This is a genomic window from Streptomyces sp. ASQP_92 (assembly GCF_025399895.1).
Lineage (GTDB): Bacteria > Actinomycetota > Actinomycetes > Streptomycetales > Streptomycetaceae > Streptomyces.
This window is the reverse complement of record NZ_JAODUA010000005.1, coordinates 1-56025: the sequence shown is the minus strand read 5'-3', so window position 1 is coordinate 56025 and position 56025 is coordinate 1. Positions and strand designations below refer to the sequence as shown.

The 56025-nt window shown below is 71.5% G+C and carries 52 protein-coding genes and 4 pseudogenes (1 of these 56 only partly in view); 16 read left to right on the top strand and 40 right to left on the bottom strand.

Features of this window, described 5'->3' with window-relative positions:
* From N4G70_RS14230 to pssA, 6 genes are all read left to right on the top strand, one after another.
* Positions 1-918: the final stretch of a protein meaA gene (locus N4G70_RS14230; RefSeq protein ID WP_261712986.1), read on the top strand. It extends 1110 nt beyond the left edge of the window; the window shows 918 of its 2028 coding nt (coding positions 1111-2028); the start codon falls outside the window, past its left edge; the stop codon is at positions 916-918.
* Entirely contained in the window at positions 915-1889 is a 975-nt protein-coding gene (locus N4G70_RS14225; RefSeq protein WP_261712985.1) for a CoA ester lyase, read from the top strand. Before N4G70_RS14230 ends, N4G70_RS14225 begins: the two co-directional genes overlap by 4 nt.
* Before the next feature lie 5 nt (positions 1890-1894).
* Complete coding sequence (locus N4G70_RS14220) at positions 1895-2431, top strand: MaoC family dehydratase (RefSeq protein WP_261713288.1); 537 nt, start codon at positions 1895-1897, stop codon at positions 2429-2431.
* Between the two features lie 2 nt (positions 2432-2433).
* On the top strand, positions 2434-3639 hold the full coding sequence (locus N4G70_RS14215) for an acyl-CoA dehydrogenase family protein (protein WP_261712984.1): 1206 nt from the start codon (positions 2434-2436) through the stop codon (positions 3637-3639).
* A gap of 173 nt (positions 3640-3812) precedes the next feature.
* Positions 3813-4469, top strand: a complete 657-nt coding sequence (locus N4G70_RS14210) for a phosphatidylserine decarboxylase (RefSeq protein WP_189963308.1) — start codon at positions 3813-3815, stop codon at positions 4467-4469.
* Positions 4456-5310, top strand: coding sequence for a CDP-diacylglycerol--serine O-phosphatidyltransferase (gene pssA, locus N4G70_RS14205; RefSeq protein ID WP_261712983.1), 855 nt, complete (start codon positions 4456-4458; stop codon positions 5308-5310). The genes N4G70_RS14210 and pssA overlap by 14 nt, the downstream gene beginning before the upstream one ends.
* A 639-nt stretch (positions 5311-5949) precedes the next feature.
* Here the strand turns inward: pssA and N4G70_RS14200 are convergent.
* Positions 5950-7470 carry an MFS transporter gene (locus tag N4G70_RS14200; RefSeq protein ID WP_261712982.1) on the bottom strand — a complete coding sequence of 507 codons (1521 nt, stop codon included), beginning with the start codon at positions 7468-7470 and terminating at the stop codon, positions 5950-5952.
* Between the two features lie 358 nt (positions 7471-7828).
* A complete protein-coding gene (locus N4G70_RS14195; protein WP_261712981.1) occupies positions 7829-8983 on the bottom strand; it encodes a glycerate kinase in 1155 nt (384 codons plus the stop codon).
* A gap of 142 nt (positions 8984-9125) precedes the next feature.
* Here N4G70_RS14195 and N4G70_RS14190 point away from each other — a divergent pair.
* From N4G70_RS14190 to N4G70_RS14180, 3 genes and pseudogenes are all read left to right on the top strand, one after another.
* A pseudogene (locus N4G70_RS14190) lies at positions 9126-10864 on the top strand (BCCT family transporter).
* A 60-nt stretch (positions 10865-10924) separates the two neighbouring features.
* On the top strand, positions 10925-11449 hold the full coding sequence (locus tag N4G70_RS14185; RefSeq protein ID WP_261712980.1) for an NUDIX hydrolase: 525 nt from the start codon (positions 10925-10927) through the stop codon (positions 11447-11449).
* A gap of 148 nt (positions 11450-11597) precedes the next feature.
* Positions 11598-12320, top strand: coding sequence for a Sir2 family NAD-dependent protein deacetylase (locus N4G70_RS14180; protein WP_261712979.1), 723 nt, complete (start codon positions 11598-11600; stop codon positions 12318-12320).
* On the opposite strand, the gene N4G70_RS14175 is transcribed toward N4G70_RS14180, so the two are convergent.
* From N4G70_RS14175 to N4G70_RS14160, 4 genes are all read right to left on the bottom strand, one after another.
* Positions 12317-12814, bottom strand: a complete 498-nt coding sequence (locus tag N4G70_RS14175) for a methylated-DNA--[protein]-cysteine S-methyltransferase (RefSeq protein ID WP_261712978.1) — start codon at positions 12812-12814, stop codon at positions 12317-12319. The two genes, N4G70_RS14180 and N4G70_RS14175, sit on opposite strands and share 4 nt — an antisense overlap.
* Before the next feature lie 12 nt (positions 12815-12826).
* Positions 12827-14296: an AlkA N-terminal domain-containing protein gene (locus tag N4G70_RS14170; RefSeq protein ID WP_261713287.1), complete on the bottom strand. Its 1470-nt coding sequence runs from the start codon at positions 14294-14296 to the stop codon at positions 12827-12829.
* Positions 14297-14533: 237 nt separating this feature from the next.
* Positions 14534-15061 (bottom strand): O-acetyl-ADP-ribose deacetylase, encoded by a 528-nt coding sequence (locus N4G70_RS14165; RefSeq protein WP_261712977.1) that lies wholly within the window; start codon positions 15059-15061, stop codon positions 14534-14536.
* Positions 15058-16482 (bottom strand): NAD(P)/FAD-dependent oxidoreductase, encoded by a 1425-nt coding sequence (locus N4G70_RS14160; RefSeq protein ID WP_261712976.1) that lies wholly within the window; start codon positions 16480-16482, stop codon positions 15058-15060. Before N4G70_RS14160 ends, N4G70_RS14165 begins: the two co-directional genes overlap by 4 nt.
* Positions 16483-16599: 117 nt before the next feature.
* Between N4G70_RS14160 and N4G70_RS14155 the strand changes: the two genes are divergently transcribed.
* Positions 16600-17391, top strand: coding sequence for a nucleotidyltransferase family protein (locus N4G70_RS14155; RefSeq protein ID WP_261713286.1), 792 nt, complete (start codon positions 16600-16602; stop codon positions 17389-17391).
* 132 nt (positions 17392-17523) lie between these two features.
* Here N4G70_RS14155 and N4G70_RS14150 read toward each other — a convergent pair whose 3' ends face one another.
* The gene (locus N4G70_RS14150) at positions 17524-18351 is read right to left on the bottom strand and encodes an inositol monophosphatase family protein (protein WP_261712975.1); all 828 of its coding nucleotides are present in this window, start codon (positions 18349-18351) and stop codon (positions 17524-17526) included.
* Positions 18352-18489: 138 nt separating this feature from the next.
* Here N4G70_RS14150 and N4G70_RS14145 point away from each other — a divergent pair, with 138 nt between their 5' ends.
* Positions 18490-19545: a biotin/lipoate A/B protein ligase family protein gene (locus tag N4G70_RS14145; RefSeq protein WP_261712974.1), complete on the top strand. Its 1056-nt coding sequence runs from the start codon at positions 18490-18492 to the stop codon at positions 19543-19545.
* Here N4G70_RS14145 and N4G70_RS14140 read toward each other — a convergent pair.
* From N4G70_RS14140 to N4G70_RS14100, 9 genes are all read right to left on the bottom strand, one after another.
* Positions 19542-21059, bottom strand: coding sequence for an NCS1 family nucleobase:cation symporter-1 (locus tag N4G70_RS14140; protein ID WP_261712973.1), 1518 nt, complete (start codon positions 21057-21059; stop codon positions 19542-19544). The two genes, N4G70_RS14145 and N4G70_RS14140, sit on opposite strands and share 4 nt — an antisense overlap.
* Positions 21060-21131: 72 nt before the next feature.
* Positions 21132-22130: a TIGR03842 family LLM class F420-dependent oxidoreductase gene (locus N4G70_RS14135; RefSeq protein WP_261712972.1), complete on the bottom strand. Its 999-nt coding sequence runs from the start codon at positions 22128-22130 to the stop codon at positions 21132-21134.
* A gap of 12 nt (positions 22131-22142) precedes the next feature.
* Positions 22143-23546, bottom strand: coding sequence for a dihydropyrimidinase (gene hydA / locus N4G70_RS14130; RefSeq protein WP_261712971.1), 1404 nt, complete (start codon positions 23544-23546; stop codon positions 22143-22145).
* Positions 23547-23599: 53 nt separating this feature from the next.
* Complete coding sequence (locus N4G70_RS14125) at positions 23600-24883, bottom strand: aspartate aminotransferase family protein (RefSeq protein ID WP_261712970.1); 1284 nt, start codon at positions 24881-24883, stop codon at positions 23600-23602.
* Positions 24880-25722 (bottom strand): nitrilase-related carbon-nitrogen hydrolase, encoded by an 843-nt coding sequence (locus tag N4G70_RS14120; RefSeq protein ID WP_261712969.1) that lies wholly within the window; start codon positions 25720-25722, stop codon positions 24880-24882. The genes N4G70_RS14125 and N4G70_RS14120 overlap by 4 nt, the downstream gene beginning before the upstream one ends.
* A 173-nt stretch (positions 25723-25895) precedes the next feature.
* A complete protein-coding gene (locus N4G70_RS14115; protein ID WP_261712968.1) occupies positions 25896-26396 on the bottom strand; it encodes an HAD family phosphatase in 501 nt (166 codons plus the stop codon).
* A 71-nt stretch (positions 26397-26467) separates the two neighbouring features.
* A complete protein-coding gene (locus tag N4G70_RS14110) occupies positions 26468-27718 on the bottom strand; it encodes an alginate lyase family protein (RefSeq protein WP_261712967.1) in 1251 nt (416 codons plus the stop codon).
* 85 nt (positions 27719-27803) lie between these two features.
* A complete protein-coding gene (locus N4G70_RS14105) occupies positions 27804-28319 on the bottom strand; it encodes an NUDIX domain-containing protein (protein WP_315904252.1) in 516 nt (171 codons plus the stop codon).
* Positions 28316-28576 (bottom strand): helix-turn-helix domain-containing protein, encoded by a 261-nt coding sequence (locus N4G70_RS14100; RefSeq protein WP_261712966.1) that lies wholly within the window; start codon positions 28574-28576, stop codon positions 28316-28318. Before N4G70_RS14100 ends, N4G70_RS14105 begins: the two co-directional genes overlap by 4 nt.
* A gap of 130 nt (positions 28577-28706) precedes the next feature.
* Between N4G70_RS14100 and map the strand changes: the two genes are divergently transcribed.
* The gene (map, locus tag N4G70_RS14095; protein ID WP_261712965.1) at positions 28707-29474 is read left to right on the top strand and encodes a type I methionyl aminopeptidase; all 768 of its coding nucleotides are present in this window, start codon (positions 28707-28709) and stop codon (positions 29472-29474) included.
* Positions 29475-29502: 28 nt separating this feature from the next.
* On the opposite strand, the gene N4G70_RS14090 is transcribed toward map, so the two are convergent.
* Entirely contained in the window at positions 29503-30207 is a 705-nt protein-coding gene (locus N4G70_RS14090; RefSeq protein WP_261712964.1) for a glycoside hydrolase family 75 protein, read from the bottom strand.
* Between the two features lie 169 nt (positions 30208-30376).
* Complete coding sequence (gene ggt / locus N4G70_RS14085) at positions 30377-32191, bottom strand: gamma-glutamyltransferase (RefSeq protein WP_261712963.1); 1815 nt, start codon at positions 32189-32191, stop codon at positions 30377-30379.
* 102 nt (positions 32192-32293) lie between these two features.
* Between ggt and N4G70_RS14080 the strand changes: the two genes are divergently transcribed.
* Positions 32294-33037, top strand: a complete 744-nt coding sequence (locus N4G70_RS14080) for a hypothetical protein (RefSeq protein ID WP_261712962.1) — start codon at positions 32294-32296, stop codon at positions 33035-33037.
* On the opposite strand, the gene N4G70_RS14075 is transcribed toward N4G70_RS14080, so the two are convergent.
* The 8 genes from N4G70_RS14075 to N4G70_RS14040 form a co-directional block, all read right to left on the bottom strand.
* A complete protein-coding gene (locus N4G70_RS14075; protein ID WP_261712961.1) occupies positions 33034-34266 on the bottom strand; it encodes a cytochrome P450 in 1233 nt (410 codons plus the stop codon). The two genes, N4G70_RS14080 and N4G70_RS14075, sit on opposite strands and share 4 nt — an antisense overlap.
* Positions 34267-34277: 11 nt before the next feature.
* The gene (locus tag N4G70_RS14070; RefSeq protein ID WP_261712960.1) at positions 34278-35051 is read right to left on the bottom strand and encodes an alpha/beta fold hydrolase; all 774 of its coding nucleotides are present in this window, start codon (positions 35049-35051) and stop codon (positions 34278-34280) included.
* Positions 35052-35166: 115 nt separating this feature from the next.
* Positions 35167-35781 carry a hypothetical protein gene (locus N4G70_RS14065; protein ID WP_261712959.1) on the bottom strand — a complete coding sequence of 205 codons (615 nt, stop codon included), beginning with the start codon at positions 35779-35781 and terminating at the stop codon, positions 35167-35169.
* 107 nt (positions 35782-35888) lie between these two features.
* The gene (locus N4G70_RS14060; RefSeq protein ID WP_261712958.1) at positions 35889-36380 is read right to left on the bottom strand and encodes a hypothetical protein; all 492 of its coding nucleotides are present in this window, start codon (positions 36378-36380) and stop codon (positions 35889-35891) included.
* Positions 36377-37861 (bottom strand): sensor histidine kinase, encoded by a 1485-nt coding sequence (locus N4G70_RS14055; RefSeq protein ID WP_261712957.1) that lies wholly within the window; start codon positions 37859-37861, stop codon positions 36377-36379. Before N4G70_RS14055 ends, N4G70_RS14060 begins: the two co-directional genes overlap by 4 nt.
* Entirely contained in the window at positions 37858-38547 is a 690-nt protein-coding gene (locus tag N4G70_RS14050; RefSeq protein WP_261712956.1) for a response regulator transcription factor, read from the bottom strand. Before N4G70_RS14050 ends, N4G70_RS14055 begins: the two co-directional genes overlap by 4 nt.
* 34 nt (positions 38548-38581) lie before the next feature.
* Positions 38582-40177, bottom strand: coding sequence for a murein biosynthesis integral membrane protein MurJ (murJ, locus tag N4G70_RS14045; RefSeq protein ID WP_261713285.1), 1596 nt, complete (start codon positions 40175-40177; stop codon positions 38582-38584).
* Between the two features lie 41 nt (positions 40178-40218).
* Complete coding sequence (locus N4G70_RS14040) at positions 40219-41379, bottom strand: peptidoglycan bridge formation glycyltransferase FemA/FemB family protein (protein ID WP_261712955.1); 1161 nt, start codon at positions 41377-41379, stop codon at positions 40219-40221.
* A 224-nt stretch (positions 41380-41603) separates the two neighbouring features.
* Here N4G70_RS14040 and N4G70_RS14035 point away from each other — a divergent pair, with 224 nt between their 5' ends.
* Both N4G70_RS14035 and N4G70_RS14030 read left to right on the top strand, forming a co-directional pair.
* Entirely contained in the window at positions 41604-42827 is a 1224-nt protein-coding gene (locus N4G70_RS14035) for an Ig-like domain-containing protein (protein ID WP_399035611.1), read from the top strand.
* Positions 42828-42849: 22 nt separating this feature from the next.
* Positions 42850-43065: pseudogene (locus tag N4G70_RS14030) on the top strand (acyl esterase); the annotation flags it as partial.
* A 55-nt stretch (positions 43066-43120) separates the two neighbouring features.
* Here N4G70_RS14030 and N4G70_RS14025 read toward each other — a convergent pair.
* From N4G70_RS14025 to N4G70_RS13965, 14 genes and pseudogenes are all read right to left on the bottom strand, one after another.
* The gene (locus N4G70_RS14025) at positions 43121-44005 is read right to left on the bottom strand and encodes an amino acid ABC transporter permease (protein WP_261712954.1); all 885 of its coding nucleotides are present in this window, start codon (positions 44003-44005) and stop codon (positions 43121-43123) included.
* Positions 44002-44646, bottom strand: coding sequence for an amino acid ABC transporter permease (locus N4G70_RS14020; protein ID WP_261712953.1), 645 nt, complete (start codon positions 44644-44646; stop codon positions 44002-44004). The genes N4G70_RS14025 and N4G70_RS14020 overlap by 4 nt, the downstream gene beginning before the upstream one ends.
* Before the next feature lie 7 nt (positions 44647-44653).
* Positions 44654-45559, bottom strand: a complete 906-nt coding sequence (locus tag N4G70_RS14015; RefSeq protein ID WP_399035381.1) for a glutamate ABC transporter substrate-binding protein — start codon at positions 45557-45559, stop codon at positions 44654-44656.
* A 19-nt stretch (positions 45560-45578) separates the two neighbouring features.
* The gene (locus N4G70_RS14010; RefSeq protein WP_261712952.1) at positions 45579-46322 is read right to left on the bottom strand and encodes an amino acid ABC transporter ATP-binding protein; all 744 of its coding nucleotides are present in this window, start codon (positions 46320-46322) and stop codon (positions 45579-45581) included.
* A gap of 144 nt (positions 46323-46466) precedes the next feature.
* On the bottom strand, positions 46467-46901 hold the full coding sequence (locus N4G70_RS14005; RefSeq protein WP_261712951.1) for a DUF6278 family protein: 435 nt from the start codon (positions 46899-46901) through the stop codon (positions 46467-46469).
* 78 nt (positions 46902-46979) lie between these two features.
* The gene (locus N4G70_RS14000) at positions 46980-47759 is read right to left on the bottom strand and encodes an exodeoxyribonuclease III (RefSeq protein ID WP_261712950.1); all 780 of its coding nucleotides are present in this window, start codon (positions 47757-47759) and stop codon (positions 46980-46982) included.
* Positions 47760-47789: 30 nt separating this feature from the next.
* On the bottom strand, positions 47790-48428 hold the full coding sequence (locus tag N4G70_RS13995) for an MBL fold metallo-hydrolase (protein ID WP_261712949.1): 639 nt from the start codon (positions 48426-48428) through the stop codon (positions 47790-47792).
* Between the two features lie 44 nt (positions 48429-48472).
* Positions 48473-48745: pseudogene (locus N4G70_RS37155) on the bottom strand (carboxymuconolactone decarboxylase family protein); the annotation flags it as partial.
* A 489-nt stretch (positions 48746-49234) separates the two neighbouring features.
* Positions 49235-50161: pseudogene (locus N4G70_RS37150) on the bottom strand (alpha/beta fold hydrolase); the annotation flags it as partial.
* 537 nt (positions 50162-50698) lie between these two features.
* Complete coding sequence (locus tag N4G70_RS13985) at positions 50699-51976, bottom strand: PP2C family protein-serine/threonine phosphatase (protein ID WP_261712947.1); 1278 nt, start codon at positions 51974-51976, stop codon at positions 50699-50701.
* Positions 51973-52869: a SpoIIE family protein phosphatase gene (locus N4G70_RS13980; RefSeq protein WP_261712946.1), complete on the bottom strand. Its 897-nt coding sequence runs from the start codon at positions 52867-52869 to the stop codon at positions 51973-51975. Before N4G70_RS13980 ends, N4G70_RS13985 begins: the two co-directional genes overlap by 4 nt.
* Positions 52870-52979: 110 nt before the next feature.
* Positions 52980-53438 carry an anti-sigma regulatory factor gene (locus tag N4G70_RS13975; protein WP_261712945.1) on the bottom strand — a complete coding sequence of 153 codons (459 nt, stop codon included), beginning with the start codon at positions 53436-53438 and terminating at the stop codon, positions 52980-52982.
* A complete protein-coding gene (locus N4G70_RS13970; RefSeq protein ID WP_261712944.1) occupies positions 53422-53832 on the bottom strand; it encodes an STAS domain-containing protein in 411 nt (136 codons plus the stop codon). Before N4G70_RS13970 ends, N4G70_RS13975 begins: the two co-directional genes overlap by 17 nt.
* Positions 53829-54701: an STAS domain-containing protein gene (locus N4G70_RS13965; protein ID WP_261712943.1), complete on the bottom strand. Its 873-nt coding sequence runs from the start codon at positions 54699-54701 to the stop codon at positions 53829-53831. Before N4G70_RS13965 ends, N4G70_RS13970 begins: the two co-directional genes overlap by 4 nt.
* A gap of 706 nt (positions 54702-55407) precedes the next feature.
* On the opposite strand from N4G70_RS13965, the gene N4G70_RS13960 reads away from it, so the two are divergent.
* Positions 55408-55614, top strand: coding sequence for a hypothetical protein (locus N4G70_RS13960; RefSeq protein ID WP_261712942.1), 207 nt, complete (start codon positions 55408-55410; stop codon positions 55612-55614).
* Positions 55615-56025 lie beyond the last annotated feature (411 nt).

The window sequence follows — 56025 nt, the reverse complement described above, 5'->3', positions numbered from 1 at the left end:
GTCGAGTCGGGCTACCTGAAGTCGCAGCTCGTCTCCTCGCACGCCGAGCGCCGGGCCCGGATCGAGAGCGGCGAGGAGAAGATCGTCGGCGTCAACTGCTACCAGGCGACCGAGCCGAGCCCGCTCACCGCCGATCTGGACGGGGCGATCATGACGGTCGACCCGGCCGTCGAGGCCCGCGTCGTCGCCTCGCTCAAGAACTGGCGTGACACCCGCTACCAGCCGCCGTTCAACCACCCGCGCCCGTGCAAGGCGCTGGAGAAGCTGAAGCAGGCGGCCGAGGGCACCGGCAATCTGATGGAGGCGACCCTGGAGTGTGTGCGCTCCGGGGTGACCACCGGCGAGTGGTCCCAGGCGCTGCGTGAGGTGTTCGGCGAGTTCCGGGCGCCCACGGGTGTCTCCTCCGCGCCGGTGGCGGTCACCGCCGAGGAGGGCACGCCGCTGGCCGTCGTCCGCGAGAAGGTGGCCCGCACGGCCGAGGACCTGGGCTCCGGACGGCTTCGCCTCCTTGTCGGCAAGCCGGGCCTGGACGGCCACTCCAACGGCGCCGAGCAGATCGCGGTGCGCGCGCGGGACGCCGGCTTCGAGGTGGTCTACCAGGGCATCCGGCTCACCCCGGAGCAGATCGTGAGCGCCGCCCTCGCCGAGGACGTGCACTGCGTGGGCCTGTCCATCCTGTCCGGCTCGCACGCCGAACTCGTCCCGGACGTCCTGGTGCGGCTGCGCGAGGCGGGCGCGGCCGACATCCCGGTGATCGCCGGCGGGATCATCCCGCCCGCGGACGCCGCGGAGCTGCGCAAGGCGGGTGTGGCCGCCGTTTTCACCCCTAAGGACTTCGGTATCACGGAGATCATCGGCCGTATCGTCGACGAGATCCGGAAAGCGAACAAGCTCGACCCGTTGGAGGTCCCCGCATGAGCACCCCCGTCAGCCCTGTCAACCGGCTCCGCCCGCGTCGTTCCTGCCTCGCGGTCCCGGGTTCGAACCCCCGCTTCCTGGAGAAGGCCCAGGGCCTGCCGGCCGACCAGGTCTTCCTCGACCTGGAGGACGCCTGCGCCCCGCTGGCCAAGCCCGAGGCCCGGCACACCATCGTCAAGTTCCTCAACGAGGGCGACTGGACGGGCAAGACGCGGGTCGTGCGGGTCAACGACTGGACGACCGAGTGGACCTACCGCGACGTCGTGACCGTGGTCGAGGGTGCGGGCGAGAACCTGGACTGCATCATGCTGCCGAAGGTGCAGAGCGCCGACCAGGTCGTCGCCCTCGACCTGCTGCTCACCCAGATCGAGAAGACGATGGGCTTCGAGGTCGGCAAGATCGGCATCGAGGCGCAGATCGAGAACGCCCGCGGCCTGAACAACGTCAACGCGATCGCGGAGGCCTCGCCCCGCACCGAGACCATCATCTTCGGCCCGGCCGACTTCATGGCGTCCATCAACATGAAGTCCCTGGTCGTGGGCGAGCAGCCGCCCGGGTACGGCGCGGACGCGTACCACTACATCCTGATGAAGATCCTGATGGCGGCGCGCGCCAACGACCTCCAGGCGATCGACGGCCCCTACCTCCAGATCCGCAACGTGGACGGCTACCGCGAGGTGGCCAAGCGGGCCGCGGCGCTGGGCTTCGACGGCAAGTGGGTGCTGCACCCCGGTCAGGTCGAGGCGTCGAACGAGATCTTCTCGCCGTCGCAGGAGGACTTCGACCACGCCGAGCTGATCCTGGACGCGTACGACTACTGCACCTCCGAGGCGGGCGGCAAGAAGGGTTCCGCGATGCTCGGCGACGAGATGATCGACGAGGCGAGCCGCAAGATGGCCCTGGTCATCTCCGGCAAGGGCCGGGCGGCCGGTATGCGGCGCACGTCCAAGTTCGAGATCCCGGAGGCGTGAGGACCATGCAGTTCGGCCGCACCTATGAAGAGTTCGAAGTCGGCGCCGTCTACAAGCACTGGCCCGGAAAGACGGTCACCGAGTACGACGACCACCTCTTCTGTCTGCTCACGATGAACCACCACCCGCTCCACATGGACGTCAACTACGCCGAGAACACGACCGACTTCGGCAAGAACGTCGTCGTGGGCAACTACATCTACTCGCTGCTCCTCGGCATGAGCGTGCCGGACGTGTCCGGCAAGGCGATCGCCAACCTGGAGATCGAGTCGCTGCGGCACGTGGCGCCGACCTTCCACGGCGACACGATCTACGGCGAGACGACGGTCCTCGACAAGACGCCCTCCAAGTCGAAGAACGACCGCGGGATCGTCTACGTCGAGACCAAGGGCTACAAGCAGGACGGCACCCTGGTCTGCGTCTTCCGCCGCAAGGTGATGGTGCCGACCGAGACGTACATCAAGGAGCGCGGCGGCGAACAGCCCGGCCGGCCGGTGCTCGTCGAGCCCGCCAAGAAGCCCGCCCAGAAGACGGAGAAGTAGCCATGGCCCGTCTCGCGCAGACCGCCGGTCTGACCGACGTCCAGCAGGAAATCCTGTCCACCGTACGGGACTTCGTCGACAAGGAGATCATTCCTGTCGCGACCCAGCTGGAGCACAAGGACGAGTACCCGACGCAGATCGTCGAGGGGCTCAAGGAGTTGGGCCTGTTCGGCCTGATGATCCCGGAGGAGTACGGCGGCCTCGGTGAGTCGCTGCTCACCTACGCGCTGTGCGTCGAGGAGATAGCGCGTGGCTGGATGTCGGTCTCTGGCATCATCAACACGCACTTCATCGTGGCGTACATGCTCAAGCAGCACGGCACCCAGGAGCAGAAGGACACCTTCCTGCCGCGGATGGCGCTCGGCGAGGTGCGCGGAGCGTTCTCGATGTCGGAGCCGGCGCTCGGCTCGGATGTGTCGGCGATCACGTCCAAGGGCGTCAAGGACGGCGACGAGTACGTCCTGAACGGCCAGAAGATGTGGCTGACCAACGGCGGAACGTCCTCACTGGTCGCCGTTCTGTGCCGGAGTGACGAAGGACACCCGGAGGGCACCGCGCCCCACAAGTCGATGACGACCTTCCTCGTGGAGAAGGAGCCGGGCTTCGGCGAGGTCCGCCCGGGACTGACCATTCCCGGCAAGATCGACAAAATGGGATACAAGGGCGTAGACACGACCGAACTCATCATGGACGGTCTGCGAATTCCGGCCAATCGCGTGCTCGGCGGGGTCACCGGCCGAGGGTTTTACCAAATGATGGACGGCGTCGAGGTCGGCCGCGTCAACGTCGCGGCGCGTGGCTGCGGAGTCGCCCAGCGTGCGTTCGAGCTGGGTGTCTCCTACGCCCAGCAGAGGCACACCTTCGGCAAGCCGATCGCCCAGCACCAGGCGATCCAGTTCAAGCTCGCCGAAATGGCTACCAAGGTCGAAGCCGCGCATGCGATGATGGTGAACGCAGCACGCAAAAAGGACTCCGGGGAACGAAACGACCTCGAAGCAGGGATGGCGAAGTACCTCGCCTCCGAGTACTGCAAGGAGGTGGTGGAAGACGCGTTCCGCATTCACGGCGGTTACGGCTTCTCCAAGGAGTACGAGATCGAGCGCCTGTACCGCGAGGCGCCGATGCTGCTCATCGGTGAAGGTACCGCCGAGATCCAGAAAATGATCATTGGGCGCCGACTTCTTGAGGAGTACCGGTTCCAGGGTTGATTGTCGCTTTTGAGTCGGTTCGGCCGCGAAGAACATCACACCCTGTCATCGCCTTCCGGCCGCCGACTCGGCTTCTGGCTTGCCCAGTTGCGGCTCGCAACCGATACCATCGCCGGTAAACCTGCCGCCGTCCCCCGTTGCCAGCGCGGCATCATCCGCTACGAAGGTCATCCATGCCCCACAGCCAAACCTCTGCACCACGCGACGGCTTCCTCAAGGGACGCCTTGCTCGCGGAGCATCGCCGTGGCTTCTGCCGACCGTCGCCACCGCAGCCCTCAGCCTGGCCCGATCCCGCCGTTCCAAGGGCGCGGCGATCGTGGCCGTGCCCACCACCGCTCTGGCGGCGGGCATGCTGTGGTTCTTCCGCGACCCCGAGCGTGAGATCACGCAGGGGCGGGTCATCTCCCCCGCCGACGGTGTGGTGCAGAGCATCATGCCGTGGAAGGACGGACGGACCCGCGTCGCGATCTTCATGAGCCCGCTGAACGTCCACGTCAACCGCGCGCCCCTGGCGGGCACGGTGACGTCCGTGGAGCACATCCCCGGCGGTTTCGTTCCGGCGTTCAACAAGGAGAGCGAGAACAACGAGCGCGTTGTCTGGCACTTCGACACCGAGCTCGGCGACATCGAGATGGTGCAGATCGCCGGCGCGGTCGCGCGGCGCATCGTGCCGTACGTCCCCCAGGGCACCAAGGTGGAGCAGGGCGAGCGCATCGGCCTCATCCGCTTCGGTTCGCGGGTCGACATCTACCTCCCCGAGGGTGTCGAGGTCGCGGTCGAGGTCGGTCAGGCGACCACGGCGGGGGTGACTCGAATTGACCGTGATTGATCCCGAGACGCAGGCCGGCTGGGTCCCCGAGGCGGAGTCCGAGGACGACGTCGAGGAGATGCCGCTGTCACTGAGGCTGTCGATAGCGGACACCCTCACCCTCGGCAACGCCACGTGCGGCTTCATGGCGGTGTACTTCACCACCACGGGCATCCTCATCCCGCACCTCTCCGGGAGCCAGGAGACGGGCATGGCGCGGCACTCCGCCGCGACCGCCGTGATCCTGATGCTGCTCGCGGCGATCTTCGACCTCTGTGACGGTCTGGTCGCCCGCAAGCTGCGCAGCTCCCCGATGGGCGCCGAGCTGGACAACCTCTCGGACCTCATCAGCTTCGGGCTGGCGCCGGCGTACTTCGTGCTCGTGTACGGCATGGTCGCCGACGACGCCCACCAGCGGGTGGCCGCGGTCGCCGCGATCACGGTGCTGCTCGCCGTGGTGCTCAGACTCGCGCGGTTCAGCTGCGTGACGATGAAGGACGGCATGTTCCAGGGCATGCCGAGCCCGTTCGGCGCGCTCACGGTCGTCTCGATCGTCCTCCTTGAGCTGCCGTTCGTCCCGACGCTGCTCGCCGTCATCGGAGTCGCCTGGCTGATGGTGAGCCGGGTCGAGTACCCGAAGCCGCGGGGGGTCCTCGCGGTGGCGATGCTGAGCTGGATCATCGGGGCGATGGGTCTGCTCGCGGCGTGGGCGTTCGACGCCCCCGGCGGTCAGATGCTGCTCCAGACCGGCTGCGCGCTCCAGATCGTCCTGGCCGCGACGATCCCGCTGTTCGCCACGGCTCGCCGGGTGAACACGTTCCGCGACAACCGGCGCGAGGCCAGGGCGGCGCAGCTCCCGTAGGTCGCTCACGCCGCCGAAAAGGGGCCCAGGGTTTGTGTACCCGGGGCCCTTTTTCGTATCCCCGTTCCGGGGGGCCGTTCGGGGGTGCGGACCGTGGTCATCAGGCGCGATACGGGGTCTGGGGCGGAGCCCCGGGCAACCCCGCCCTCGGCTGCGGACCGTGGTCGCTTCTTGCGCAGTTCCCCGCGCCCCTGGCAGGACCGGTGCCGACCCATATCGAACACCTCAGCCCGTCCGGCGATTGAGGACGAGCGCCGTTCAGGCGCGATACGGGGTCTGGGGCGGAGCCCCAGGCAACCCCGCTTTCGGGTGCGGAGCGTGGTCGCTTCTCGCGCAGTTCCCCGCGCCCCTGGCAGGACCGGTGCCGACCCGCATCGGACACCTCAGCCCGTCCGGCGTTTGAGGACGAGCGCCGTTCAGGCGCGATACGGGGTCCGGGGCGGAGCCCCAGGCAACCCCGCTCTCAGGTGCGGACCGTGGTCGCTTCTCGCGCAGTTCCCCGCGCCCCTAAAAGCCCTTCGGTCTGCGGGCCCCCGCGCCCCTGGCAGGACCGGTGCCGGCCCGTATCGGACACCTCAGCCCGTCATGGGGGTCCCCCTGGCCCTTAAGGCCTTGGGGGAGGTTGAGGACGGGCGGAAGTCAGTGGGGGGTTTCGGTGGGGCGGAGGGTGGGTGGGATCTTCCACCAGGCCAGGGCCGCCGCGGCCAGCGGCAGAACCGCCGCGAGGAGAAACGTCGGGGTCATCCCGAGGGTGAAGGCCGACGATGCCTTCGCCAGGAGCTCCACTCCCGCCGGCCCACCGATCGCGGAGGCCACATGCGCCGCCTCGCCCACCGAGTCCCGTACGGACGCGGTCGCGGCGCCGTCCAGGCCCAGCTCGGGCAGATGGCCGCGGTACAGGGCCGCCGCCACACTGCCGAGGATGGCGACGCCCATCGCCGCGCCCAGTTCGTAGCAGGTCTCCTCGACCGCCGCCGCACCACTGACGTGCTCCTTGGGGGCGGAGGCCATCAGCGTCACGGAGGCCGCCGTGGTCGCCACACCGACACCGCAGCCCAGTACGCCGAGCGCCACCGCGACACCGGGGTAGGCGAGCGGCCCGGACTGCTGGAACAGCCACGGCAGGGCGAGACCCGTGGCCATCAGGAGCAGGCCCCCGCCGATCACGTGCCGGATCGGCAGCCGGTGCATCAGGACCGGGGTCACCAGCGAGGTGACGACCAGGCCGAGCGGCGCCGGAAGCAGCCGGATGCCGGCCGCCAGGGGGCTGTAGCCCTGGCCGTACTGGAACCACTGCGTGACCAGGAACAGCGCCGATCCCAGCGCGATCATCCCGAGGAAGATCGACGCGGCGGCGGTGCTGAACGAGCGGTTGGTGAACAGCCGGACGTGGAACAGCGGTTGGGGCAGGCGCAGTTGACGGCGGACGAACACCGTCAGCGCGACGGCGGCGACCAGGAGCAGCACCCAGGCCACCGGGTCGGTGGGCCCGCCCTTGCCGAGCTGCTTGATGCCACCGGCCAGGGCCAGCATGCCGACGACGGACTGGCCCACGCCCCACCAGTCCCAGCGGCCCTCGCGGGGCTGTCGGGACTCGGGCAGGATCCACGCGCCGAGGGCGATGATCACCAGGGCGACCGGAACGTTGATCAGGAACGCGGACTGCCAGCCGTCCCGCTCGACGAGCAGTCCGCCGACGACCGGGCCGAGCGCCATGCCACCACCGAAGACGGCCGCCCACACCGCGTAGGCGAGCGCGCGCTCGCGCGCGTCGGTGAACACGTCGCGCAGGATCGACAGGGTGGACGGCATGATCGCCGCTCCCCCGACGCCGAGCAGCGCGCGGGCCGCGATGACCTGCCAGGCCTCGGTCGCGAAGACAGCCATCAGCGAGGCGCACGCGAAGATCGTGAATCCGGCGAGCAGCAACCGCTTGCGTCCCCATCGGTCGCCGAGCGCCCCGGCCGTCACGAGGAGGCCGGAGAGGGCGAGCGCGTACACGTCGATGATCCACAACTGCTGTACGGAGCTGGGCTGAAGGTCGCTCACCAGCGAGGGGAAAGCGACGTTGAGGATCGTGGTGTCCATCGCGATCAGCAACAGACTGCCGGAAAGAATCGCGAGGACGACCCAGCGCCGGGGGTCGAGGGGCGACGTCATGGAACACTCCAGTATCGAATGAGACACCAGTGTCTCATGATGCGTGGAGGTGTGCACGCCGGTTGTTCGTGGGCGTCGTACCGCTGGCACGTGGGCGTCGTACCGCTGGGGCGTGGCCGTGTGCTCGGTGGGGACCGCGGCGGGGCCGGGCCGCTCCGGGGGCGGTGGGCCCGGGACGCTCCAGGTGCGGCGAGCACGCGCCGCCCGGCACGGACCCTCCACCGCCCCAGGCGGCTCCCGCCCCCGGCCGGGCCGGCACGGGCCCCCGCCGTCCAGGGCGGCCCCAACCCCCGCAACAACGAACGACCCCCCTCGCGTATCGCGAAGGGGGCCGCCTGAGGTGAGGGCGAGGGCCGGGCTACAGCAGGAAGTCGCTCGCGATGTTCTGCGCGGCCTGCTCCAGGAGCGGGCCCGCGTTGGCCATGCAGCGGGCCGGGTCGGGCTCCAGCTCGGTCAGGGCGTAGGCGCGGCGGATGCCCGCCTCGCCGAGCTGGCCGGGCTGGAGCAGGAGGCGGCCGCACACCGCGACGACCTCGATGCCGGCCGCACGGGCGGCGGCCGCGACGCCCGCGGGCGCCTTGCCGTGCAGGGTCTGCTCGTCGAGCGAGCCCTCGCCGGTGATCACCAGGGTGGCGCGGGCCAGGGCGGGCGCGAAGCCGAGGACGTCGAGCATGACCTCGATGCCGGGCCGGAACGCGGCGTCCAGGGCGACGAGCGCGCCGTAGCCGATGCCGCCGGCCGCACCGGCGCCCGGGGCGAGCGCGGCCTCGGCGGCCTTCGCGCCGAGCACGCCTTCGAGGACCTTGGCGTAGTGGGCCAGGGCCGCGTCGAGGGCGGCCACGTCCTCGGGGGAGGCTCCCTTTTGCGGACCGTAGATCGCGGGGGCACCCTTGGGGCCGGTCAGCGGGTTGTCGACATCGCTGGCGAGGACCAGTTCCACGTCCTTGAAGCGGGCGTCGAGACCCGAGAAGTCGGCCGTCGCGAGGTCGGCGAGCGCGCCGCCACCCGGGCCCACGGGCTCACCCGCGGCGTCCAGGAAGCGCGCGCCGAGCGCGGCCAGCATGCCGGCGCCGCCGTCGGTCGTCGCGCTGCCGCCGACGCCGAACACGATGGTGCGCGCGCCATCGTCGAGCGCGGCGAGCAGCAGCTCACCGGAGCCGTACGTGGTCGCGGTGAGCGCCGCGAAGACGCCCTCGGGGAGGTGCTGGAGCCCGGAGGCCTCCGCCATCTCGACCACGGCCACGCCGTCGCGTACCGCGTACGCCGCCGTCACCGGGGTGCCCAGCGGGCCCGTGACGCGCGCCTCGCGGCGCTCGAAACCGGCCGCCACCGCGGCCGCCACCGTGCCGTCGCCGCCGTCGGCGACCGGCAGGGTCTCGACCCGCAGATCCGGGACGACCCGCCGCAGCCCGGCCGTCACCCGCTCCGCGACCTCTACGGCCGTGAGCGAGCCCTTGAACTTGTCCGCCGCCACGAGTACGCGGGCGGTCTCCAAAACTGCGCCGTCCGTCACTTGCCATCCCTTGCTTTCGAACAGGCAGTCGCGCCGCCTCAGACCCTATCCGTCCGGCGCGCGCCTGCCCATAGCCGCCCGGGCACCGCAGACGGCGCGCCACCCCACAAAATGCGTACATCCCCCACCATAGTGGGGCGCCATGACCAGCGATTCGATCGATCATTCCGGCTCCGCCGCCCCGCCCGACGACGTGCGACCGGACCTCGACCCCGCCCCCGACCGCACCCTGATCACCGTCGGCGTGCTCGCGGTGGTGGCGGTGGTCGCCTGGGCCGCGCTGGGCAAGAGCTCCTTCGACAGCGCCTCCTCGACCGCGCTTGCCTGGGTGCTCGACAACTTCGCCTGGCTCTTCGTGGTCGCCGCCGACACCTTCCTGGTGCTGTGCCTGGTCCTGGCCGTCAGCCGGTACGGGCGGATCAGGCTGGGCGCGGACGACTCCGAGCCGGAGTTCACCAACCTGGCCTGGATCGCCATGATGTTCAGCGCGGGCATGGGCATCGGCCTCATGTTCTACGGGGTCGGCGAACCGCTCACGCACTTCCTCAGCCCGCCGCCGGCGACCGGCGCCCAACCGGGCTCGGGCGACGCCGCGCGCACCGCCCTGGAGTACTCCTTCTTCCACTGGACGCTCACCCCCTGGGCGATCTACGGCATCGCGGGGCTCGCCCTGGCGTACGCCGCGTTTCGCAAGCAGCGCGGCAACCGGCTGTCCTCCGCCTTCGTGCCCCTCATCGGCGCACGCCGGGCGGACGGCCGGGTGGGCCGCTGCATCGATCTGCTCGCCGTCTTCGCGACCGTCTTCGGCACCGCGACCAGCCTGGGCCTGGGCGCCCTCCAGGTCGCCGAGGGCCTGGACATCACCTCGAACGTCAACAATTCGCGAACGACCCAACTCGTCATCATCGCCGCGCTGTCGGCGGCCTTCGTGCTGTCCGCGTTCTCCGGGCTGCACAAGGGCGTGAAGTGGCTGTCCACCCTCAACCTGGTGCTGGCCGCGGTGCTGATGCTGTTCGTGTTCCTGCTCGGCCCGACCGTCTACGTCCTGGACACCATCCCGGCCTCGATCGGCGGCTATCTGCACGATCTGCTCCCCATGGCCAGCCGCACGGGCGCCTTCACCGACCGTGCGTGGCTGGGTGCCTGGACCGTCTTCTACTGGGCCTGGTGGCTGTCGTGGGCGCCGTTCGTGGGCACCTTCATCGCCCGCATCTCGCGCGGCCGCACGATCCGCGAGTTCCTCATCGGGGTGCTGCTCGTGCCGAGCGGCGCGACGGTGATCTGGTTCTGCGTCATGGGCGGCACCGCGATCCGGCTCGCCTCCACCGGCGCGGCCGATCTCGCCGGGGCGGTCGAGGACGGCGCCGAGGCCTCCCTGTTCGCGACGCTGGACGCGCTGCCGATCGGCACGGTCACCTCGTACATCGCGATGGCGCTGGTGATGACGTACTTCATCACCAGCGCGGACTCGGCCTCGCTGGTGATGGGCTCGCTCACCAGCCGGGGTTCGCTGCACCCGCCGACCTGGCTGGTGGTGATGTGGGGCGTCCTGATGGCGGCGGTCGCGGCGGTGCTGCTCGTGGCGGGCGGCCTCAAATCCCTCCAGACGGCGACGATCCTGGTCGCGCTCCCCTTCGTCGTGGTGATGCTCGGACTGTGCTGGTCGCTGGTGTCGGACTGTGCTGGTCGCTGGTGAAGGAACTGCGCGAGGACCCGGGCGCGGGGCCCTCCCGCCACGGCGCGCCGCACGGAGTGCGCGACGCGGTGCGGACGATGGTCGGGGACGCGATCACCGAGCAGGGCGCCACCCGTCACCACCGGCTGCGCCGGGCCGCCAAGTCCCGTACAGGTGACGAGAGTTCGGGTCCGGCGCAGCCCTGACGAGGCCGCGCCCCGCGACCGTCCCGACACCATCCGACCAGGCCCTCTACCCTTCATTCCATGACGACCGACCACTCCCCCACGCCCGACAACGGTCCCGACAACGGTTACGCCGCCTACATCGCCGGTCTCCCCCGCGTACTCGCCGCGGCCGCCGCGCTGTTCCGGGACGCCGGGGGCAACGTGCTGCTCGTCGAGCCCAACTACCGTGAGGGCTGGGCGCTGCCCGGCGGGACCGTGGAGTCCGACACCGACGAGACCCCGCGCCGCGCGGCCCGCCGCGAGACGCTCGAAGAGATCGGCCTCGACCTGGAGTTGGGCCGGCTCCTCGCGGTGGACTGGGTGCACGGCGAGGCCCGGCCGCCGATCGTCGCCTATGTCTACGACGGCGGTGTCCTCGACGACAGCCTCCTGAAGTCGATCCGCCTCCAGGAGGAGGAACTCCTGTCCTGGCGCCTGGTCCCCCGCGAAGAACTCCCCGCCCATCTCCCGGGCGCGCTGGGCCACCGCGTGATGGCGGCCCTGGACGTCCTGGCCCAGGGGCAGGGCACGGCGGAACTGGAGAACGGCCACCGCGTGGCCTGAACGCCCTTCGGGCCCGCCGCCCCAGGGGCTTCGGCGGCTTCTGCCTACGGGAGCCCCCGAGGGCGGGACGCCTTGGGCGTCCGGCGAGGGGTGCGGACGCGCCGTAATCCGCTCGCCGACCCGACGGGCGCCGCTTACGCTCGCCGGCATGGGCAAGCCACTCGTCGCGATCCTCTCCGGTGCCGGGGTCTCCACCGATTCCGGCATCCCCGACTACCGGGGCCCCAACGGCATGTGGCGGCGCGATCCCGAGGCCGAGAAGCTGGTGACGTACTCCTCGTACATGGCCGATCCGCGGATCCGGCGCCGCGCCTGGGAGATGCGCCGCGACAGCGCCGCGCTCACGGCCGAGCCGAACGCCGCGCACCGGGCGGTCGCCGCGCTCGAACGGTCCGGGGTGCCGGTGCGGGTGATCACCCAGAACGTCGACGGCCTGCACCAGCGGGCGGGCCTGCCCGAGCGCAAGGTGCTCGAACTGCACGGCACCGCACGGGCGGTGACCTGCACCCGGTGTCATGCCCGGTCCCCCATGGCCGAGGCGCTGGCGCGGATGGCGGCGGGCGAGGCGGATCCGCCGTGCACGGTCTGCGGAGGGACCCTCAAGTCGGCGACGATCATGTTCGGCGAGCATCTCGACCCCGAGGTACTGAGCCGGGCGATGGCGATCGCGAAGGCGTGCCACCTCTTCATCGCGGTGGGCACCACCCTTCAGGTCCAGCCCGCCGCCTCGCTCGCCAAGATCGCGGCGGACGGCGGCGCACGCCTGATCATCGTGAACGCCGACCCGACCCCCTACGACCCGCTCGCCGACGAGGTGATCCGCGAGCCCATCGGCACCGCGCTGCCCCAACTCCTGGGCGCCCTCCCCTAGAACAGCACGTCCGCCGTGCGCCCCCGCTCGAACGCCAGCAGCCGCTGCTTGCGGTCGAGGCCGCCGCCGTAACCGGTGAGGCCGCCGTTGGCGCCGATGACGCGGTGGCAGGGCACGATGATGCCGACCGGGTTCTTGCCGTTGGCCAGGCCCACCGCGCGGGAGGCGTTCGGGTTGCCCAGGGCCTCGGCGAGTTCGCCGTAGGACCGGGTCTCGCCGTACGGGATCCGCTGGAGCTGCTGCCAGACGCGCCGCTGGAAAGGGGTGCCCAACAGGTTCAATTCCAGCTCGAACACGGTGAGTTCGCCGGCGAAGTACGCCTCCAGCTGCCGGACGACCTCGGGGAAGGGGCCGTCGTCGTCGCGTTCGCCGAACGTCTCCTGTGGCGGACGGTGGCGTTGGCCCTCCATGTACAGGCGGCTGAGGACGCCGTCGGCGGCGACGAGGGTGAGCGGACCGTAGGGGCTGTCGATGACGGTGTGGGTGATGCGCACGGCTGAACTCCCTTATGCGGGAAGGTGGTTGATGGCGTGAGCCTCGGTGGCCCACAGGTACTGGACGGCGTAGGCCCGCCAGGGCCGCCAGGCGGCGGCGCGCGCGGTGAGCGCGGCGGGGGTGGACGGCAGCCCGAGGTTCTGGGCGGCGCGGCGCATGCCGAGGTCGGTGGGGAGAAAGGCGTCCGGGTCGCCAAGGGCCCGCATCGCGATCGCCTCGACGGTCCAGGGGCCGAAGCCGGGCAGCTCCATGAGCTGGGCGCGGGCCCGGTCCCAGTCGCTGTCGAGGCCGAGTTGGAGGGTGCCGTCGGCGAGCGCGGCGACGAGCGTGGTCAGGGTGGTGCGGCGGCTGCGTGGCAGGGCCAGGGCCCCGGGGTCGAGCTCGGCGAGCCGGGCGGGCGTGGGGAAGAGATGGGTGAGGCCGCCCGCGGGATCGTCGACAGCCTGCCCGTGCGCGACGACAAGCCGGGCCGCGTGGGTGCGGGCGGCGGCCGTGGAGACCTGCTGCCCGAGCACCGCCCGCACCGCGAACTCTCCCGCGTCGACCGTGCGCGGCACCCGCCGCCCCGGCGCCTTGTCGACCAGGGGCGCGAGCAGCGGATCGGCGCGCAGACGGTCGTCCACGGCGACGGGGTCCGCGTCCAGGTCGAGCATCCAGCGGCACCGGCTGATGGCGATGGTCAGGTCCCGGAGATCGGTGAGGCGCAGAACGCAACCGATGTGCTCGGGCTGCGGGGTGAGCTCGGCGATGCCGTGCCCGTACGGCAGGGACAGCGTGCGGCGGAACGAGCCGTCGCGCCACTCCTCGACCCCGGGCACACCGGTCGCGGCGAGGTGGCCGAACAGGTTGTCCGGGGTCAGCGGGGCCCGGAACGGCAGGCGCAGGGTGATCGCGCCGGGGGTCTGGAGGGCGACGCCGCGTGCGGCGCGGGCCCGCAGCTCGGTCGGGGCGAGCGCGAACACCTCGCGGACGGTGTCGTTGAAGGTGCGGATCGAGGAGAACCCGGCGGCGAAGGCGACCTCGGCCATCGACAGCGGGGTCGTCTCGATCAGCAGCCGCGCGGTCTGGGCGCGCTGCGCCCTGGCGAGGGCGAGGGGTCCCGCGCCGAGCTCGGCGAGCAGCTGGCGTTCGATCTGGCGGGCGCTGTAGCCGAGGCGGGCGGCGAGGCCCGGCACGCCCTCGCGGTCGACGACCCCGTCCCTGATGAGCCGCATGGCGCGGGCCACGCTGTCGGCGCGGGCGTTCCACTCCGGCGAGCCGGGCGTGGTGTCGGGGCGGCACCGCTTGCAGGCCCGGAATCCGGCCTGCTGGCAGGCGGCCGCGCTCGGGTAGAAGGTCATGTTCTCGACCTTCGGCGGCACGACCGGGCAGCTCGGCCGGCAGTAGATGCGGGTGGTCAGGACGGCGGTGAAGAACCAGCCGTCGAAGCGGGCGTCCTTGGACTGGACGGCGCGTACGCAGCGCTCGGTGTCGGTGTGCATCGGGGCGGAAGCGACGGGGGCCATGCGTCAAGGATCGGGCACCGGGCCCGCGCCCGCTGGCGAGAATCCGACATGGGCCTCGCGCGACCGGGGACCCCACGGGCCCCGGGATCCGCAGAGCCGGGCCGGTGACCGACCCCGGCCGACCAGGCCCGCGGCGACCCACCCAACCGTCGAGCCCCGCGGACCCGGCCCCGCGGTACCGAGCCGAGGGGCCCAAGGCCCGGCCCCGCCCGCCTACCCCCGCAGCGCCCGCTCGAAGGCCCGGTACGCCGTTTCGTCGAAGAGCACGAAGCGGATCTCCTTCAGTGGCGGGCCGCCATGGGCGCGGGCCGCCGCGATCGCGAGGTCCGCGCCGTTGTCCAGCGGCCAGCGGTAGACGCCCGTCGAGATCGCGGGGAAGGCGATGGTCTCGGCGCCCAGTTCGCGGGCGAGCGCGAGGGACTGTTCGTAGCAGGACGTCAGCAGCGCGGCGCGGTCCTCCTCCCGCGACCAGACGGGGCCCACGGTGTGGATCACATGGCCCGCGTGCAACAGCCCGGCGGTGGTGGCGACCGCCTGGCCCGTCGCCAGACCCTTGCCGTAGTGCGAGGCCCGCAGCCTGCGGCAGTCCTCCAGGATGGCGGGGCCGCCGCGCCGGTGGATCGCGCCGTCCACCCCGCCGCCTCCGAGCAGTGAGGAGTTCGCGGCGTTGACGATGACGTCCACCCGCTGCTCGGTGATGTCGCCGCGCACCAGAACGATGTCGGCGGGGCGCGCCGTCATCGCGCGTCGGCCTTGCGCAGGGCACGCCACACGGCCTTGGCCGCGTTGTGCCCGGACATGCCGTGCACACCGGGGCCCGGCCAGGCGGCCGAGGAGCACAGGAACACCGAGGGGTGCCGCGTCGCGTACGGGAACAGGGAGACCTTGGGCCGGAGCAGCAGTTGCAGACCCCGGGCGGCGCCGCAGGCGATGTCGCCACCGACGTAATTGGCGTTGCGCGCGGCGAGTTGGGGCGGGCCGGCCGTCGCCCGGGCGAGCACCCGGTCGCGGAAGCCGGGCGCGAACCGCTCGATCTGGCGCTCGATGGCGTCCGTGAAGTCCCCCTCCCATCCGTTGGGGACGTGTCCGTACGCCCAGAACACGTGCTTGCCCTCGGGCGCGCGGGACGGGTCGACGAGGCTCGGCTGGGCCGTGATCAGGAACGGCGTCCGGGGCGCCGTGCCGCCGGAGGCCTGGCTCAGGGCGGTGGCGATGTCCCGGCTGGAGGGACCGATCTGGACCGTGCCTGCCGCCCTCGCCGCCTCGGCCGTCCACGGCACGGGCCCGTCCAGGGCGTAGTCGATCTTGAAGACGGCGGCGCCGTACTTGTAGCCGTCATACGCGCTGCCCAGGCCCGCGATCCGGGCGAGGGCAGTCGGCGAGGTGTCGAAGAGATAGGTGCGGGCCGGCGGCAGATCGTCCAGGCGCTTGACCTCGAACCCGGTGTGCACGACACCGCCCAGGTCGCGCAGATACCCCGCGAGGGCGTCCGAGATGGACTGGGAGCCGCCGCGCGGCAGCGGCCAGCCGTTCTCGTGCGCGGCCAGCGCGAAGAGCATCCCGACGCCGGCCGTGGCGACGCCGCCCAGCGGGGCGATGACGTGGGCGACGAGCCCGGCCATCAGGGCCCGTGCCCGGTCGTCCCGGAAGCGGCGCATCAGCCAGCTGTACGGCTGAAGGCCCGAGGCCCCGAACCGGGCGAGCCCGACCGGATCGCGCGGCAGGGCGGTCAGCGGCAGCGACATGAAGTCCCTCGCCAGCACGTCCCAGGTGCCGAGGTAGGGGGCGATCAGCCGGCGGTACGTGCCGGCGTCGCGCGCGCCGAAGGACGCCGCCGTCTCGGCGACCGAGCGGGACAGCACGGCTGCGGTGCCGTCGTCGAAGGGGTGCGCCATCGGCAGCTCGGGGTGGAGCCAGGTGAGCCCGTACCGCTCCAGCGGCATGGTGCGGAAGGCGGGCGAGCCGATGCCCAGCGGATGGACCGCGGAGCACGGGTCGTGGCGGAAGCCGGGGAGGGTGAGCTCCTCGGTCCTTGCGCCGCCCCCCACGGTCTCCTTGGCCTCGAAGACCTCGACCCGCAGTCCCCTCCTGGCCAGTTCGACCGCGGCGGTCAGCCCGTTGGGGCCCGCCCCCACGACGACGGCATCGATCATCGACGGCACCTTGGACTCCTCACGCCACGGCCAGGGTCCCCCAGGATATTCCGGTGCACCGACAATCCCGCCGGGGGTAGCCTCCGGCCGGTGAACTCGCAAGCCGACACCGCCTACGGCCACCGCATGTCCGCCGTCGCCGAGCGGCTCACCGGGGTCCGGGGGGTGGTGGCCGTCGCCCTCGGCGGCAGCCGCGCCCGAGGGACGCACCGGCCGGACTCCGACTGGGATCTCGGCATCTACTACCGGGGCGACCTCGATGTCGCGGCCCTGGCGCGTCTGGCCGAGGACCTCACCGGCGTCCCGGTGGACGTGGCGGGTCCCGGTGGCTGGGGGCCCTGGGTGAACGGCGGCGCCTGGCTCACGCTCGACGGCGTCGCGGTGGACTGGATCCTGCGCGATCTGGACCGGGTCGAAAGCGTCTGGGCGGGCTGCCTGGAGGGCCGGTACGAGGTCGGGACGCAGCCCGGCCACCCGCTCGGCTTCTGGTCGCCGGCTTATCCCGGAGAGGTCGCCCTCGGACGCGTACTGGCCGATCCGCAAAGGGAGTTGGCGGTGCTTCAGGAAGCGACCCGTCGCTATCCCGAACCGCTGCGGGCGGCGCTGATCGCCGCGTCGTGGGAGGCGGAGTTCTCCGTGGAGGTCGCCCGCAAGTCGGCCGGCTCCGGGGACACGCTGCACGGGGCGCTCTGCCTGTCCCGGGCGTTCGGCGTCCTCACCCAGTCGCTGCACGCCCAAGACCGGCGCTGGCTGCTCAACGAGAAGGGCGCCCTGGCCTCGGCGGCGGCCCTGCCCGCCGCCCCGCCGGACTTCGCGCGGCGGGTGTCGAACGCTCTGACCGGTCTCGGCACCGATGCGGTGGAGGCGGTAGGGGCCGCCGCCGCGCTGGTGGGCGAGGTACGCGCGGCGCTCGGCTGACGCTTCCGGGGCCGGGCCGGGCCGGGCCGGGCCCGGTCCGGGTGCGGGGCGCCGGCCGACCGCCCCACGCGCACGGGTTCAGGGCCGGGACGCTCCGGGTTCCGGGGTGCCCACCCCTGAACCCGGCCGGGCTCACCCGCCCGCGAGGAGGCCGCGTATGCGCTCCGCCGTCGCCGCGTCACGGGCCGCGGTGAACGGGAGGGCGTTGCCCCCGGCGATCCGGAACGGCTCGCCCGCGACGGTGGTCTGCGCGCCGCCCGCCTCGGTGACCAGGAGCAGCCCCGCCGCGTGGTCCCAGGCGTACTCCCAGGAGAAGGCGACGCCGTCCAGCTCGCCGCGGGCCACCGCCAGGTATTCGAGGCCTGCCGAGCCGCACGGGCGGGGCCGGACGCCCTCGGTGCGCAGTCCGAGCAGGGCCCGCTTCTGCTCGGGCGTCGTGTAGTCCGGATGGGAGGTGGCCACGTCGAGGACGGCGCCGGGTTGGGGTGAACCGGCGTGCAGCGCCCGGCCGTTGAGGGTGGCGCCCCGGCCCCGTATCGCCACGGCCATCTCGTCCAGCACGGGTGCGTAGGTCCACGAGGCGAGCAACTCGCCTCGGTGGGCGAGGGCCACCAGCGTGCAGAACCCCGCCTCGCCCTGGACGAACTGGCGGGTGCCGTCCACCGGGTCGACGATCCACACCGGCGCGTCACCGCGCAGGGCCTCGTACACCGCCGGGTCGGCGTGCACGGACTCCTCGCCGACGACGACCGAGCCGGGAAGTATCGCGGTGAGGGAGGCGGTCAGATGCTCCTCGGCGAGCCGGTCGGCGACCGTCACCAGGTCGTGCGGGCCGTTCTTCTCGACGATCTCGTGCGCCGCGAGCTGCCGGAATCGCGGCATGATCTCGGCGGCGGCCGCTTTGCGGACCGCCTCCTGCACTGCCGTCAGGTCACCTGCGAGAAAAGCTTCGTCGATCATGCGTCCAGGAAAACACGCGGCACCGACAACGGGCGAGCGGCCTGTCACGACGGTCACCCCCGGCAGGCCGGCCCGGCCCGGGAATGGCGCCCGGCGCTTTACGGTTGGACCGCGAGGCAGACATATGGAGGCACAACGGTGCACGGCGAATACAAGGTTCCCGGCGGCAAGCTCGTGGTCGTCGACCTGGACACCCGGGACGGTGTCCTGCGGGACGTGATGGTGGCGGGCGACTTCTTCCTCGAACCCGACGAGGCGATCCTCGCGATCAACGGCGCCCTCGAAGGCGCCCCCGCCGACACCGGCGCGGCCGAGCTCGCGGCCCGTATCGACGCGGCGCTCCCGCCCGGCACCACCTTCTACGGGCTGAGCTCGCAGGGCGTGGCGATCGCGGTACGCCGGGCGCTGGCGCACGCCACCGACTGGAGCGACTACGACTGGCAGTTGATCCACGAGCCGCCGCAGTCGCCCGCGCTGCACATGGCGCTGGACGAGGTCATCACCGCCGAGGTCGCGGCCGGCCGGCGGCCGCCGACGCTGCGGGTGTGGGAGTGGGGCGCGCCCGCCGTCGTCATCGGCAGCTTCCAGTCGCTGCGCAACGAGGTCGACCCGGAGGGCGCCGAACGCCACGGCATCACGGTCGTGCGGCGGATCTCCGGTGGCGGCGCCATGTTCATCGAGCCGGGCAACACGATCACGTACTCGCTCTCCGTGCCCGACGCCCTGGTGCAGGGTCTGTCCTTCGCCGACAGCTATGCCTACCTCGACGACTGGGTGCTCGGCGCGCTCGGCGATCTGGGCGTCAAGGCCTGGTACCAGCCGCTCAACGACATCGCGACCGAGGCCGGCAAGATCGCGGGAGCCGCGCAGAAGCGGATGGTCGCGGACGACGGCGCGGTGCTGCACCACGTGACGATGGCGTACGACATCGACGCGGACAAGATGCTGGACGTGCTGCGCATCGGCAAGGAGAAGCTGTCCGACAAGGGCACCCGGAGCGCGAAGAAGCGCGTCGACCCGCTGCGCCGGCAGACCGGGCTGCCCCGGGAGGCCGTGATCGAGCGGATGATCGCGTCCTTCCGCTCCCGGTACGGGCTGTCCGTCGGCCGGGTCACGGACGAGGAGATGGCCCGGGCGCGCGAGCTGGTGGCGACCAAGTTCAGCACCGAGGAGTGGACGGCCCGGGTGCCCTAGCCCGCGTCGGGGGCCGGGGTGTGCCCGCGCGCGGCGGGCGTCCGCGCCGACAGCACGACGTACAGCAGCAGGGCCGAGCCGAGGCCCACCGCCCAGCCGTAGTCCGCGAGGGGTTTCAGGACGGGGACGAGGCCGCCGGTGGGGAACGGGCCCGCCTTGGCACCGTGGTCGTCCAGCGTGGAGTACGAGCCGCCGACCGCGAGCACCCCGCCCACCAGGAACGCGGCCACCGCCCGCCAGTTCCAGCCGCCCGTGTACCAGTAACGGCCTTCCGGCCGGTACAGGTCGGCGACGTCGAGGACCGTGCGGCGCACCACCCAGTAGTCGGCGATGAGGATGCCGGCGACCGTGCCGAGCAGTCCGCCCACGACGCCGAGCCAGGTGAAGATGTACAGCTCCGGGGTGGAGGTCAGCTTCCACGGCAGGACCAGCACGCCGACGACGCCCGTGATGAGCGCCCCGCGGCGGAAGTCGATGACCTTCGGGGCCAGGTTCGCCAGGTCGTAGGCGGGTGAGACGACGTTGGCCGCGATGTTCACGGAGATCGTCGCGATGAGGACCGTGATCAGCGCGAAGAGCAGGCCGAAGACGTTGTCGGTCTTGGCGACGAGGTCGACGGGGTTCCAGATCGCCACGCCGTACACGGCCTGGGAGCCGGAGGTGACCAGGACCGACAGGAGCGCGAAGGCGGTCATGGTCGTGGGCAGTCCGAGCGTCTGACCCCACACCTGGGCGCGCTGGCCCCTGCCGAAGCGGGTGAAGTCGGGGATGTTCAGGGAGAGCGTGGCCCAGAACCCGATCATGCCCATGAGGGAGGGGAAGAAGACGGGCCAGAAGTCCGGGCCCCAGCCGTGCTGGGCGGGCTGGTCGAGCAGCGGGCCGAAGCCGCCCGCCTTGTGGGCGATCCACACCAGCAGCACGAGCGCGCCGACGAGCACGAAGGGCGCCGCCCAGTTCTCGAAGCGGCGCAGGGTGTCCATCCCCCGGTGGATGATGGCGAGTTCGAGGGCCCAGAACAGAGCGAAGCACAGCCAGAGCGTCCAGGGCCGGCCGCCGATCACCGAGGCGTCCGCCCAGCCGCCGAAGACCTTGCCGAGCAGCACGAAGACGCCCTGCCCGCCGATCCAGGTCTGGATGCCGAACCAGCAGCAGGCGACGGCGGCGCGGATCAGCGCCGGGAGGTTGGCGCCGCGCAGCCCGAAGGAGGCGCGGGCGAGGACGGGGAAGGGGATGCCGTACTTGGGGCCCGCGTGCCCGGTCAGGAGCATCGGGACCAGGACGATCAGGTTGGCGAGGGCGATGGTGAAGACCGCCTGCTTCCAGTCCATGCCGAGTGCGACGAGGCCGGAGGCGAGCGTCCAGGAGGGGATGTTGTGGGCCATGCCGACCCACAGGGCGGCGAAGTTGTAGGTCGTCCAGGTGCGCCCCTCGGGCGGCACGGGCCGCAGGTCCTCATTGGCGAACCGGCCGTCCTCGGGGACGCGGGTGGCGGGTATGGCGGTGGCGTCGGTCATGGGCAGGCCATTCGTCCGGGTGGCGGCGGGGAGAGTCGAACGGGCCGTGCGGTCACAGGAGTTGACGGCCGGTCAGCGCAGAGCGGGGATGATCTGCTCGCCGTAGGAGTCGATGACGGCCTCGCGGGCGTCGTGCATCGCGTACACGGCGAACTGGTCGACACCCAGCTCGCGCAGCTCCTTCAGCTTGTCGATGTGCGCCTGGGGCGGGCCCAGAAGACAGAAGCGGTCGACGATCTCGTCGGGCACGAAGGCGGTGTCGGGGTTGTCGGCGCGGCCGTGGTGGCTGTAGTCGTAGCCTTGGCGCTGCTTGATGTACTCGGTGAGCGACTCGGGCACGAGACCGGAGTGCTCGCCGTAACGGGACACCAGGTCGGCGACGTGGTTGCCGACCATGCCGCCGAACCAGCGGCACTGCTCGCGGGCGTGGGCGAGGTCGTCGCCGACATAGGCGGGCGCGGCGACGCAGATCGTGATCGAGGCGGGGTCGCGGCCCGCGTCGGAGGCCGCCTTGCGGACCGCCTTCACCATCCACTCGGTGAGGAACGGGTCGGCGAGCTGGAGGATGAAGCCGTCCGCCTTCTCGCCCGCCAGCGCGAGCGCCTTGGGCCCGTACGCCGCCATCCAGACGGGCAGCCGGCCCTCCTTGACCCAGGGCAGCCTGAGGCGCTGCCCGTCGACGTCGGCCTCCCTGCCCTCGGCGAGGTCGCGGATGACGTCGATCGCCTCGCCTAGGCGGGCCAGGGTGTTGGGTTTGCGGCCCGCCACCCGCATCGCGGAGTCGCCGCGCCCGATGCCGCACACCGTGCGGTTGCCGTACATGTCGTTGAGGGTGGCGAAGGTGGAGGCGGTGACCTCCCAGGTACGGGTGCCGGGGTTGGTCACCATCGGGCCGACGGTCAGGCGCCGGGTGTTGGCCAGGATCTGGCTGTAGATCACGAAGGGCTCCTGCCAGAGCACCGCCGAGTCGAAGGTCCAGCCGTAGCGGAAGCCGTTGCGTTCGGCGCGCTTCATGAGGCTGATGACCTGCGCGGCCGGCGGGTCGGTCTGCAGGACGAGTCCGAAGTCCATGGTGCGGTGCTCCTAGCCGAGGTACTGACAGGTGGCGCGCGGGACGTAGCAGCCGTGTCCGGCCCGGCCCGTGTACGTCCGCTGGTCGATGACCGTCTCACCGCGCGAGAGCACGGTCTCGACGCGCCCGGTCAGCCGTTTGCCCTCGTACGCCGAGTAGTCGACGTTCATGTGGTGTGTCTCGGCGGAGACGGTCTGCTCGGTGTGCGGGTCGTAGATGACGATGTCCGCGTCGGCGCCGGGCGCGATGGTGCCCTTCTGCGGGTAGAGGCCGAACATGCGGGCCGGGGTGGCGCAGGCGATCTCGATCCAGCGGCGGCGCGAGATGTGGCCGTCGACGACCGCCTGGTGCAGCAGGTCCATGCGGTTCTCGACGCCGGGCAGCCCGTTGGGGATCTTCGAGAAGTCGCCCCGGCCCAGCTCTTTTTGGCCCGTGAAGCAGAACGGGCAGTGGTCGGTGGAGACCACCTGGAGGTCGTTGGTGCGCAGGCCCCGCCAGAGCGCGGCCTGATGTTCCCTGGGGCGCAGGGGAGTTGAGCACACGTACTTGGCGCCCTCGAAGCCGGGCTCGGCGAGGTTGTCGGTGGACAGGAACAGATACTGCGGGCAGGTCTCGCCGAAGACGGGCAGCCCTTTGTCACGGGCGGTGGCGAGCTCGGCCAGGGCCTCCTCGGCCGAGACGTGCACGACATAGAGCGGGGCGCCCGCGACGCGGGCCAGCTGGATCGCGCGGTGGGTGGCCTCCGCCTCCAGGAGCGCCTTGCGGACCTCGCCGTGGTAGCGGGGGTCGCTCTGGCCGCGCGCGAGCGCCTGCTCGACCAGGACGTCGATGGCGATGCCGTTCTCGGCGTGCATCATGATCAGCCCGCCGTTGTCGGCGGAGCGCTGCATGGCACGCAGGATCTGCCCGTCGTCGCTGTAGAAGACCCCGGGGTACGCCATGAAGAGCTTGAAGGAGGTGATGCCCTCCTCGACGAGCCGGTCCATCTCCTTGAGGGAGCCCTCGTCGACGTCGGAGAGGATCATGTGGAAGCCGTAGTCGATGGCGCAGCGGCCGTCGGCCTTGGCGAACCAGGCGTCGAGCCCGGCCCGCAGCGACTGGCCCCGCGACTGGACGGCGAAGTCCACGATGGTGGTGGTGCCGCCCCAGGCCGCGGCCCGGGTGCCGGTCTCGAAGGTGTCGGAGGCGAAGGTGCCGCCGAAGGGCAGTTCCATATGGGTGTGGGCGTCGACACCGCCCGGGATGACGTAGCGGTCGGTGGCGTCGAGGACGCGGTCCGCGGTCCAGCCCTGGGCCACGGTCGAGGCGTGGGCCGCGATGGCCGCGACCCGGCCGTCCTCGATCAGTACGTCGGCATGGGTCTCGTCGGCGGCGGTGATGACCAGGCCGCCGCGGATGAGGGTGCGGGTACTCATCGGTGGAGCTCCCTTTCGTACACGTACTCGTACACGTACCTGAGCTGCTTGAACTACACGCTGTGCAGGGCGCGTTCGAGGATCGCGGCGCCTTCTTCGGCCTCCGCGACGGTGAGGGTGAGGGGCGGCGCGATGCGGAGCACGCTGGTGTCGTGGCCGCCGCCCTTGCCGAGGAGGAGGCCGCCTTCGCGGGCCGCTTCGAGGACGGCGGCGGCGGCCTCGGGGTTGGCCCGGTCGGTGCCCGGCTCGACCAGCTCGATACCGGCCATCAGGCCCCGGCCGCGCACCTCGCGGACGAGGGGGAGCTGGGCGCCGATCGCCCGCAGCCGCTCGATGAGCAGTCCGCCGACGCGCCGGGCGTTGCCCTGGAGGTCGTGTTCGAGGAGGTAGCCGAGGTTGGCGAGGCCCGCCGCCATGGTGACCGGGGAGCCGCCGAAGGTCGAAATGGAGTTGCTGTCCAGGCAGTTCATGATCTCGGCGCGGGCCACGACGCCGCCGATGGACATGCCGTTGCCGATGCCCTTGGCGAAGGTGAGCAGGTCGGGCGGCCCGCTTCGGGCGTGTGCCTGCCAGCCCCAGAAGTGGTCGCCGGTGCGGCCCCAGCCGGTCTGTACCTCGTCGGTGATCCACAGGATGCCGTGCCGGTCGAGGACCTCGCGGAACGCGGCGTACAGGCCGTCGGGCGGTGAGGTGAAGCCGCCGACGCCCTGGATGGGCTCGGCGATCAGGGCGGCCACGTTGCGGGTGTGGCCGAGCAGGTCTTCGAGGTCGGCGACGCAGGCCTCGATGAACTGGCCGTCGCTGAGCCGCGCGTAGGGGCCGCGGGACCGGACGCCGCCGTGGACGTACAGGGTCTGGAGCGGCGAGAGGCCGGTCGGGGACCAGGCGTGGTTGCCGGTGATGCCGACCGCGCTGAAGGAGCGGCCGTGGTAGCTGTTGCGCATCGCGAGGATCTGGTTGGAGTTGCGGTACGCGGTGGCGAGCAGCAGGGCGGTGTCGTTGGCCTCGGTGCCGGAGGTGGTGAAGAAGACGCGGGCATCGGGGATGCCCGACAACTGCGCGACGCGCTCGGCGAGTTCTACCATCTGGCGGTTGAGGTAGAGGGTCGAGGAGTGGATGATCCGGCCGGCCTGTTCGGCGACGGCCTTGGTGACCTCGGGCAGGGCGTGGGCGGTCATCGTGGTGAGGATGCCGCCGAAGAAGTCGAGGTACTTGTTTCCCTCGGCGTCCCAGACGTGGCGGCCCTCGCCGTGGGTGATCTCCAGGGGCCGGCGGTAGTAGAGCGCGAGCCAGTCGGGCAGCACGGCCCGGTGACGGTCGTACAGGGGGCGGGTCACGGCTTCACCAGGCCTTCGTAGGCGTCGGGGCGGCGGTCGCGGTAGAAGGCCCACTGCTTGCGGACCTCCTCGATGAGCCCGAAGTCGAGGTCGCGGACGAGGAGTTCCTCCTCCTTGTCACTGGCGGTCTCGCCGACGAACTGGCCGCGCGGGTCGACGAAGTAGCTGGTGCCGTAGAAGTCGTTGTCGCCGTACTCCTCGCGGCCGACGCGGTTGATGGCGGCGACGAAGTACTCGTTGGCGACTGCGGAGGCCGGCTGTTCGAGCTGCCACAGATGGCCCGAGAGGCCGCGCGAGGTGGCCGAGGGGTTGTACACCAACTGGGCGCCGTTGAGGCCGAGTTGGCGCCAGCCCTCGGGGAAGTGGCGGTCGTAGCAGATGTAGACGCCGACCTTGCCGACGGCCGTGTCGAAGACCGGCCAGCCGAGGTTGCCCGGTTTGAAGTAGTACTTCTCCCAAAAGCCCTTGACCTGGGGGATGTGGTGCTTGCGGTACTTGCCGAGGTAGCTGCCGTCGGCGTCGATGACGGCCGCGGTGTTGTAGTAGAAGCCCTCGTCCTCGATCTCGAAGACGGGGACGACGATCACCATCCCGGTCTCGCGGGCGAGTTCCCTCATCCGGGTGACGGTGGGGCCGTCGGGGACGGGCTCGGCCCAGCGGTAGTGCTCGGGTTCCTGCACCTGACAGAAGTACGGGGCGTTGAAGACTTCCTGGAAGCCGATGATCTTCGCGCCCCGGCGGGCCGCCTCGCGGGCGTGCTCCTCATGCTTGGCGATCATGGATTCGGTGTCGCCGGTCCAGGTCGCCTGAACCAGTGCGGCGCGCACGACATTGGCCATGAGCTGCTCCTTCGACGGGTCGTCAGCCAGCCAAATCCACACGCGTAGATCCGTGTGTGGATGAGACCGTAAGGCGCGTTACGCACCGTGGCAAGACCATCGCGGCTTCGGCGGGGCCAATTGCGGCGCCACAGGTCAACCGGGGTGGACGGATTCCCGGACCTGACGGCGCGTCACCTCCGCTCGGCGCCAGGCGCCGGAAGGCGTCCCCAGTTCCCGCGCCGGGCGTGGCGCAGCAGCACCGGGTCGTCGCCGACCACGACGGGGTGGCCGACCTCGGCGAGCAGCGGCAGGTCCGCCGCCTCGTCCGCGTAGGCGTAGCAGCGGGCGGCGAGTATGCCGCGTTCGCGCAGCAGGGCGCGGGCCGCGTACCCCTTGCCCTGGCCGGCCATGGGGGCCTTGGGCCGGGAGCAGAGCACGGCGTCGGGCGCGAGGTCGCGGGCTATCGGCGCGAGTTCGGCGGCGCTCGCCCTGGCCACCAGGACGACCAGGTGCCCGAGTGCCGCGTGGCCGTGCAGGGCCGCGAGGACCGGTGGATGCCACAGCCGGCCCAGCGGCCCGGTGGCGGCCGCCAGGTCCGGCGCGGCGAGCAGGGTGCCCTCCACGTCGAAGAAGGCGGCGGCGGTGGGCCGTTTTCGGCGGTCGTCGGGCCGGGTGCGGCTGATCGTGTCCATTCCCTCGACCATGCCCAGCCCGACCCGCGCTTCAATCCCCCATCTTCAACGTTCTGTTGAATGCGTCCGAATCAGGCGGGTCCGGCAGGATTCCGCGCGTGGGTCAGCGTCTCCCAGGCGACGAAGAGGTCGTCGGTGCCGCCCGGGCGCTGCTGTTCGGCCAGTCGGCGCGTGGCGGGCAGCTCCAGGTGCAGCCGGTTCTGGAGGTGGTTGAGCAGCACCTCGACGTCCGGTCCCATGGTCCGCTCGACCTTGCCGCCGCACAGCCAGCCCGGCGCCGGCTCGCCGAGCTGGTAGCGGGCGTGGAACTCCGCCGCCGCCCTGAGGCGCTCGGCCGTCGGCCCGTACAGGTCGACGCCCTGCTGCCAGGCGGTCTCCGCGATGTGGGCGGAGGCGGCCAGCGAGTAGCCGATGTGCATGAAGTTGCGGCACGTCTCCTGGCCGAGCCCGTCGGCGTAAGTGCGCTGGCCGAACCAGTACGTCGCCAGCTTGTCCGGGGTGTCCATCGAACCCCCGGGCGGCGCCTTGGGCAGGTGGCCGTCGGAGGCCAGGTAGAAGTAGGCGGGCACCCGCGCCCGGTACCGCTCCAGGGCGTCCCTGAAGATCTGGTGGTCCTCGACGAACACGGCGATACCGATGGCCGCGTCCGTCATCGCCAGCTCCCAATTCCCGTTGTAATCAGGGACTTTGGCGGTGTCGGCGGGCAGATAGGCCTTGCGCAGCATCCACTTGAAGCGCTGCACGGCGGGGGCCTGCCACCGCGAATAGCCCGCGTGCACGATGTCGGCGGCCCGCGCCCAGGTCGATCCGGCCCAGGCGGTCTGGAGGTCGGCGTTGCCCTCGGTGTGTCGCTTGAGCACCCGCGCCCAGCCGTCCATGATCTCGACGGCCTTCGCGGCGTGGGCCTCGTCGCCGCCGATGGACCACAGGAGCGCCTGGGTGTACGCGGCGATGGCGTCCTCACGCTCGGCGACACAGGCGGGCGGCCCGGCGTCCGGAGGGCAGGGGACGACCTCGGCGGGGTGCGGCGCATAGCGGAGCGAGCCGTAGCGGCTGGTCCGCATCGCCTCGTACGCGGAGCTCCACGGCTCCTGACCGGCTCGCACCTTCGCCCGGACCGCGGCGAGCTGGCTCCGGCCCACGACCACGCCGGGGTGGTGGAAGACCAGCGTGGCAAGGTCCGCGCGGCCCGCCGTGGAGGCGGCCGGGACCTGGGAGCCCGGGGCGCAGGCGGTGAGCAGTGCCAGCGCGCCGAGGGCCGCGACGGCGGCCGTCCGCAGCGGTCGGCGACGGCGCGAGGCAGGCTGAGACGGACTGACCACGCTCCCACGCTCACCCCCGGCCCACGTGTGCGCAGGATCTGTTGCGCCGAACAGGCAGCCCGGGGCGGCGCGGGGAGGGGCGGGTTCAGCCGACGGTGTCCGACTGGCCCTTCAGCGGCACATGGCCGAGCTCGGCCGGCGCGACACCGGGCGCCCAGGCGTCGAGCAGGGCGTGCAGTTGGGGCGGCCAGATCTGTTCGTCCGTGCGCCGCAGCTCCTCGGGGGTCCACCAGCGCCAGCCGAGGATGCCGTCGGCGAGATGCTCGTCCGCGACGTCGGGGCCGAGCTCGCGGCCCTGGCCCGGGGTGCCGGCGAGATAGATGTGCTCGAACTGGCGGACCGGCACCCCGGCGCGCGTGAAGTCGTGGGTCCAGGTGCACAGCAGCGGGCCGGGTTCGAGGTCGGCCCAGCCGGTCTCCTCGCGCAGCTCCCGCAGGGCCCCCTGGCGCGGGGACTCCCCCGGGTCGAGGCCGCCGCCGGGTGTCGCCCAGTGCGGGCCGACCTCTTCGTTGTCGTACCGCAGCAGGAAGACGGCGCCCTGGGCGTCCCGCACCACGACCCGCGCCGCCTGCCGGGGCGTACGCGTCGTCGCGGGGCTCACGCGGCGACCGCCGGCGGGGGCGCGCAGTCGTTCACGATCTCGTCCATCGACAGGCCGAGGACGGAGGCGAGGGCGGCCACGGTGAAGAACGCGGGGGTCGGCGCGCGACCCGTCTCGATCTTGCGGAGGGTCTCGGCGGAGAGGCCCGCCGCGGCCGCGATCTCCGTCATGCTGCGCTGTCCTCGCGCCGAGCGGAGCAACCGGCCGAGCCGCTCGCCTCGTTCACGCTCGGCGGGGGTGAGGGGGGTGCGGACCATGCGGCGATTCTAGCCCCGGCGTCCGGTACGCCACCCCGGCCCGCCGCGCCCCGGCCGCTTCACGAGTCCCCTGGGGCTGTTCATGATCCCCCTGGCCGCACCCCATTAAAATACCGGTATAGTAATGGGAATGGTAAAGATCAAGAGCGATTCCCAGATGGACGCCATGCGTGAGGCCGGGCGCGTGGTCGCCCATGCCCTGGCGGCGGCGCGGGAGGCGGCCCAGGTGGGCGTGGAGCTCCGCGCGCTCGACGCCGCGGCCCGCGAGGTCCTGTTCAAGGCGGGTGCCACCTCGCCGTTCCTCGACTACCACCCCGACTTCGCGCCGGTCCCGTTCCCGGCCACCGCCTGCGTCTCCGTCAACGACGCGATCGTGCACGGCATCCCGGACGACTACCGGCTGCGCGACGGCGACCTCGTGAGCGTGGACTACGGGGCGATCCTCGACGGCTGGGCCGGGGACTCGGCGATCAGCTTCACGGTCGGCCGCGCCCGGCCCGAGGACGTACGGCTGGTCGAGACGGCGTTTCGCGCACTGGACGCCGGGATCGCGGCGGCGGTCGTCGGCGGCCGCATCGGCGACATCGCGCACGCGATCGGCACGGTGTGCCGCTCGGCGGGCTACGGCATCCCGGACGGGTTCGCCGGCCACGGCATCGGCCGCGACATGCACGAGGACCCCGGCGTGCCCAACGAGGGGCGGGCGGGGCGCGGCATGGTGCTGCGGCACGGCATGGTGCTCGCGATCGAGCCGATGGTGATCGGCGACGGGAGCGACGACTACTACCCGGCGGCGGACGGCTGGACCCTGCGCACCCTGAGCGGGGCACGCGCCGCCCACGCCGAGCACACGGTGGCCATCACCGACGCGGGACCCCGCGTGCTCACCCTTCCCTGAGCGGCCGCACGCACGGATCCGGGCCCGTTCAGTTGTCGGCCAGGAACTCCTGGGCCAGAGTCTGGCCGAGGGTCGCGGCGGCGCCGTGGCTCTCGATGGGGGTGGCCCGGGAGTGCTGGAACAGGATGTAGGTGACGCCGGATTCGGCGCCGCCCGTCCGGGGGTCGGGGTTCATTCCGAGCGCCTTGGCGGCGGCGTAGGAGGCCTCGCCGATCGTGGCGCTGGGGCCGGTGTCACCGACGACCGCGTACTCGACCTTGTCGTCGTAGACGACCGCGACGACCGAGCCGCCGGTGATGCCGGCGGAGTCGTGGTCCCACAGCGGGCCGGCACCGGGGACCACCACATAGGGCACCTTCTCGGCGTCGAGCGGCTTGTCGTTCGACTGGTGGAAGCGGGTGTCGGGCTGGAACCAGGGGTCCGTCTTCCTGTTGCAGGCCGCGGTGATCTGGCCGTCGCAATCGATGTCCAGATCGGCCTTCCAGAACACGGCGCCGTTCAGGCCGCACACGGGGACGGTCGCCGGCGCGCCGGGGCGGGCCCGGAACCTGCCGCGGGAGACCTGGGAGCACGAGGTCACCTTGGCGAGGAGTTGGGCCGCGCGGACCGGCCCCTCGTCGGCCCGGGCGGGTGGCGCGGTGACGTGTCCGTCGCGCGCGGTGGCGGGGAGCGCGGCCGTGGTGAGCAGGGCGGCGCCGAAGGCGGCCGACAGGGCGAGCGTTCTGGTGCGCAACGTGGAGGACCCTTCCGTCAGGAATCGTGTCCTTACCCGCTGTGCGGCCGTTGTGCGCGCCCGCGCGCCCTTCGCCAGGGCCACTTGGGGGCCGTGCACGGCAAGAGGCCCGTGGCTCCCGCCCGTTCAGGACGGGGGCCGCGGGCCTCGCCGGCGCCATGGGCCGGGGTTACGGCTTTCCACTCGGATGGACCACGAGCGCGGAGCCGCCGCCGCGCCGCACCGTCTCCGCCGCGGCGAGCCAGCGTCCGTCGGGCAGGCGCTGCACCCCGGTCGCCGCCCCGATCTCCGGGTTCAGCGCGAAGGAGTGCCCGAGTGCCTCCAGGCGGCCCCTCAACACGCTGTTGTAGAGGGCGGGTTCGAGCTCGGTGCGGGCCGCGTTGCGCTGGCTGGCACGCGGTGCCGCGATGGCCTCGACCAGGGGCATGCCCCGGTCCAGGTGGTTGGTGAGGGATTGCAGGACGGTGGTGATGATGGTCGCGCCGCCCGGCGAGCCGAGCGCGAGCACCGGCTCGCCGTGCCGGTCGAGGACGATCGTCGGCGAGATGGAGGAGCGCGGCCGCTTGCCGGGGCCCGGCAGGTTCGGGTCGTGGACGGCCGGGTTGGCCGGGGCGAAGGAGAAGTCGGTGAGCTCGTTGTTGAGCAGGAAGCCCCGCCCGGGCACGGTGATGGCGCTGCCGCCGGTCTGCTCGATGGTGAGGGTGTACGCGACGACGTTGCCCCACTTGTCGGCGACCGTCAGATGCGTGGTGTTGTCGCCCTCGTACGTGGTCGGCGACGCCACGCCGGAGGACCCGCACGGCGCGGGACGGCTCGGGTCACCGGGCGCGAGGGGGCTGGTCAGGACGGCGTCGTCCTTGATGAGGCAGGCCCGGGAGTCCGCGAAGCGCTGCGAGAGCAGCCCCTTGGTCGGCACCTGCTCGAACGCCGGGTCGCCGACCCAGCGGCCCCGGTCGGCGAACGCGATGCGGCTCGCCTCGATGTAGTGGTGGAGGTACTGGACGTCCGAGGCCTTCGACAGGTCGGTGCGCTCCAGGATGTTGAGCGCCTCGCCGACCGTGGTGCCGCCGGAGCTGGAGGGGGCCATGCCGTAGACGTCGAGCCCCCGGTAGCCGACCTTGGTGGGGGCCCGGAACGTCGCCTCGTAGGCGCGCAGGTCCTTCTCGGTCAGATCGCCGGGGCGCACCTTGCGGGTCGAGGCGGGGTCGACCGGCGGCTTGCGGACGGTGCGGACGATGTCCGCGCCGATGTCGCCCCGGTACAGGGCGCCCACACCCTTGCGGCCCAACTCCTGGTAGGTGCGCGCCAGTTCGGGGTTCTTGAACGTGGAGCCGACCACCGGCAGCCGGCCGCCCGGCAGGAACAGCCTGGCGGTGTCGGGGAAGTCGGCGAACCGGGCCTGGTTGTCCTTGGTCTGCGAGCGGAAGGTGTCGTCGACGGTGAAGCCGTCGCGCGCGATCCGTTCCGCGGGCTTCAGGACCGTCTTGAGCGACTTGCTCCCCCAGGCGTCCAAAGCCCGGTCCCAGGTGGCCGGGGTGCCGGGCGTGCCGACGCCGAGGCCGCTGGTCACCGCGTCCGCGAAGGGCAGCGGTTTGCCGTTCTCCAGGAAGAGCGAGGACGTGGCCGAGGCGGGGGCGGTCTCGCGTCCGTCGAGGGTGTGCACGGAGCGGGACGCCGCGTCGTAGTAGACGAAGTAGCCGCCTCCCCCGATGCCCGAGGAGTACGGCTCGGTGACGCCGAGGGCGGCGGCGGTGGCGACGGCCGCGTCCACCGCGTTGCCGCCCTCGCGCAGGACTTCGAGGCCGGCGGCGGACGCGTCCGCGTCCACACTGGAGACCGCCCCTCCGTAGCCCACCGCCTCGGGCACCTTGGCGGGGGTGCGGCCGGGTGGCGCCGCCGTGGTCGGCGGGGCCGCCGCGACCGAGGCCGCCACCGCGACCGCCGCGGCGAGGAGGGACAGGGTGCGGACAGCAGGACGACGCATGCATACCTCCCGTAGGCGAACGTCCGCAGCGTAACGCCGCCTCCCGGGCGGCGTCATGAGCACGCCGAACGCGGATGCGAACTCCCGCTAGCATGCGCGCACATGAACGACGACGTACGCAACATCGTCCTCGGCGTGCTGGCCGCCGGCATAAGCGCGGCCCTCGGCTGGCTCGGCCGCACCTACCTCTGGCGGCGCGGGCTCCGTCGGCGCCAGGCCTTCTTCGGGCTGCCCACCCATTCGCAGTGCCTGCTCGTCGTCAACCGCGACGCGGCGCGCGAGGGCGCGGTGCACCGCTTCGACGTGTTCGCCCTCCTCGAACTCGCCTCGCTGATCAAGGACTGCGGGGCGCACGCGCAGATCATCCAGCACGACCTCGCGCAGCAGGGCTTCGGCGAGCGCACCGAGTTCTGTCTCGGCGGGCCCTACTCGAACCGCCGGATGGCGGCGCACCTGGCCTCCCTGCTGCCCGGGGTGACGATGAACGTGGACGCCGAGCCCGGCCCCGACCGGGGCGCCTTCCAGATCGGCTCCGAGCGCTACCGCCTGGAGAACGGCGTCGTCGAGTACGTGCTCCTGGCCCGGGTCGCCCCCGCCCCGGATTCGCGTCCGGTCTTCCTGTTCTGCGGCCAGTCCGCGATCACCAACCAGGCCGCCACCCGCTATCTGGCCCGCAATGCCGAGAAGCTCGCCCGCAAGCACGGCAACGGGTCGTTCTGCCTGCTGCTCAAGGTCGTCAACTCCCATGCCTACGGCCCCGATGTGGTGGAGCTGGTCGCCGATGTGACCCGGGCCGCGCAGCAGCCGGCCCCGCCGGTCCGTACCTCGCACCGCGCCGCGGGTTAACCCACCCGCACGGCAAGGGACTTGACGCCGTTGATGAAGTTGGAGACGAGCCGGCGGGGCGGCGCCGCGAGTTCCGTGCGGGGCAGCACCCGCAGCGCCTCCTCGTGCAGCACCCTCAACTGCAGCCGCGCGAAGTGCGCGCCGAGGCAGATGTGGGGGCCGTCGCCGAACGAGACGTGCGGGTTGGGGCTGCGGGCCAGGTCGAGGCGGTGCGGATCGGTGAAGACGCGTTCGTCGTGGTTGGCGGAGGCGTGGAAGACGACGACCTTGTCCCCGGCCGCGACGGGCTGCCCGGCGAGCACGGTGGCGCGGCGAGCGGTGCGCCGAAAGCTCAGGACCGGCGGATGCCACCGCAGGAGCTCCTCGACCGCGATGTCCACGGCGACCTGACGGTTCGCCAACTCGGTTCGCGGGTCGGGGTGTTCGGCCAGGGCGAGCAGCCCACCGGGGGCGGCGGCCCGTACGGTGTCGTTGCCGGCCACGGTCAGCAGGAAGAAGAACATCTCCAGCTCGCCGTCGGCGAGTTCACCCTGGGCGAGCGTGGTCATGATGTCGTCGGCCGGCCGCTCGCGTTTGTGGGCGGCGAGCTCCCGGGCGTACGCGAACATCTCCGCCAGCATCGCGGGAGAGCGCGGATTGACCGGCCGCCCGTCGGGGCCGAGGACCACCGGCTCGTCCGGATCCTGGTAGGCGATGACCCGCTCGGTCCACTCGAGCAGGAGCCCCCGGTCGCCCGGCGGCACCCCGAGCAGATCGGCGAGGTTGAGCAGGGCGTAGTCGTCGGTGACGTCGGCCACCAGGTCGACCACCCCGTCCTCGGCCGCCTCGCGCGCCCCGGTGAGCAGCGCGCGGGCCCGCTCGCGCACCAGCGCCTCGAACCGCTCGACGCGGCCCGGGGTGAAGGCGCGGCTCACCAGGCGGCGCAGGGGGCCGTGGCGCGGCGGGTCCTGGTTGAGCATCATGCGGCGGATGAACGGCAGGTCCCCGGGGTCGGGGTCGCGGATCTGGGTGGCGCCGAGCGTCGAGGAGAAGGTGTGCGCGTCCTTGAGGACGTCCACCACGTCGGCGTGCCGGGTGACCGCCCAGAAGCCGGGCCCGGCCGGCCAGCCCAGCACCTCGGGTTCGGCCTGCCACGCGACCGGGTGGCGGTCGCGCAGCTCGCGGTAGGCGTGGTGGGGCGGCCCGGCCGCGTACCGCCGGGGGTCGAAGACGTCGGGGAGGTCAGCCATGGCGCAGGGGGTCAGACATGGTCGGCCCGCAGGAAGTCCTCGACGGTACGGATCAGGTCGAGCGGTGTCTCGTCCATGGGGTGGTGCCCGGCGAGGGGCAGTTCGACGAGTTGGCCCGCCGGGTACCAGCGCAGCCAGGTACCGCGCAGGAACGCGGCGTTGATGGCCGGGTCGAGGGCGCCGCACACCGCGAGCGCGGGCACCGGGGAGCCCTCGGTCTCCTCGTGGAAGTCCTCGCCCGACCAGGAGTCGAGCCAGGCGCGGAACGCCTTGGGGTCGCTGCGTTCCACCGAGCGCCAGGTCATCCGGTCGAGCCAGGCGTCGGGGCGGTTGCCGCCGGTGGTGAGGTCGATGATGGCCCGGCGCTTGGCCGGATAGTCGGCGGCCTCGGTGAACAGGGCCCGGGTCTCCTCGTCCATGGGCATGCCGCTGGCCGGGACCGGCGATATCCCGACCATCCGCCGCACCCGGTCGGGGGCCGCGGCCAGGACGCGCTGGACGACGGCGCCGCCCATGGAGTGGCCGATCAGCGAGAAGCGGTGCCAGCCCAGCCGGTCGGCGAGCGCCAGCACGTCCCTCGCGCCCTCGCTCGTCGTGAACGCGCCGGAGGCGTGCCTGGCCTCTCCGTAGCCGCGCAGGTCGACGAAGGCGTAGGTGAAGACGGCGGCGTCGAGGTCGGGCAGCACGGCGGCGTAGTCGCCGCGGTCGGCGAGCCAGCCGTGCACGGCGACGACCCGGTGGGGGCCGTCGCCGTGGAGGGTGTGGGGCAGCGTGAATCCGGCCATGGGCACTCCGATTCCGGGCAGCGGTCGTCGGCGTACGTGCTCGCGGTGGTGCTGTCGGCGTGCGAGACGTACGCGTACACGGTGGCGGTCGCCCCGGCACGAGGCAAGAAGCCGGTCAGAACTGCCAGGGGCTGTCGGCCGGTTGTGCCGTACGGTCCTCGACGGCGACCTCGGCGGGAGCCAGCCGCCGCACCGCGTCGAGCACGGCGGTGGCGTCGAAGTCGAAGAGCTGCTCCTCGAAGCAGAGCCCGTGCGCGCCCTTGGCCCGGCCGAGCACGGGCGCCAGGCGCCGGTACATCGCACGAGGGCGGCTGATCCAGGGCAGCGCGGGCGAGCGCAGGTCCACCACGAGGAAGCGGCGCACCTTCGGTCCCGAGCGCACGGCGACCGCGCTCACGGCGCTCACCTCGTCCCAGTCCGTGCGGCCCGCGAGCCAGGTCGGCAGCCGTACGGTGAAGGCGTCGGCGTCCACGTCGAGGCGCAGCGGGCGCAGCAGATAGCCCGCGAAGGTGGCCGCGGCGACCAGGACGACCACGCCCGCGGCGGCCATCACGGGGCCTGCGACCGCGCCGTTGGGGCCGTCGAAGACGGCGGCGGCGGCGAGGGCCCAGATCACGGCGACCGCGATCGCGGCGAGCGGGACCCAGATCAGGGCGCGCCGCAGCCGCAGGACGATCGAGGCGGCGGCGGGCCGCAGGGCACCGGCTGAATTCTCCCCAGGCATCTCCACAGCCAGAGCTTGGCCGCTCGTCGGCCCGGACGCCAGGGGGTTACTCAGGGGTTTACTGAATCGAAGTCAACGGTCCGGGGTTGGTGGGGCGGGGTCCCGTCCCTGTCTCAGGCCGGGCAGGCCAGCGGGCTCAGCGAGCTCGGGCCGCCGGTGCCGTTGATCATCACTCTGCGTTCCCGGTCCTTCACCACCGCTTGCAGGGCGGTGCAGGCGATCTGCCGCTGGGCGAGGGGGGTGAGGCGTGAGACGTCCTGGCCGAGCACGACCGTCACGGTGCTTCCGCTCACGCTCATCTTCAACGCGCCCTGGGCCGGGGGCAGTTCGGTGCCGAGACCGGCCGCCCGCTCGTCCTGGTCGGGGCCCGCGAAGAGCAGCGGCAGGGGCGGCTTGGGGGCGCCCTCGCGGACCACGGGCATCAGCCCGTCGGGCCCCGTGAAGTAGAGCACGGTGGCGTTGTCGCCGGGCATGGCCTGGGCGCTCGCCGGGTCACCCACCGCGATCACGTCGGTGGACTGGATGCCGCAGCCCGCCGCGAGGAGTCCGGCGGGGACCAGGGCGAGCGCCGCCACCGCGCGGGCCCCGGCGATCACAGGCCTCATCGGGCCGCCTCGGCGGCCCCGGCGGCCCCGGCCGTCCCGGTCGCGATCAGTCCGGTGGGCAGTTCCACGGTGAACACGGCGCCGCCGTGCGGTCCGTTCGCCGCGCGCACCGTGCCGCCGTGCAGCCGGACGTTCTCCTGGGTGATGGCGAGGCCGAGGCCGCTGCCCGCCGAGCGGGTGCGGGCCGCGTCGGCCTTGAAGAAGCGGTCGAAGATGTGCGGCAGCACGGCCGCGTCGATACCCGGCCCGCTGTCCTCCACCTCCACCACCAGCGGCCCCTCGCCGTCGGCCGGACGCAGCCGTACGGTCACGGGCTCGCTGCCGTGCCGCAGGGCGTTGCCCACGAGGTTGGCCACGACGATGTCGAAGCGCCGGGGGTCGATCATCGCCCGTACGCCGCCCGGGAGTTGGGTGAGGACCCGGTCCTGCCAGTGCCGCCGCTGGAGGGTCTTGCGGATGGTCTCGGCGACGTCGACCTCGTCGGTGTGGAGCTCGGCGGCCTTGGCGTCGAAGCGGGAGATCTCCATCAGGTCCTCGACGAGGGTGGCCAGCTTCCCGGTCTCGGCCGAGATCAGGCGCACCGCGCGCGCCGTGTCGGGGTCGAGCCCGTCGGCGTCCTCGTCCAGCACCTCGGTCACGGCGAGCATCCCGGCCAGCGGGGTGCGCAGCTCGTGCGAGACGTCCGAGGCGAACCTCCTGGCGCGCGCCTCCGCTTTCTGCAACTCCTCGACCGAGCGCTCCAGTTGTTCGGCCGACTCGTTGAACGTCCAGGCCAGATCGGCGAGTTCGTCCGACCCCTTGACCTCGATCCGGGTGTCGAGCCTGCCCCTGCCCATGCTGCTGGCGGCCCGCCGCAGATCGCGCACCGGCCGCAGCACACTGCGCGCGGCCAGCAGCGCCGGCACCACGGCGACGGCGAGGGCGGGCAGCGCGCCGTTCTTGGCGGCCGAGACCATGGCCTGGATGGTGATGCTCTCCGTCTTGAGGTCCATCACCGCGTACAGATACACCCCGCTGTGCTGCTCGTTGGTGCCGCGGTCGAACATCACCGGCATACCGATGGTCAGATAGGGGGTGCCGTCCTGGATCACCCGCTGGAACGAGCCGTGCGCGTTGGCGTGGGTCCGGCTGCGCAGCTCATCGGTGATCACGGTGGAGGTGGGGCGGCTGGTGGAGGAGGCGCGCAGGGTCCCGTACTCGGCGAACACGAACCACGGATGCGGCTTCCCCGCTCTGGCCAGGGCGCGGCACGCGTTCTGGAGGGCCGCGGTGGAGGTGGGCAGCGCGAAGTACTCGTTGGCGATCTGCTCGCGGAACTGCTCGACGGCCTGGTCCTGGGCCTGTTTGAGGATGGCCGAGCGGGCCGACTGGTAGGTGAGGGCCGCCGTGGTGAGCGCGCTGACCGCGGCCACCAGCAGGAACGCGGCGATCAGCCGGGTGCGCAGTCCGGGACGCAGGGAGCGGCGGACCCGGAACCTCACAGCGGCCCGAAGCGGTAGCCGAAGCCGCGCACGGTCTGGATGTAGCGCGGGGCTCCATCGGCTCCGGCGGTGTCGCCGAGCTTCTGGCGCAGCCGCCGCACGCACGCGTCGACCAGTCGCGCGTCACCGTGGTAGCTGTGCTCCCACACCGACTCCAGGAGCTGCTGGCGGCTGAAGACCTGCTCGGGCGAGGCCGCCAGATGCAGCAGGAGCTTCAGCTCGGACGGCGCGAGGGCGAGGCGCTCGCCGTTCTTCGCGGCGGTCAGACCCGCCCGGTCCAGGGCGAGTTCTCCGTGGAGCTCGGGTCCCGAGCGGGTGACGGGGTCGGCGAGGCGGCGCAGCACGGCCCGGATGCGGGCCTCGATGACCTCGGTGCGGGCGGGCTTGACGATGTAGTCGTCGGCGCCGGCCTCCAGGCCGATCACCACGTCGAAGTCGTCGCCGCGCGCGGTCAGCATGATGATCGGCAGCTGGCTGGTCTCGCGGATCCGGCGGCAGACCTGGACGCCGTTCATGCCGGGCAGCATCAGGTCGAGCAGCACCAGATCGGGGTGGAAGGACGTGAGCGAGGCGAGTCCGGCCTCGCCGGTCCCGGCCGCCAGCACCTCGTGACCGCGCCGGCGCAGCCCGAGTTCGACCCCTTCACGAACCGAGGGGTCGTCTTCTATGAGGAGCACGCGTGGCATAGGCGTCAGTATCCCAACCGTCTCATTTGTCCCGTCACCGGGCCCGATGTCTGCCGCCGCCGCGCACCTTGTCGAGCACGGCGTCGAGGCCGGTGAGCCGGAGCGGCCGGGCCAGCAGGGCCAGGACCACGACGAGCGTCACGACCCCGGCGCCGGCCGCCGCGACGCTGCCGAGCGGGTCGAGGGCGCGGGCGCAGGCGTGGGCGAGCGCGGCCGCCGGCAGGCACCCCAGGAGCAGCCGCACATGGGCGGCCACGGCCGGGGAGCGCAGCAGCGGGCCGCCGCCGAGCCGGCGGTTCAGTGTGTACGCGGTGGCCGCGAGGCCCGCGAAGAGCGCCACCGTGTAGGCCCCGGCGATCCCGGTGACCGCCCAGCGCGGGGACAGCATCATGAACGCGACGACCGTGAGGCCGGCGTTCACCGCGGCGATGACGAGGTTGAGCAGGAACGGGGTGCGGGTGTCGCCGAGCGCGTAGAACCCCCTGGACAGCACGTACTGTCCCGAGAGCGCGATCAGTCCGGGTGCGAACGCCATGAGCATGCCCGCCATCACCGTGATGTCGGCGGCGCCCGTCCTGCCGTACGCGAAGACGGAGCCGAGGATCCACGGCGCGAGCGCGAACAGCGCGCAGGCGGCGGGGACGATCACCGCGGCACAGGTCCGCAGTCCGTACGAGAGGTCGGCGCGCACCTCCGCCAGGTCGCCGTCCGCCGAGGCCCGGCTCATCCGGGGCATGAGCGCGGTGACCAGCGACACGGTGACGATGCCGTGCGGCACCATCCAGAGCACATAGGCGTTGGTGTACGCGGTGTACCCCGCCCCGCCGGTCACCCCGAGCGCTTCGGCCCGGGCGCCCGCCGTGGTGGCGAGCCGGGTCACCACCCAGTACGCGAGCTGGTTGGAGACCACCAGGAGCACCGCCCAGCCCGCCGACCTCAGCGGCCGGCCGAGCCCGCTGCCGCGCCAGTCGAACCGGGGCCGCCAGCGGAATCCGGCCGAGCGCAGCGAGGGGACCAGGGCGAGGGCCTGGACGGCGATGCCCGCGGTGGTGCCCCAGCCGAGCAATTGGGCGTCGCCCGCGCTCAGCGTGCCCCCGACGCCCGCGGCCAGGCTCAGATAAAGCCCGAACACCCCTGTCACGACAAGGTTGTTGAGGACGGGCGTCCACATCATGGCGCCGAACCGGCCGCGCGCGTTGAGGACCTGGCCGAACAGGGTGAACAGGCCGTAGAAGAGGATCTGCGGCAGGCAGTAGCGGGCCAGCGCGGTCGTGAGGTCGGCCTGGGCGCCGGTGTAGTCGGTGTACGCGCCGACGATCACCGGTGCGGCGAACACCGCGAGCGCGGTGAGGACGAGCAGCGCGGTGGCGCAGGCGGTCATGAGCCGGTCGGTGTAGGCGGCGCCGCCATCGGCGTGTTCCTTGGCGGCGCGCACCAGCTCGGGCACGAAGACCGCGTTGAGGGTGCCGCCGATGAGGAGCATGTAGAGGATGTTGGGAACGTTGTTGGCGACCGCGTAGCCGTCGCCGAGCAGCCCCACCCCGAGCGCGGCCGCGACCACCGCGGACCGTACGAAGCCGGTGGCGCGCGAGACGACGGAGCCCGCCGCCATCAGCGCGCTGCTGCGCATCAGGCCCGCGCTCTTGGCCACGGCCTGCGGTGCGGTGGCGGTCACCGGCGGGCCAGATAGGCCTGGAAGGCCCGGTACAGCGCGTTGTTGGCGGTCCCGCCCATGGATGTCTCCCACTCCCCCAGCGTCTCGACGACCTGTCCCCCGGTGCCGAGCTTCCAGCGCAGGAGGCCGTAGGGCCGCTCCTGCGGATCAAGAGTGGAGGGTACCCCGCGCATGTCGTACACCTCGGCCCCCAGCGCGTGGGCGTCCTGGATCATCTGCCACTGGAGCGCGTTGCTGGGGCGGACCTCGCGCCGGTGGTCGGCGGAGGCGCCGGTCTGGTACCAGACCTGACGGCCGACCGTGATCATGGTGTGCGCGGCGAGCACCTCGCCCTGGTGAACGGCGAGGCAGAGCCGCATCCGGCCCGCCTGTTCGGCGTTGAGGGCGGCGTACTGGCGCTGGTAGTACGCCAGGGAGCGGCCGAGCCGGAAGCCGTCGCGCTCCTCGGTGATCCTCAGGAGCCGGTAGAACTCGGGGAGGTCGTCGGCTCCCCCGGTGACGATCCGCACCCCCGCCCGCTGCGCGGTGCGCACATTGCGCCGCCACTCCTGGTTGAACCCGGCCCAGAGCTGCTCGGTGCCGCGGCCGGCCAGCGGCAGCCGGAAGACATGGCGCGGCTGGGCGTCGGCGTCCCCGTTGTCGTCCCCGCCGCATCTCTTCCAGCCGCGGGTCCGCAGTCGTTCCGCGACGGCGGAGCCGAGCGGGTCCACCTCGGTGGCCAGGACGTCGCCGATCCTGCGGCCCGCTCCCGTGCCGGCCTTGAGGCGCGACGCGTCCCAGCGCCGGTAGGCGGGGGTGGGCCCGATCCGCACGGCGAAGGCGCCGGCCCGGCGCAGATGGCGCAGCAACGGCTCCAGCCAGCGGTCCATTTCCGGGTGGGACCAGTCGGTGACGGGTCCGTCCGGCAGATAGGCGAAGTATTTCCGGGTGCCGGGGAAATTCCGGTAGAGGATCTGGGCGGCGCCGGTCAATTCGCCGCCGTCGAAGGACCATCCGACCCTTTCGGCGGTCCATTGGTCCTTCACATCGGCCCACGAGGGACATTGCAGAAAGCTGACGTCGGCGCGGCCCGCGAGAAAGGAGCGGTACTCCTCGGTGGCGAGGGTGCGAACCCCGGCGTCCTGGTCTCGGTCGTCGGTCACCAGCAGTGCGGACACGTCCGTGGCCTCCCAAGTGCGCCCCGAAGTCGGTATTCAGGGGGTTCACAGGAGGTTCACAGCGGCCCGTGACAGGTTCGCGCGAGGTGTGTGACGGAACGATGACCGTTTCTCTGCGGTCCTTGTCACACAACGGTTTCCCGGTTTCCGGGCACGCCCCGCAACCTAAGGTCCCGTTGGTGACTCTCACCCTGTGGAGAAGAATTCGCAACGGAGGTTTCCAGTTGAGCCGCATACGCCGCCACGCCCGGTTCCGTCGTCCGGCCCCTTTCGCCGCCCTGGCCGGAACGGCGGTTCTCGCCGTGGCGCTGACCGCCTGCGGGGGCGGTGACTCCTCGTCGTCCGGCGACGCCAAGTCCGATCTCGCGTCCCGGAAGAAGATGGAGATCTCGGTCAATCTGACGGGCAGTCAGGCCAAGGCGGGCCGGCCCGTCAAGGTGACGCTGGCGGACGGCACGCTGAGCAGCGTCACGGTCACGGACGCCAAGGGCGGCAAGCTCGGCGGCAAGGTGGCGCCCGACGGCCGGACGTGGACCTCGGACCGGGTCGCCGCGCCGGGCACCTCGTACACCGTCGAGGCCAAGGAGGCCAAGGGCGCCACCGCGAAGGCCGAGTTCGCCACGGCGGCCGCCGGCAAGGTCAACAAGGTGAGCATCGTGCCCGGCAAGGACTCGACGGTGGGGATCGGCCAGCCCGTCTCGATCGTGTTCGACAACCCGGTCAAGAACCGGGCGGACGTGGAGAAGCATCTGAAGGTGACGACCTCCGACAACACCGAGGGCTCCTGGGGCTGGATGCAGGACTACTCGGGCAAGGACCGCGTCGACTGGCGTCCCAAGGAGTACTGGAAGCCCGGGACCAAGGTGACCCTGGACGCCGATCTCAACGGGGTCGACTCGGGCACCTCGGGCGGCTGGTTCGTGAAGGACTACAAAAGCGACTTCACGATCGGGAAGAACCAGATCGCCAAGGTCGACCTCGGCAGCCACCGCCTCAAGCTCTACCGCGACGGTCAGTTGCTCAAGGACATCCCGATATCGGGCGGTACCCCGGGCGGCGACAAGGCGTCCTGGCGCGGCAAGACCGTCCTGATGGCGAAGGAGGGGACGATCAACATGAACTCGGAGACCGTCGGCCTCGGCAAGACGTACGACAAGATGGTCGACTACTCGATGCGGCTCACCTGGTCCGGGATGTACGCCCACGCCGCGCCGTGGAACTACCAGCACTTCGGCGTGGCCAACATGAGCTCGGGCTGCATCGGCATGAGCGACTCCGACGCCAAGTTCGTGTACGGCGCGGTGCAGGTCGGCGACCCGTTCGAGATCGTCGGCGACGACGCCAAGGGCACCCAGGCCCTCAACAACGGCTACGGCGAGTGGAATCTCGGCTTCGACGCGTGGAAGGCCAAGAGCGCCCTCACGGGCACCGCCGCCACGGCCGGCTGACACCCCGTACCGTCGCCGTCTCCCCACCAAGGAGAGCGGCCCCTCGTCGCCTACCTCTGCGACAGGGGGCCGCCCGGCCTCGGCAAGCCGGTCAGCAACGCCCCCGCGCCGTGTGGCACGGGTGGTGGACACCGTCGACCCGCTCTACATCGAGCACAACCCGCTCGGCGCGCAGCTGACCTTCTCCTCGCCCGCGTCGGATCCGCCGTCTCCGACGGTCCCGCTCCGCGAGAAGTGATCACCGGCTGCTGCCGGGTGGGTTCCTGCCCCTCAGCCACCGCTCTCCCAAGGACCTAGGGTCCAGGGGGGACCCCCCTCGGCAGCAGCGTCCCTGGTTCGGCCGGTGCGACGTCCACGGCCTCCGTCTTGGGATTGCGCTTCTGTCTCCTGGCCATCCAGGTGGCGAACCAGGAGAGCAGCATGCACATCCCGATGTAGATCGGCGAGATCACCATCACCACGGGGATGAACGGCAAATCGTAGTCGAGATTCGACGCGATGAGCTTCCCCGCGTGCAGAAACTCCTCATAGGTGATCAAGAAGCCGAGCGAGGTGTCCTTCAGGGCCACCACCAACTGGCTGATGATGGTGGGCAACATGGCCCGGATGCCCTGCGGGACCAGCACGTACGTCATGACCTGCGTCTTGCGCATGCCGAGCGAGAATGCCGCCTCCTTCTGGCCGCGTTCCACGGAGTTGACGCCGGTTCTGAAGACCTCGGCGAGCACCGAGCCGTTGTAGAGCGTGAGCCCGGCCACCAGGGCGGGCAGGGGCTGCACTTTGAGCGCCACGAAGATGAAGAAGATCATCACGAGGACGGGCATCGCGCGGAAGAACTCGACGAGCAGGGTCGCGATCCAGCGCAGCGGCCGGTGGTCGGAGAGCCGCCCGGTGGCGAGGATCGCGCCGAGCGCCAGGGAGAGCACCGAGGCGAAGGCGAAGGCCCGCAGGGTGTTGCCGAGTCCGCGCAGCAGGAGGTCCTGGATGCCCTTGTACTCGAACGGCGTCCACTTCGCGGAGGTGAACTGGTCGGTGTCGAAGAGGAGGTAGATGAGCCAGCCCACGAGCAGCAGGATCAGGACCGTCGAGATCACCCCGTACACCAGGTGCCGCTGCTGGGTCCTGGGTCCGGGAACGTCGTAGAGGGCGGTGGCTTCCTTGGCAAGTGGCGCGGTCATCGGGCGACTCCCCAGCGCTTCTCGAGGATGTTGAAGACGGCGCTGATGAAGAGGGTGATGATCAGGTAGCCGATCGCGATCCAGACGAAGGTCCAGATGATGTTGTAGCCGAGCTCGCTCAACGTCTTGTACGTACCGAGGAGTTCGGTGACGCTGAACGCCCCGGCGATCGCGGAGTTCTTCGCGAGTGCGATCAGGGTGGAGCCGACCGGCGGGATCACAGACCGGAACGCCTGCGGCAGCACCACCGTGGACAGGGTCTGACCGAAGGTCATCCCGAGGCTTCTGGCCGCCTCGCCCTGCCCCCGGGGCACGGTGTTGATGCCGGAGCGCAGCGCCTCGCAGATGAACGCGGAGGTGTAGCAGCCGAGCGCGATCACCGCGAAGAGCTGGAAGGGCAGCACCAGACCGAAGCGCGGCAGGCCGAGCAGCACGGCGAAGAAGAGCAGCGTCAGCGGGGTGTTGCGCAGCACGGTCACCCACACCGTGCCGAGCACCCGGAAGGAGCCGACCGGGGAGACCCGGCAGGACGCCATGACGAAGCCGAGCACCAGCGCCAGCACCGAGGCGTAGACGGTCAGTTCGACGGTGCCGAGGAAGCCCTTGCCGTACAGCGAGAAGTTCTTGGTGAGTACGTCCATTGCGGCCTCAGCTCGCCGGGTAGCGGTCGATGGGCGGGGCGGGAGCGGCCGGGCGTCCGGACAGGCCGAGCGTGGCGGCGTACGCCTTCTTCCAGTCGCCGTTCTTCTCGTGGGCCTCGATGGCGTCGTCCAGCGCGAAGCGCAGCGTGTTGTCGCCCCGGGGGACGCCGACGCCGTACGGCTCCTTGGAGAACGGCTTGCCGACGACCTTGAGTTCGTCGGGGACCTTGGCCGCGTAGCCGCTCAGGATGGTGTCGTCGGTGGTGACGGCGGAGACCTGGAAGGTGAGCAGGTTGTCCACGCACACGGAGTAGGTGTCGTAAGCGACCATGTCGACCTTCGGGTAGTCCTTCTCCATCCGCTGGAAGGGGGTGGACCCGGCGGCCGAACAGACCCGCTTGCCCGCGAAGTCCTGGGGCGCGGTGAGGCCGTTCTCGTCCGTACGCACCAGCAGGCCCTGGCCGGCCAGGTAGTACGGGCCCGCGAAGCCGACCAGCTTCTTGCGGTTGGCGTTGATGGTGTAGGTGCCGACGTAGTAGTCGACCTGGCCGTTCTGGAGAGCGGTCTCGCGGTTGGCCGAGGCGATCGTCTTGAACTCGATGGTCGCCGGGTCGAATCCGAGCGAGGCCGACATCATCTTGGCGATCTCGATGTCGAAGCCGGTGTAGACGCCGGTGGCCGGGTCCTTCTCGCCCAGGTAGGGCTGGTCCTCCTTGGCGCCGACGACCAGGTGGCCCCGGTTCTTGGCCCGGCGCCACACCGACGAGTCGGGGAGGCTGATGTTCTTGGCGACCGCGTAGTGCGGCAGCAGTTCGGCCTTGGGGCCCTTCACCGGCGGGCTGCCCGACTTGCCGCAGCCGGCCACGGCCAGGGCGAGCACCAGCGCGGCGAGCGTGCGTCGTGTGGCCATCATCGTTGCGTCCACCCCCCGTTCAGTGCTTGAGGATCTTGGAGAGGAAGTCCTTGGCCCGGTCGCTGTGCGGGTTGGTGAAGAAGTCGTCGGGGGTGCGGTCCTCGACGATGCGGCCGTCCGCCATGAACACGACGCGGTTGGCGGCTGAGCGGGCGAAGCCCATCTCGTGGGTGACGACGACCATGGTCATGCCCTCGCGGGCCAGTTGCTGCATGACTTCGAGCACCTCGTTGATCATCTCCGGGTCGAGCGCCGAGGTGGGCTCGTCGAAGAGCATGACCTTGGGGTCCATGGCCAGGGCGCGGGCGATGGCCACGCGCTGCTGCTGGCCGCCGGAGAGCTGGGCGGGGAGCTTGTCCGCCTGCGAGGCGAGGCCGACCCGGTCCAGGAGTTCACGGGAGCGGCGGTCGGCCTCCTCCTTCTTGCGGCCCCGGACCTTGATCTGGGCCAGCGAGACATTGGCGAGGACGGACTTGTGCGCGAAGAGGTTGAACGACTGGAAGACCATGCCCACTTCGGCCCGGAGCCGGGCCAGGCCCTTGCCCTCCTCCGGGAGGGGCCTGCCGTCGATGGCGATGGAACCGGATTCGATGGTCTCAAGACGGTTCATCGTCCGGCAGAGCGTTGACTTGCCCGAGCCGGACGGGCCGATGACCACCACCACCTCCCCGCGGCCGACGGTGAGGTTGATGCCCTGGAGGACGTGCAACGTCCCGTAGTGCTTGTTGACGTCACGCAGCTCGATCAACGGATCGACGGCCATACGCTGTCCTGCCCACTCATCGCTGTGTCGAGGTCAGCGCAAACTATCCAGCCCGGTAAGGGACTTCACCTCGACACGCACGAATAGGGCATAAACCGTATTTTGGCCCCGCAGGTCCTGAAGGCCGTCCGGTTGCCGCCGGGATCAGGCCTCGGAGGCTTCGGCGTACACCTGGAACAGCTCGGGGGCGCCGGTCGTCGCCCAGGTCAGACCCGCGACCACGACGTCGATCTCGCGGCCCGAGGCGAGCCGCACCACGGGCCGGCCGCTGGGCCACACGTCCCAGCTCGCGCCCGGGACGGTGCGGACGATCACGGTGCCCAGATACAGACCGGCGTCGTTGCCCAGCCAGGGCAGCTCCTCCGGGTCCTCGCGCCAGCGCGGCGGCAGCTGGTCGAGCGCCTCCAACGAGGCCGGGGAGTCGTCGAGTTCGAGCTTGCTCTGCCAGGCCCGGGTCCGCAGCAGCTCACACTCGGAGAGCAGCCCGGCGACGCCCTCGGGATCTTCCCTGACGGCCTCGTACACCGCCACCCCGTGCGCCGCCGAGTGCCGCTTGCGCCAGTTCTGGAGGAAGTTCATACGATCCAGACTCCCATTCGACGCCTCGTCGGACCACGGGGCACGCGGGGCGGCGCACAACCCCGGCGCGAACGGCTCTCAGACCGTCAGGTCCACCACGACGGGCGCGTGGTCGGACGCGCCCTTGCCCTTGCGCTCCTCGCGGTCGACATAGCTGTCCTTGACGGCCGCGGCGAACGGCTCGTTGCCGTAGACCAGGTCGATGCGCATGCCCCGGTTCTTGGGGAACGCCAGCTGGCGGTAGTCCCAGTACGTGTACGGACGGTCGTACTTCAGCGGGCGGGGCACCACGTCCGACAGGCCCGCTTCGCGCAGGGCGGCGAGCGCGGCACGCTCGGCGGGAGTGACATGGGTGAGGCCCTCGAAGACCGCCGGGTCGTAGACGTCCTCGTCGGTGGGGGCCACGTTGAAGTCGCCGAGCACCGCGAAGGGCCGCGGTCCCGCGGCGTCCTCGGCGACGGCCGCCTTCAGGGCCTCGAACCACGTCAGCTTGTACGTGTAGTGGTCGTGCGCGACCTCGCGGCCGTTGGGCACGTAGACCGACCAGAGGCGGACTCCGCCACAGGTCCCCGAAATCGCGCGGGGCTCCTGGGTGCCCTCGTAGTCGGGGCCGCCGGGCAGCCCCAGCACGACGTCGTCGAGGCCGACCCGGGAGATCAGGGCCACGCCGTTCCACCGGCCGGTGGCGTTGACCGCGGACTCGTAACCGAGCTCGCGCAACTCGGCGGCGGGGAAGCCCTCGGCGGTGGTCTTGGTCTCCTGGACGCACAGCACGTCCGTGCCGGTGCTCTCCAGCCAGGCCAGCAGGCGGGGCAGCCGAGCGGTGATCGAGTTGACGTTCCAGGTGGCGATGCGCATGGATCCCAACCTACCGCCCGGCTCCGACACTCACAGCTGCGTCGAGTCCCCCGGCGTCAGGCGGCCGTGCTCGGCGCCGCCGAGGCCGCCGATCTGCGAGTCGTAGATCGGCCGGGCCAGGTCGGTGAGGAGGGCGTCGTGGATGTCGATGGCACGGCGCGGCTTGACCTCACGCACATAGTCGATGACCTCGGAGATCTTGTTCCAGGGCGCCATCACCGGGAGCATCAGGGTGTCCACGGCCTGGTCGGGGACGGTGAGCGCGTCGCCGGGGTGGAAGACCGAACCGTCCACCAGGAAGCCGATGTTGGTGATGCGGGGGATGTCGGGGTGGATCACCGCGTGCAGCTCGCCGTACACCTGGATGTCGAAGCCGGCCGCGCTGAAGGCGTCGCCGTGCCCGACCGTGTGGACGCGGCCGGGGAAGGCCGCCGAGATCTTCTCCGCGACGCTGCGCAGGGTCCAGATCTCGGCGGCCGGGTTGGCTTCGAGGCCGGTCCGCAGGCGCTCCTCGTTGAAGTGGTCGAGGTGCTCGTGGGTCACCAGGATCGCGTCGGCGCCGAGCGCCGCGTCGCTCTCACTGAACGTACCCGGGTCGATGACGAGGGTCCGGCCGTCCTTGCCGATCTGGACGCAGGCATGGGTCTTCTTGGTCAGTTTCAGGCTCATGATCCCATCCTGCTCCCGACCGGGCTCGGAGGCACGGAATCCGGTCATCCCCGCGGGCTCGTCTCCTCCCGGACGACCGCGCCCGCTACCCGGAGCGCGGCGCTCGCGGCGGGAATCCCGCAGTACACACCGGTCTGGAGCAGCACCTCCTCGATCTCGGCGGGGGTGAGCCCGGCGCGCAGCGCGGCCCGGGTGTGGGCCGCGAGGTCGTCCAGGTGGCCACCGGAGGCGAGCGCGGCCAGGGCGACGGCGACCCGGGTACGCCGGTCCAGACCCTCCCTCGACCACACCTCGCCCCAGGCGTGTCGGGTGGTGAGCTCGTCGAAAGCGGCTCCGAAGGAGGCATCGGCCCGTGCGGTCTCGGCATCCACCTGGGCATCGCCGAGCACGTCACGCCGGATCCGCATCCCGGCCTCGTAGGCGTCGGGGCGCCCGGCGGGTGCGGCGGGCTCCTCGGTTTCGGCGGGGCGCCCGGCGGGTGCGGCGGGCCCCTCGGTTTCGGCGGGGCGCCCGGCGGGTGCGGCAGGCTCCTCGGTTTCGGCGGGGGCGGGCGCCGCCGTCCCGGCCGGGGGCTCGGCAGCGGCCGGGACGAGCGGTCCAGCGGGGGCCTGCGGTGCGATGGGTCCCGGGGAGGCGAGGGGAGCCGGGGTCGCCATGGGGCCCGGGGTCGTCGCGAAGGGCGCGGGGGTGGCCATGGGCGCGGGGCCCGCGGATGGCGCGGCGGTAGCGAGGGGCCCGGGGGCGGGGAAGGCCGCGGAAGGCTCCGGGGACGCGGCGGGCCAGGGGGCGGGGAAGGGGGCGGAAGGCTCGTGGGGCGCGGCCGGCCCGGGGGCCGGGAAGGCCGCGGAAGGCGCGGGAGTAGCCAGGGGGCCCGGGGCCGGGAAAGGCGCGGAGGGCTCCGGGGACGCGGCGGGCCCGGGGGCGGCCGGCGCGGGAAGCGTGGGCGGCGTCTCCTGCCAGGCCGTCGAGAAGTGGCGTACGAGGAGGTCGGTGACGGCGGCCGGCTGCTCGACGGGGGCCAGATGGGCGGCGCCCGGCACCACGGCGAGGCCGGCGCCCGGTATGCCCGCGACCAGGGTGCGCGCCTCGCCGGGCCCGGTCACCCGGTCCTCGGCGCCGACCAGGGCGAGCGTGGGAACGGCGATGCGCGCGAGGTCGGCGCGGATGTCGAAGGCGGCGAGCGCCTCGCAGGCGGCTATGTAGCAGGCGGGGTCGGTGGTGCGGACCATCTGCACGGCCCACTCCACGATCGCGGGCTGGGCCGCGGCGTAGGCGGCGGTGAACCAGCGCTCGGGCGCGGAGCGCGCCATGGGGTCCATGCCGTTGGTGCGGACGATCACACCGCGCTGGCGGTACTCGTCGGCGGTGCCGAACCGGGGCGAGGAGGCGACCAGGGCGAGCGAGGCGAGACGGTGCGGGTGGCGCAGGGCCAGGTCGGCGCCGATCGCGCCGCCGATGGAGCAGCCCGCGTAGCCGAAGCGCTGGATGCCGAGCCCGTCGAGGGTGGCGACCAGACGGTCGCCGAGCTCGGCCACGGAGTGCGCCGGCTCGGCCGGGGCGCCCCCGTGCCCCGGCAGGTCGAACCGCAGCACCCGCCAGGTGCCGGCCAGCTCGGGTATCTGGCGGTCCCACATGTGCCAGGTGGTCCCCAGGGAGGGGCCCAGGACCAGGATCGGAGCGTCCTGTGGCCCGTCAACGCGGTATTGCAAGGTGTTCTTCGGTTTCTCGCTCACCCGCCCGACCCTCTCATCTCTCCCCCGCACCCCTGCCGCCAGGGCCGGAAGATCCGGGGCGACGGGGGCATGGACGCCATGTGGTGCGCTGTCGCGTGGTCTGTGGCTCTGCCGCTATTCGCTCCAGCAGCCGAGGATGTCGCCGGCGATCTCGTAGGCCAAGGCGGCCCGGGAGAGGTGGTGTGGTCCGGACGCGGCCGGCATGCGGGTGGCGTCGACGCGCAGGGGGTGGAGCGGGCGGAGTAGCGGCGCCTGGTGTTGGCGCGCCGGTGGACGCGGGCGTGACGACTGCGGCAGGGGCGCCGGAATTCCCCGAGGCACACCCACTCGCCAGAGCCCCGAGAGCTGCCGCGGCGGCGACGGCGTACAGACGCGGCCCCCGTGGTCGTCCGCGGTTCGTTCCGGTTGCGCTGTTGTTCTGATCGGGCGTTCATCATCCCTCCTCCTGGGGATGCGGTCAGGACGGGTGGGTTCCGGTGAGGGTGGCGTAGACGGCTGCTCCGGGCGCATCGAGCGATGGTGTGTCTGGTGCCTGGGCTACGCAGGTGGTGGCTGGGCTACGCGGATGGCCAGGGCAAGCGTGTCATCGGGGTGGAGGACGAGGGTGTGCATGTCGGTGGCGATGGCGCCGGGGATGTCCCTCAGGGGCTTGTCGGCGTGGTGTCGTGCGGCTTCGATGAGCCGTAGCTCGCCTTCGATGGGGTTTCTGCGGCTTTCGGTCAGGCCGTCGGTGTACAGGATGAGCAGGTCGCCGGGGGCCAGCCGGGTCTGGAGCAGGCGCTCGCTGCCGGGGAGGGGGAACCCCACGCCTCGTCCGGGGACTTCGAGGTAGCGGGCGCTGCCGTCCTCGCGCAGCAGGAGGGCGGGTGGGTGGCTTCCGTTGGCCAGCTGTAGATCGCCCGTGACGGGGTCGATGCGGGCGAGCAGTGCCGTGGCCATGAGTCCGGGCGCCAGCGGGGTGAGCAGTTCGTGCGCGCGGGTCAGGATGGACTGGAGGGGGTGGCCTTCGAGGGCGAGGGTGCGGACGGCGTGGGTGACGTCGAGGGCGCTTCTGGTGCTGCGTACCCCGTGGCCGAGAGCGTCGACGATGGTGATGTGGAGCGTGCCGTCGGGCAGGGTGAACCAGTCGTACAGGTCGCCGCCGGTGGGGGCGTGCGGGTCGGCGGGCTCGTAGTGGACGGCGAGTTCCAGGCCGTCGACGGTCAACGGGGCCGGGCGCAGGGCGTCTTCGAGTTCCTGGAGCATCGAGCCGTGTGCCTTGCGCAACTGCTCGTCGCGCTCTTCGAGCTGGACGTACAGGGCCAGGACACCACCGTTCGTCTCGGCCAACTCGTGCTTGAGGAGACGGTGCTCGGTCGTCAGGGAGTCGACGGTCGCGAGCGCGGTGCGCAGTTCTTCGTCCAGGGCGGCCTCCTCGTCCATAAGGGCGAGTTGACGGCGCGAGCGGCCGCGAGGCTGGGAGGCGCTGTCTTGGGGCAGCGCGATGTTCCATGTCACCGCGAGGGTGGGTGAGAGCGTTTCACCTGCCATGGGCCCCGGCGGCGGAGCTGGGGGCAGTGGCAGGTCCATGGTTGGGGGCGGGGCCACGGCCTGAGGAGCGGTCAGCGTGGCGGCCATGATGGGCGTGCCGTGGTCGCGGTCCGTCTCCACATCGGTGGTGAACGTGACGGATCGGCCGGCCGCGAGTTCCGCTGCTGCCACCTCGGTGACGGACAGGACGAGGCGGGAGCGCACGTCGGGCGGCAGCCCATAGCGCCGGGCCGTGCCGCGTACCGCTGAGCGCAGAGCGGACAGGGAGGAGAACGTGCCGTTCATTGGTCCCTTCGCGGGGGTCGTACCGCAAGGACCGTCGCGTCGTCGCGGGTGTTGCGGTGGTTGTGCGTCACCGCCGCGGTGAGCAGTGGCGGTGGCAGACGCAGCACGAACAGGGCGGGGTCCTGGGTCCAGCGGGCATCGATGCCGTCGGAGTGCAGGAGCGCCGTGGTGCCGGCGGGCAGGTCGAAGGCGTGCGTTGTGGGGGTGGGCATGCGCCATCCCACGACGCCGGGCTGTCCCGTCAGTCTGTGGTGGACGCCCTCGGGAGAGAGCGCTACGGCGCGGATGTTGCCGATCGCGCAGTACTGGGCTCGTTCGCCCTGCAAGCGCAGGAGGCCGACGGCTGCGCCGCGGGTGTGGCGCAGCGTGCGGTGCATGGCCGTGAGGATGTCCGGCAGGGAGCGCGCGGCGGCCGTGCGGAACGTACGCAGGGCGCTGTGGGCGGCTTCGGCGGCTTCGTGGCCGTGGCCGAGTCCGTCAATGACGGCGGCGGTGCGGCTCGTTCCGGTGTCCATGACTGCGCCGGCGTCTCCGCAGTGCTCTTCGAGGTCTGCGGGCAGGCAGGTGAGGGCGGCGTTCTGCGGGGCTGTCCCGGGCTGGTCGGGGCGTACGAGGCGGGCTGACGCGTAGGTGCCCGTGCCGGTCCGGGTCCGGATGGTGAAGTCGCTCGCTATACGGCTGACGGCCCCCAGTCCCGCACCCAGCGTGCCAACGGTCGTGTATCCGTCGGCGAGGCAGCGCTCGAGTTCGGGCATCCCGGGGCCGCGGTCCGCGGCCAGGATTTCCACGCCGTCGCCCAGCGGCAGCGCCTGGATGTAGAGAGCGCCGTCTCGTGCGTGTTTGTCGATGTTGCTGGCCAGTTCGGAGGCCAGCACCGCCGCCTGGTCCGGCATGGCGCCCGGGAGACCACATCGTTCCCCCAGTTTCCGGGCGGCCTCGGCCGCCATGTGCACGGCACTGTAGTGATCGATGCGGACATGGACCGTCGACGTGCCGGCCGAGCTCACCGGCCGGTCCAGCGGGTGGCGATCACGGTCGTGCCCTTTCCTGCGGCGGTGTGCACCTCGAAGTCGTGCATGAGACGTCGCGCGCCGCCCAGTCCGTGGCCGAGCCCCGCGCCGGTGGTGAAGCCGTCGGTGAGGGCGGCGTCGAGGTCGGGGATGCCGGGGCCGTTGTCGCTTATCGTCAGGCGCAACCCCTCCGCGCTGCCACGGCGGAGGCAGTCGATGGTCAGGGCTCCTCCGCCGCCGTGGACGTAGGCGTTACGGGCCAGTTCGCTGGCCGCGGTCACGATCCGGGTCTGGTCGATGATGCCGAACCCGATCTTCACGCTGGCCGCGCGCACCGCGTGCCGAATCGAGAGCAGATCTTCCTCCGAGTGCAGAACGAGGCGTTCGGAATCCTTGTCGTCACCAGCAGGACGCTTGACGGTGGTGGCGCGCCGGTTAGCCAGTTGGGTCATGTCGTGCCCCTTCCGGGGGCCGCGGGGCCTGATACCACCCGAGCGCGGCGATGCCTTGTTCGGTGTTCAGGGCGGTTTCGACACCATCGAGTCCGAGGCCCAGTTCGACCAGAGTGATGGCCACCGCCGGCCGCATGCCGGCCACGATGACCCGGGCTCCCAGCAGGCGCGCCATGGACGTCATCTCCATCAGCATGCGAGCCACGAAGGAGTCGACCATCTCCAAACGGGAGATGTCGATCAGGACACCCCGCGCGTGATCGGACGCGATGCGGTCCGTGAGCTCGTCGGTGAAGGCCCTGGCGGCCTTGTCGTCGAGCTCATTGAGAAGGCCGGTGATCAGGACATCGCCCAGGCGCAGGATCGGGACGCCGCCGCTCGGCTGTGCCCTCACCGCAGAGCCCGCGGCTCAACGCCAGGGATTTCGGTCAGTTTGATGGCCTCGGACAGGGCGTCGGCCAGGCTGGCGCGCGTGAGGATCTTCGACAGGTCGATGCCCAGCTGCGCGATGGTCTGCGCGATGGGCGGCCGGATGCCGCTGATGACACAGTCGGCCCCCATGAGACGTACCGCGTTGACGGTCTGCATCAGGTGCTGGGCCACCGCCGTATCGACGGTGGGCACACCGGTGATGTCGATGATCGCCACTTGCGCTTCGTGTTCCTGGATCGCCTGAAGGAGGTTCTCCATGACGATCTGGGTACGCGCGGTGTCGAGGGTGCCGATGAGCGGTACGGCCAGCACGTGCCGCCACAGCCGTACTACGGGCGTGGAGAGTTCGAGCAACTGCCGGCTCTGCCTGCGGATGATCTCTTCCCGGCCCTCGACGTAGGTGTCGAAGGACAGGGCCCCGGCCGCGTCCAGCAGACGGTTGACCAGCAGCGCTGCCGCGAACAGCTCTGAGGCGTCGTCAGTGGCGGTCTGCATCGTCTCCAGGACCGCTTCCTTGAGGGAGAGCACGGCCAGTGATGTCGCGGTCGGCGTGGCACCGCCCCGAGCTCTGCGCAGGGACAGGTCGACGACCGCCTGACGCAATTCCCGATGAGAGGTCACCACCCGGTTCGTCGCAAGGCTGGTGGCCAGTCCCGCGGCGAGAGCGGCGACCAGCGCATCGGCCTCCTCACGCAGCTCGCGCTCGCCCACGCCCTCGCGCTGTTCGGTCTGTGCCAGCTGCAGCTCCACCCATCGGTCGGCCACGGCTTCGGCACTGTCCTGCAATGCCTTCGCCACGAGCTGACGGGCCACGGCCTCACTGACACTCACCTGGTTGCCTCTCCTCGGTACCGCCCTGCGGCACGTGCTCACGCGTCCCCTAGGCTGAGGCTCGCAGCACGTCCCATCCACCAATTGTTGTCGTGCGGCAAATATACGCACGTGCGAGGCGAGCGCGGAACCCCCGCCAGGCCGTCCATCCGGCAGCGGCCTCTTTCCTCACGCCATCGACACAACTCGCCGCCTGAGAACGCGGGAGAGGGATGGCTCGCTCTGCGGGTCGGCCGATCCCTGCCGCGGGCTCCGGCTCGGTGCCTGCTCGCTCGCGACCCCGGAAAAGCCCCCGGGTTTCGCGCATTGGGGCCGTGGACGGCGCCGACAGTGCCGGCCTGCGGCGAACCACGGAATACGTAACGGCAGTCGTACCCCCTCAGCGACGATCTCTCCAAGGGCGAGCAGCTGGGGCCGGGAACGGGACCCGGGCGGCGGCGGGAGGCACCTCCCGGCAGGCCGCGTCAATCTGGCGTCACCGGCTCCGCCGGGTCAGCTGTGGCCGGAGGAGGAAACCGCTGTCGCCGGGTTGTCGGTACCGAAGTAGCCGACCTGGTAGCCGTTCTTACCGCGGCCCAGAAAGTGGTGGACATGCAAGGCCGCGGCCCGGGCGGTCTCATGAGCCGCCGTGCGACAGCCCGGCACACCCACGGACCCGCAGCGCAAGGGCGGCCCCCCTCTGCGAAGAGCATGCCATCATCCGCCCATGGAACTTGTTTCGCTCGAGCTGGCCGTCAACCGTCTGCGCGATGCCCGGGAAGCGCTGGATGCCGCCCGGGCCGACGCCGAGCTGGAAGCAGTCGCCGCTCTTCGCAAGGGCGGCGCCGTCGATGCCATCTGCGAGCTGTCCGGCCTCAACCCTCACGACCTGGTGCGCCTGGAGAAAATGACCGGCCCCATCCCCACCACCTGACGCCACGCGACCCGGCGGAACCCGAAGCCCGGAGGCGGGCCCCCTTTACCGAGCCGTCGGCATCGGCATGACCCGCGTGGCAGCAGGGAGCGCCCTGGCGTCCGCGCGCACGCCGTGCTCCACGCCCGCGCAGAAGCTGCCCGCACAGAAGCTGGTCGACCGTCCAGGACTGGCCCATGGAGACCTCTGCGCCGCCCGCTCCCCTATCGGGGCCGCAGGCGGCGGCGTGTATTTGCAGGCGGCGACGGACAGCGGGCCCAGTCGAGCAGAGAGGCGATGCTTCAGTTTCCACGCGGAAACACTTGTCGTTTGACAACTGTGTTGGGTGGGGCGCAGTCTGGTCCGGCTCACGGTAGGACGTGCGCGTCATGCCTGCGTGGAGGACTGAGGACTGTGATGTGGTGCCCCCGT

What these genes read in the sequence shown, in the direction of transcription:
- N4G70_RS14225 (WP_261712985.1), top strand. Translation starts at nt 915, where the DNA reads ATGAGCACCCCCGTCAGCCCTGTCAACCGGCTCCGCCCGCGTCGTTCC.
- N4G70_RS14220 (WP_261713288.1), top strand. Translation starts at nt 1,895, where the DNA reads ATGCAGTTCGGCCGCACCTATGAAGAGTTCGAAGTCGGCGCCGTCTAC.
- N4G70_RS14215 (WP_261712984.1), top strand. Translation starts at nt 2,434, where the DNA reads ATGGCCCGTCTCGCGCAGACCGCCGGTCTGACCGACGTCCAGCAGGAA.
- N4G70_RS14210 (WP_189963308.1), top strand. Translation starts at nt 3,813, where the DNA reads ATGCCCCACAGCCAAACCTCTGCACCACGCGACGGCTTCCTCAAGGGA.
- N4G70_RS14200 (WP_261712982.1), bottom strand. Translation starts at nt 7,470, where the DNA reads ATGACGTCGCCCCTCGACCCCCGGCGCTGGGTCGTCCTCGCGATTCTT.
- N4G70_RS14185 (WP_261712980.1), top strand. Translation starts at nt 10,925, where the DNA reads ATGACGACCGACCACTCCCCCACGCCCGACAACGGTCCCGACAACGGT.
- N4G70_RS14180 (WP_261712979.1), top strand. Translation starts at nt 11,598, where the DNA reads ATGGGCAAGCCACTCGTCGCGATCCTCTCCGGTGCCGGGGTCTCCACC.
- N4G70_RS14170 (WP_261713287.1), bottom strand. Translation starts at nt 14,296, where the DNA reads ATGCACACCGACACCGAGCGCTGCGTACGCGCCGTCCAGTCCAAGGAC.
- N4G70_RS14165 (WP_261712977.1), bottom strand. Translation starts at nt 15,061, where the DNA reads ATGACGGCGCGCCCCGCCGACATCGTTCTGGTGCGCGGCGACATCACC.
- N4G70_RS14155 (WP_261713286.1), top strand. Translation starts at nt 16,600, where the DNA reads ATGTCCGCCGTCGCCGAGCGGCTCACCGGGGTCCGGGGGGTGGTGGCC.
- N4G70_RS14150 (WP_261712975.1), bottom strand. Translation starts at nt 18,351, where the DNA reads ATGATCGACGAAGCTTTTCTCGCAGGTGACCTGACGGCAGTGCAGGAG.
- N4G70_RS14140 (WP_261712973.1), bottom strand. Translation starts at nt 21,059, where the DNA reads ATGACCGACGCCACCGCCATACCCGCCACCCGCGTCCCCGAGGACGGC.
- N4G70_RS14135 (WP_261712972.1), bottom strand. Translation starts at nt 22,130, where the DNA reads ATGGACTTCGGACTCGTCCTGCAGACCGACCCGCCGGCCGCGCAGGTC.
- hydA (WP_261712971.1), bottom strand. Translation starts at nt 23,546, where the DNA reads ATGAGTACCCGCACCCTCATCCGCGGCGGCCTGGTCATCACCGCCGCC.
- N4G70_RS14120 (WP_261712969.1), bottom strand. Translation starts at nt 25,722, where the DNA reads ATGGCCAATGTCGTGCGCGCCGCACTGGTTCAGGCGACCTGGACCGGC.
- N4G70_RS14115 (WP_261712968.1), bottom strand. Translation starts at nt 26,396, where the DNA reads ATGGACACGATCAGCCGCACCCGGCCCGACGACCGCCGAAAACGGCCC.
- N4G70_RS14100 (WP_261712966.1), bottom strand. Translation starts at nt 28,576, where the DNA reads ATGGTCCGCACCCCCCTCACCCCCGCCGAGCGTGAACGAGGCGAGCGG.
- map (WP_261712965.1), top strand. Translation starts at nt 28,707, where the DNA reads ATGGTAAAGATCAAGAGCGATTCCCAGATGGACGCCATGCGTGAGGCC.
- ggt (WP_261712963.1), bottom strand. Translation starts at nt 32,191, where the DNA reads ATGCGTCGTCCTGCTGTCCGCACCCTGTCCCTCCTCGCCGCGGCGGTC.
- N4G70_RS14080 (WP_261712962.1), top strand. Translation starts at nt 32,294, where the DNA reads ATGAACGACGACGTACGCAACATCGTCCTCGGCGTGCTGGCCGCCGGC.
- N4G70_RS14075 (WP_261712961.1), bottom strand. Translation starts at nt 34,266, where the DNA reads ATGGCTGACCTCCCCGACGTCTTCGACCCCCGGCGGTACGCGGCCGGG.
- N4G70_RS14070 (WP_261712960.1), bottom strand. Translation starts at nt 35,051, where the DNA reads ATGGCCGGATTCACGCTGCCCCACACCCTCCACGGCGACGGCCCCCAC.
- N4G70_RS14060 (WP_261712958.1), bottom strand. Translation starts at nt 36,380, where the DNA reads ATGAGGCCTGTGATCGCCGGGGCCCGCGCGGTGGCGGCGCTCGCCCTG.
- N4G70_RS14050 (WP_261712956.1), bottom strand. Translation starts at nt 38,547, where the DNA reads ATGCCACGCGTGCTCCTCATAGAAGACGACCCCTCGGTTCGTGAAGGG.
- murJ (WP_261713285.1), bottom strand. Translation starts at nt 40,177, where the DNA reads ATGCGCAGCAGCGCGCTGATGGCGGCGGGCTCCGTCGTCTCGCGCGCC.
- N4G70_RS14025 (WP_261712954.1), bottom strand. Translation starts at nt 44,005, where the DNA reads ATGACCGCGCCACTTGCCAAGGAAGCCACCGCCCTCTACGACGTTCCC.
- N4G70_RS14020 (WP_261712953.1), bottom strand. Translation starts at nt 44,646, where the DNA reads ATGGACGTACTCACCAAGAACTTCTCGCTGTACGGCAAGGGCTTCCTC.
- N4G70_RS14015 (WP_399035381.1), bottom strand. Translation starts at nt 45,559, where the DNA reads ATGATGGCCACACGACGCACGCTCGCCGCGCTGGTGCTCGCCCTGGCC.
- N4G70_RS14010 (WP_261712952.1), bottom strand. Translation starts at nt 46,322, where the DNA reads ATGGCCGTCGATCCGTTGATCGAGCTGCGTGACGTCAACAAGCACTAC.
- N4G70_RS14005 (WP_261712951.1), bottom strand. Translation starts at nt 46,901, where the DNA reads ATGAACTTCCTCCAGAACTGGCGCAAGCGGCACTCGGCGGCGCACGGG.
- N4G70_RS14000 (WP_261712950.1), bottom strand. Translation starts at nt 47,759, where the DNA reads ATGCGCATCGCCACCTGGAACGTCAACTCGATCACCGCTCGGCTGCCC.
- N4G70_RS13995 (WP_261712949.1), bottom strand. Translation starts at nt 48,428, where the DNA reads ATGAGCCTGAAACTGACCAAGAAGACCCATGCCTGCGTCCAGATCGGC.
- N4G70_RS13985 (WP_261712947.1), bottom strand. Translation starts at nt 51,976, where the DNA reads ATGAACGGCACGTTCTCCTCCCTGTCCGCTCTGCGCTCAGCGGTACGC.
- N4G70_RS13980 (WP_261712946.1), bottom strand. Translation starts at nt 52,869, where the DNA reads ATGCCGGACCAGGCGGCGGTGCTGGCCTCCGAACTGGCCAGCAACATC.
- N4G70_RS13975 (WP_261712945.1), bottom strand. Translation starts at nt 53,438, where the DNA reads ATGACCCAACTGGCTAACCGGCGCGCCACCACCGTCAAGCGTCCTGCT.
- N4G70_RS13960 (WP_261712942.1), top strand. Translation starts at nt 55,408, where the DNA reads ATGGAACTTGTTTCGCTCGAGCTGGCCGTCAACCGTCTGCGCGATGCC.